The organism is Yersinia sp. Marseille-Q3913, from assembly GCF_963892745.1.
Taxonomy (GTDB): domain Bacteria; phylum Pseudomonadota; class Gammaproteobacteria; order Enterobacterales; family Enterobacteriaceae; genus Yersinia; species Yersinia bercovieri.
Genome location: NZ_CAWQAF010000015.1, coordinates 1 through 54,174, shown reverse-complemented (window position 1 = coordinate 54,174; position 54,174 = coordinate 1). Strand labels below are relative to the sequence as shown.

Below are 54,174 nucleotides of genomic sequence, written 5' to 3'. Positions count from 1 at the left end.
GCATCATTGAAGCGCTGACCATTGGCTAAATTCGTTTCACGTTCAGCCTGGGCATGAATGCGTTTAGCTTCTGCCTCCAAGCGCTCTACCTTCGCGGCCAGCTCACGCATGGCGAGTTCTTGTTGCTGCTGCTGTAGCTGTTGCTCTTGCTGAGCTGCCTGCTGCTCTTCTGGTGTCATCTCATCCGGCGATTTTGGTGTACCCAATGCGCCACGGATCCGCTCAATAAACTCCTGTTTATTCGGCAGGTCTAACAGTTCTACCCACATATCCAGCACGCTCACCTGAATCTGTGGCGGCAGCCCGACAATGACTTCAGATAACCGCTGTGCCAGTTGAGATTTATAGGCTGGCGTCTGTTGAATCGGTGCCAGCGCGATATGCGCACGTAGCCGGGAGACATCGTTATTCATCCGCCCAGCCTCTTCGGCAGCATTCAATACCACCTCTTTGCGCTTGCGCGGGTCATCACGATTGATCACTACCGGATAGTTTCGACGTTTGGTTAACTCTTCCAGCAAATAGCAGAGCAATAACTGTCCCACTTGCTGACAGGCGAACTGATAGTTATCGTTGATCTCCGCCAGGGTGGTCGCCCCCTGCTCGACCAGGTTGCTGATAGCCACCCCACTGGATGCATTTGAGTTTTGCCCTAGGAACGCTGCGTAAACCCCTAGTCCATCCTGAATCAACTTCATGGACTCCTGCATCACCTGAAACTGCTGCTGAGCGACCTGGAAGTCCTGCTGGATATTTAATGCATCTGCTGCTGTGGTTTTATTCGCACGGCTGGGATTTAAGTTAATCACCCCGTCGGGGCGCTCGATCTCTTCCTGGAGTTCCCGGTCAGTCATCTGAGTCGCATCGGCATCTTTGATAACGCGTTTAGCCTGTAATAACCAGGTAAGCTTAATGCGGCGAAAATTCACTTCATCCTGTGCCGGTATCGCGCGACACGCCAGACCGTAAGGTGCACCGGTTTTGTCTTTACGGTAGCCCCAGAACGGGATCAGCGGAAACATCCCTTGCGGCGCAGTACATGGGCGGTCAATGATAGCGTGAGGACCAATAAACCACGATTCACGGATCCGGCTGACTCGCGCCATGGTGACCTGAACCCGGTCAGTGGCCACCGCCATCGCATGCATTACGTTGTTCTTGTCATACTCAACCACGCGGCCATTGCTCAGTTGCAGGATAGGCAGGCGCTGGAAGGTGCGATAGTAGATAACCTGAAGCAATACGCGCTTACGATTGGACGTGACCCACTCGGTACTCTCACGGCTCCACGATTGATACTCTTCATAAGCACTGATCAAATCAGACTCTTGCCCTGCTGCCAGATCGGTATCAACAAAGCCTTTCCACTCATTGAGGGAATAATCGATAATTTGCGATTTGTCGGGGAATGTCCCTTTCACCTCATCCACATCCAGCCAACGCTTACGCATCAGCCAACGGCAATCACTCAGATCGGCTTCATGGCTGAACCAATCCCAATACACTTCATTACGATGAACGGTAGACACTTTGAATTTATGGACAAAAGGATCGCTGTTGCGCCGTACCTCAACCCACGATAGCCCGGCCTTAATTTGCTCGGCATGAGCATCACTCCGGGCCTTATTCAAACCACTTAGTCGGCAGGCATCAGCAAACTCAGCATTGACTGCTTCGGCCATCACTTCCATTTCTTCATTAGGATCATCAGCAATCACCATTAGATCGGTGCGGGTCTTAGCCTCCATGCCCAGCACGCCGTCAATAGTCGGAGCGATAAGGTTATGTTGCGTTAATGGCTGCCCACGCTCACGCAGCTTTGCGACGACCTCGGGAGCAAGCTGATCCCCATCATAATAGGCGCAGGCGGTATTCGCGCTGGTGCGCCAGTCTGGCTGATGGTCAATATCTGAAGAGATATCCATCAAGCGCTCAAGCGTAAAGCGATCGCGGTTTGCTGGCTGAGCAGGCTCAGTTTGATTAATAGCGGAATTCATCAGATAGCCATCCAGTGTTTAGGTTTAGAACGGTCAATAGGTTGGTGTTTCGGACGTGCAGGCATCCGCGCGCGCATTTCCTGCGCGATGGCATAACTCATCACCTGGTCATCAAAACAACCTGTTTGAGCATTCATGCGGCCCCGAGCGTCATAAACGTAGGTGTTCAATTCATTGATAGTGCCAATCCAGCGGATACCAGAGGCTTTCTCACGCAGCAGTGTTTTAAAACCCTCGATGATGACTGGCTTGCTTTGTGCGGTAGTTAGCCAGCCCAACTTTGGTGTTTCATCATCATGGTCACGATCGAGGTATTGCTCAGAGTAGATAGAACGGTGTGGGTAAACCTCACGCAGTTTCTGCAATACCGCATGGCCGTGGTTGTTACGTTCCGGTCCGATAAATGCCGTGTTATACCAGCGGCCAACGTGGGCCATCAATTGAGCAAAAAGCTCAGCATCCAGATATCCGAACCAGTGGGCGACCTGCTCCCCGCTAGACTGTTTCACAACATCAAATGATGATCGGTCACGGTTTTCCAGCCCTTCAGCCACATCACCCCCGATAGCGTAATCCTCATCCGGATCCGGCAGTTCCCACACCAGTAAGTGATTCAGTAGTGTGCGTTGCAGTTCTTCCGCATTGCCCGCACGTAATGCCTGCACTTTGGTTCGCTTACCCGTCATCGGCTCCATGTCATACACCAGCAATGGCGATTTACACTGACTTTCAGCCTTCATCACGTTAATGGCAGGGAATACACGGCGACCAGAGGCCAGGAATGCCTCAGATGGCGTGCTAGGGAACTCCTGTTTCATTTCCTCCTGCTGCTCAATTTCTTTGCGGATATACCACTGCTTTTGTTCATCGAGCAAAGTGATACCCATCGTTTGCTCAACAGCAGCAAAATACTCCTGATGGTATTTGCTTAAACGCAGGCCACCCTTTGGCACTGAGGTCTGATATTTAGGATCCTGCCACCAGGCAAAGAAATGGAATTTATAATCTTGTGATGTGAGCGGCAGATTTAATTGGCCTAAATCCATTGCTCGCGTGCTCATGGTGTGGAAATCGCCGCCTACACCTTCAGCAGTGCTTTCAATAAATACAATGCAGCCGTCTTTGATGGCGTTGAGCGTTCCCGTTCTGACCTCTTTCGCCTTGGCAGGATAATTGGCACAAATTTTTCCATGCTCTGAAATATGTAGCCGTTGAACCGTCCCTGAGCGAAATGAGGTTGATACGCGGATCTTTGAACCATGAGCAAATTCTATATGCCCACCATTGGCACCTTCACGTCGGGTATTGATTTGAAACGTTGCGCGTAACCAAACAGGCAAGTTATCGAACGGAATAGATATTTTGGTACTGAATATTTCCCCTGCCGCCGATAAATCCTGAGCAATGATCCCGCAGGAGAGATTTTTGTTAAAAAGCGCCTGATCGAGCAGGTAGATATCTATCCCTGTGGAGAAGCCCAATTGGCGGGCTTTGAGAATGATATTTCGATAGTGCATATTCTTGAACAACTCTCGCTGTGCCGGGCGCATGCGAAAGGTCACTAGCTCGCCATCTTCATTGACGATCTTGTATAGGTTATTCAACCGCCACCAAACATCAGATAAATGAGCTTTGATATAGGCGATCTGTTCTGCCTCAGTCATTACGGCAATATCTGCATCGTTAAGTCTATCGTCTTGTTTCACAGCAAACCGTCCTGTCCTGAGTCCCTAACTTCCTTCACTGCTTCGCTGAGTGGCGTTGTAACGCCCTTGCCTTCAGAGGTAAGTTTCTGTGTTTCGGCTTTCAGCTTAGAAGTGGCCGCTTTGATACGATACATATCAGCCGTTAAGCGAGGTCCGTTGATGGCATCCAACTTCAATTTACTCAAACTGTTCTCTATGGATTCAATACGTCCAATGTTTCTATCCAGCGCTGATTCAGCCTTGAGCAGCTTGTCATACAGTTCTATACGCGCTTCAACAGACTCCGCTGCCGCTAAATCCTCGTGGATTTTTCGCATGGTTTTGGTCACTGATAATGCCCGCGCTCGGGTGAATATCAGTTCGTCATGAAGGTCTGAATCTGCCGCCGCCTCAAACAAATCATCTGCATTCAGATACCGCGCATAAGCGCCATGCTTTCTGGCTGCCTGATTGCCGGGAGTAAAAGCGCCAACCGGATTGGGATTACCTGCATTACCTTCTGAATGACGGTTGCCTTTGGTGAATTGCCCGTTGCCCGATCGGCCGGAGTTCGGTTTCTCGGCTGGTTCTGACTCGGGATCGCGGTCATCGTCTGTGTCCGTTGATAATTTCTGTTCTTCTTGTTGCACGTCATCACTGTTTGCGTACTGTTGCGCAGTAGCATCAGATTGCGCATTGTGCGCAGTTGTACGGGGTTTCTTTTGCGCAGACTGCGCAGTACGCGGTTTAATGTAGCGGCGTGCCGATTGGTAATTAAGTCCATGCTGTTCACACCATTGCTGAACACTGATACCGCTTTCGGCATGCGCAACCAGAAAAGCCGACTGTAATGCCACCCAATCATGTTTTGTCATGATGCGATAATGACAGGTTGCGGATCGACTGCCGGTCGTTATTGGCGCGGTCCAACAGCGTCAGCAAGGGGTCAAGCCACAGCACGGCCTGGCGGTAAGTCATTCTGCGGGGGGAAGTGGCACCAGTAGCGGTTCCGTCAGGTTGGCCGGAATGGCGCATTGCCCTGGCACGTAGACCGTCCGTATAGTCGTACATCCGTTGAGCAGTAGCATCAGGGATATACCGATCAGCGCACTCCTCAACTTTGAGGTCTTTGCGGTTTTCAATTTGCCTTTCCTCGCTTTTGGCAGAAATGGTGACGTTATAGCTACCGGCCTGCGCCGCTATCTCATTGGCGCGCTGGAACTGAAAAGCTTGTAATGCCAGGGTAGCTATTAATTCATCCAGATCACTTTGCAGTTGTGATAATTGCCCGTCCTTCTCAACCGTAGCTTTGTGGAAATAGAAAGCGGCACCGCCGAGGCACAGGATCACCACCAGCAGAACGCTGGATATCGCGATAAGGAATTTTGTGGGCATATCAAGATCCGGGCTGAAAGCCGTTTACTATGAAAAAAGCAGGGGTAATGGCCTACACCAGTGATTCAGATTTCACGTAGCGTGACCCAAACAGCTTAAAAATGGATGTTATTCGCTAATTTATAAGGGGTTTATGACATCAGACATAATTCGCGCTCGACCTCACGGCGATTAATTAACCCCTTCCAGACTTTGCCACCTGCCTTAATCCATCGGCGTAACTCATCGCACGCGCCAGAGGTATCGCCACGGTTGAGCTTTTTCAGCATGGTGGAATGGGTCATCGCTGTAATACCGACGTTGTAGCCAAATGATGCCAGAGCGGCTTTGCGGAAATCGGACATGGGAACGTTAACAATGCGGTCGATAGTGGCAAATATGGGGGCCAGATCTTGGTGTAACAAAGCATCACATTCAGCATCGCTATAACGTTTACCGGGGATAATGTCGTTACCCGTATGACCATCACACACCGTAAGCACCCCCGCGACATCACGGTAAGCAGTATATTCCCGCCCCTCTAAGCCGTCTTTGCCACCCAAAAGTACGATGGCAATCGCCATCGCGCCACCGGAGGCGACCAAACCGATCTTCTTCTTTAGCCGCGCCGAGATTGCCATCACTTTTTTCCTTGCATGATGACATAGCCCGTATGAGCCGCTTTTTCGATGGCTCGTGTTCGGCGACGTTGCCAATAGGCGTTCACTAAGAAAGTGGCTACCGCAATGATTATCCCAATAATGACGGCCCAATCATCAAGGGTTAAATCACGCAACAGACTGCGCACCCTTCCCAGCAGAGCCAACGCGGCACCAGACAAATAAGAAGCTAGGGACGTTTTTCCAAGCATTGACATATACACCTCAGCTAATGAGGGAAATAAAAAAGCCTGCTGGGCGAACCATGCAGGCTTTTGGGGGAGTCAGGACTGACCGGAACTGACCAATAAAAAACCGGAGCAGCTTTTAAGCATACTCCGGCATCTTTCGAGAATTTAGCGTATTACCTGTTGAATGTAAAATATTCGGCGAAACTCGCTCCCCCAAAATAGTGCATTAGCGCGTGTTACTCCGTTACATAACAAGTCGATAATATCGTAGGTTTTAAATCATTGACTAAACACGACGCTAGCATGGCCGTATTTTGCACACTCTCGATATTGATGTTTTCATCACAGCAGGTAAGCAAATCAAGCAATGCTGAGAGACATTCCAGTTTATCTTCATCACCTAGATTCATTGGCACCCCCCATTGTTAGTGTGATGGATATTGCGCCAATAGCACGGACGTGAGGGCAAAGATTTGTGCGTGATGACATAGCGTTGCGATCATGTTCAGATTGAATAGTATCCATACTCGTGTCCTCTGAGATTGTCCATTCCCCCCGTGTTCAGCGGGGCGGCCAGGCACTTGAACACCGCTCAGAGACGGCCTGTAACCTTAGCATTGCGCTGTTTTTCGGATTACACGCTACCCGACCATAATGCACAATAGGGTGACACAAACACCGCCTGTCTTTCGGCTGTGGTGTCCGCTCTGAGAAGGTGTGTTCAGCACCCACTGAAAGGTAATCCGCGAGCAACTTTATTGTCAATCTGGAACGGGATAGTTGACTATCACACTGTATGCTATGCAATTATTTTCTGACGTCGCTAATACGCCCTTCCGGCTGGTCATTCTTCCGTTTTCCTTCTACAATTATGTAAGATTATATCTTACATTTGGGGGAAGTATGGCCCGTACGATGACCGTCGATCTCGGGGATGAATTGCGTGACTTTATTGAGTCTCTCATTGCCTCCGGTGATTACAGAACACAAAGTGAAGTGATCCGCGAGTCGTTGCGCTTGTTACGCGAGAAACAGGCGGAATCTCAACTGCAAATCTTGCGTGACCTGATGGCGGAAGGTATCGGCAGCGGCGAGTCAGTGCTTTGGGAAAAAGATGTTTTTTTACACCGGCTACGGGCCAAGGTGCGGGGAGAACATGAAATCGATTAAGCTGACCCCGAAAGCCAATGAGGATTTGGAGGCGATTTGGTTATACAGCTATGAGCAATTTGGCCTGATGAAAGCCGATAACTATATTGGACGTCTCTCTGATATTTTTGATGTGCTGGCAACACATGATATCGGCGTGCCAAGACCTGAATTGGGTGAAAATATCTGTTCACAGCCGATAGAACAACACCTTGTCTTCTTCATTTCAACGGCGTCCGTCATTACCATCATCCGTATTCTCAACCAATCACAGGATGCCATACGACATCTTCTCTGACGTTAAACGGCGCTCCCAGCGTCATGGATAATGTGCACTTGGACCGAACCTTTTTAAGCCCATCGGAATGAAGCGAGTCAGATCACTGGACAGCGATCTTTTCTCGTTGGAACTGGTCATGTAAAACCCGACCCGCATCCGACTCTTCCTCATACAGCCAGTGTATGCATTCCTTCACCAACGGTACATAATGCGCAGCCCACTCTCCAGGCGCTATCTCAGTTCCTATGATGCCCATCGATTTATGCAGATGCCCCATGGTTGGCGGTATACGGCCACCGCCGCCGCACTCGTTACAGGTTTCGGGATGAGGACGCAGGGTTTTACCGGCACCATAGCAACGGGGGCAGACTTGCGTGATTGCCGCCTGTTGGTTGGCCCATGCCCGCAATGCGCCACGTTCTGTTTTGATTTTAGACTGAAGGGTTTTTATTTCGTCTGCCAGTAATGCGATAGTGCCATCATTAAGTGCCTGGGCTTTATCTCTTTCCAGCAATTTGATTTGCTGCTGTAGCCCATCAACGACTTTTCTGGTCATTCCAGTACGGGAGCCGTAACGTCGTAATAAAGTTGCAATTTGCTCTACCTGCGCCGGGAGATTTCTATCCAATACCATGTTCAGCGCTAACTGGCAGGCAGCAATGGCACGAGGTGGATGCGGTCGCTTATGCAGCCACACACTAATTGCGGCCCGTAAGCGTTGCTCGGCTTTGCAGTCATTGCGGTATTTGGTCATCAAAATATCAAATCCGACAGGGTGACTATGCTGGCAGGTAGCAAAAGTCCCTAATATCTGCTCTTTGGTCAGAACGGCAAGACCTCGGCCAATGTTCAGCGATTCGATGCTGACGCAGCGCGGATCGTGCATTTTGATAAGTTGTTCAATTGCAGTGCTCATTGGTCAGCCCTGTGCTTTAAATTCACAAGACTGATTCTATAGCTCATTTCATAAATCGCAATAACAATAAAATAATTGCAAAAAATGAAATTACTGTGTATTCCCATCATGCACAAAATCATCGCTGCCAACACGATGAGAACCATAAGCAACTTTATAATCAGAGTCATACTCAGCTCTTTTTTCTAAAGCTTCTTGCTCAGTATTAAATGTCTCAACAAAATGCCACGGTGAGTTGCGGAAAACTCCGTATCCGAGTACCCATCCTTTGTTATCTGGGTCTATTAAGAAATCGCTATAATTTTTCATTTAATCCCTCAGGTATTTGTCATTTGCTAAGTAAAAAACGATAGCATCTTTAGCGCTTAAGAAACTGTAGAGGACGTCTACTTTGTAACCTATGTCAGCAAGTTTTAGTAACCAAGAATTCTGATTATTATCTATATGACCCTTATTACTCTTCATCTCTATCCATAACCCTGCATATCTGCCACGCGGTAGCGCCAGAAACAAATCTGGCACGCCTTTCCTCAATCCTAGCCGCTTAGCATCCTTTGCCGCCTTTGGCCCACGTTTCCCCTCATTGGGGATATGGATCAGATAGTCCCCTATGCAGATACCATCGATAACAGTTTTATCTGCCCACGCAATAAGCGCGGCCTGTTCCTCGGTTTCCGCCTGGTGGTTAACTTTACGAACCTTGCCGTTGCGTACCTCAAGCTTGGCTTTTGTACGAACAAGATCGATAACATCAATTTGATTTATCAACTTTGCGTCTGCTTATCGTCCAATAGATAGTTATATTTCTCTGGAAGAAGAGCGAACTCCCCCCACCCCAAATCAGATAAACATAAACCTATTCCACTTCTTTTCACTGTGCCGTACATGAGAATATAGCGCCCTCGACTATCATCGTTTACATGTTTATCTTGGGCATCTTTATTTTTCTGCTTAAAATAGAAATCAGCGTAATCTTTGTTATATTCCCATGCTAATTTAGTCATTCGTACTGATGAGTCCCAAGGCCTGCTCGAACTGCTTTGTATTTTTCCAAAATATAGTCTTGGCGAATGGGTTACATCTTTCACTGTACTTATATCAACTAACAATCTATCAAGGCGTTCCGCATTATTTTCACCTGGTAGAACAAAAAATTTATAGTAATTATTGTCAAAATTTCGGCAAAAACCTGCCACAGTGGTTATTACACTTGGTAGAGAGAACGACTTACCGGTATGCCTACCGATCGCGACTTCAGATAGACCACCATCGATATCCTCAAGATGGTTTTGATCGTAAGTACCAAGTTCAGATTTTTTTATTTCAGGCCGCTCAGTCACAAATGCCTTAACGATTGCCAATTGATCATCTGAAATTGCCTTTCTGGCTTCTTCTTCGTTTAAATATTTCTTCCCTTCTGCTGGTTTAGATCGCAAAAAACAAGGTACATCACGGAATGAACGTAAGTGAGCAAAACTAGCATTTCGACCATTAGTAGTCATTTCCTTATGTTTTGGTCTTCTAGTTAGCGGCGTAAAACATTCGGGACAAAAAATGGCTTTATCCATCTCAGGTGTAAATTCACTAGGCAATACACTTTGCCCCTGAGATTTTAACGCCGGAATCGAGTGTACAGTTCTATCCCACGTTGGATGAAAATAGGCAAATTTGATTCTGAAGGTACTTTGATCTTCCATGCTCTATACCAAATAAGTTCTAATGTGAAGTAAGTCTTATCAATTATCTCTTAACCATTCAATGATAAAAATCACTATTCGGTCAGTTGAATTACACCACAATCAATAAATTTCTTAAAAGTTGAATATAAAGCTGACAACATAACCTCTTCCCTCTCTCCCGCCTCCCATTCATATGGCACCCGCCCATCAATAACATCATGGCAGCAGTTGCAGCCAAATACGGCCCAGTAGTCATCTGACTTATACCCCATGCCGTGGGTGGAACTGGGTAAATGGCACAGTACCGTTGTTTCTGGATTGCTGTTGCAGATGCCGGGGATCTGGAGCGTGCAGCATTGGCCCCGCGCTGAATCGCGCAGGGCTTTACTTCTAAATGCCGGAGATTTCATATCAATACTCCAGCAGCCGGTTAACTGCCTGTTCCATTTCATACTCGTTATCAAAATGCTGACCTAAGGTCTCATTCCAGATAACACCGGCCACCCCTTTATAAATACGGTCAAAAGCCCCCTGATCCATATTCACAAACGCGATACTCCAGCGCTGTTTCAATGTGCCACCCTCTGGGTTGGGCATCAGGTCATAGAATCCGGCTTTGATCATGACGTGGTTGAAATAAGCCATATCCGTCTTTACCGCCTCCCCATCAAACCTTTTCTGGCGCTGCCTGATTACCCTGTCTAATACTGCTTGCGCGATAGACTTGGTAACATTCTCATAGAGTTCTGGATCTCCAGCGGCACTACCCACAGCTTTAGCCACCTCATGGGCTATCCATTCCTCTGGCGCACTAACAAAGGTCCAATCCGGCACCCAATAAGAGAAACCCAACTCAAGCAGTTTCCAGAATTTACGGTGATGCTTCAGGTTGCGCCGGTCGCCAATTGGACTCATTGAGATTGGAGTGCCAACAGGCACCCCTTTCATAGTTTCCCGATCATGATCGGTGGCGTACTTAATGCCACCACCTGGTAACAGCACGCCCAGTACCTCTGTCTTTTTCTTTCTCGGGGACTTAGTTCGTGGTGCTATTGTCATGAGGCCACCCTTTCACGCTCTACGCACATTCCCGCCCTATCCTGCCTACCCCATGGTGTGAATGCGAACTGCGCCAGTTGCTCTTCCAAATTGGCGAAAGAGACATCACGGGATAGTTTATAAATCCGTGCGCCCTTGAAATTAATGCTCATTGGTCAGTCCTCGGTAATCTGATTATTTTGCAGGCCGTGGTCGGCGGTCTGCTTCAATGCCTCTTGGTATTTGCCGTCCAGAGACGCTTGTAACCTGATACTTTCATCGCGCCATGTTCTTGCTCTGTCCTCCTGATCCTGCTTAATTTTGTCTTTCAACTCGTCTAAAAAATGACGGATTTTTGTTGGTACGCCATTACCCAACTGGCCTTTGTCTGATAGCAACAATTGATATTTCTCCGCTTTAGGTTTGGGCAAGAGTCCGGTTGTTACCGCCTGTTCAATGGTGCGTTTTACTGTTTCTTTGTCCCAGCCCTCCGACACTGACCACTCAGGTGATCGGCCAGCCTGCCGTGCTGCCTGAGTCAATCGGTCATAGGCCGCAATGAAAGCCATCCGCGCCCCCACTTTGTCGCCTTCCTGCATAATGGGCTGAGCAATATTCCATGCCTGGGCAATTTCATTCGTCCAGACCACGGTGTTAGCCTCATCTTGCGCGGGTAATGCCAATGCCCACGCCTCATTTGCTGAGAGCCAATCGGGTTTACCGGCAATACTCTGGATATTGCGGATAATATCGGCAGGCTTTGGTGAGAATCGGCCTTGATCCGGATCGGTCAGCCAATGACTGAATGCCTGACGTACTGTGTCGATATCGTAGGGCAGCAACGCATTCCAATAGAGATCAAGCACGGCTTTTGATCCCTCTTTCCCGTATATCGCCAGAGTAGCTTTCATGATCTCCGCGAATTCACGTCTATCAGCGGCACCCTGCACACTTACCGCCCACCATTAATAAAATCATCAGCTACCCGTGCATTGTAGGCTTCCAGTGCTTCCTGACGACTCATGCCAGTGTTACCAGCGTACTGACTCGGTGGCCGACTACGATTCTGTAACCATTCAAATTTCAACCCCTGCCAACCGGCGGCCATGGCTTCCGATAATGCATCATCCACCGACCATCCAGCGGCAGCCGCTTTACTCAACTCCTTACCCAGCATGTTCACCACGGTCTGAGTCATTGGCGCTCGTTTTGCTTTTCGGTGTATTAGGTAGTCCTCCCAAATATCTGGACTCACCGCCGTTGGGAAAGACGAAAAATCAAATACCGAACTTTTAACCGCCTTATGCTTGCGCTTCCCTGAAGTAATCTCTGAAGTAATCTCTGAAGTAATCTCTGTATGATCGAAATGGGGAATCCCTTGCCCGCCAGTTAGGGATTCCCCTGCTGGCGGCTTGGGCTTTTCCTCGTTCGCCAATTGGGGTTTTCCCGTTTCCCGAAATGGGTTTTCCCCATTTCGGGATTTATCAATAGGTTGTGATAGCATTTCATCCAACCGATCGGCATCAATCTGATAGTAAATACGGTGTTCTAACCGCTTATTTGTTTCTTTCAAAACCCCCGCTTGCTTGAGCTTTCTACGGGCGGTAAGTTGTTCCTCGTAGGTCAATCCTGTTTCAGATTCAATCTCTTCCGTCGTTTTAAAAATGCCAAACTCTGAAGTTTCTTTGCCCGTCCAATAGAAGAACTGACAGAACAAAATGACGGCGTTGACGCTCCCAAGATATGGAACCAGGCCAGGGTAGTAGGCAATCGGTCGGCCAAATTGGTAGATGAGTTCAGATGGCGTCATAGATCCCCCTACGACTGCTTGGTATCTGAGGTGTTCTGTTGACGGGAATAAAATGCCTGAGTCACCCCAGACAAAGTCCCTTGGATAGCCATACGGCGGGCCTCCTGCCCGTCAATAGCCAGTTTTTTACCCACAATGTTGGCGATCAGTTCTACCGATTGTGTGGTGGTTGGCGTGATATTGGTCATTCGGCTGTCTCCTGTCTGATGGGCAGCTCCGGCAGCCATTCGGGTATCGGCAGCCCGGCGAGTTTTAATTCGGCATGAACATGAACCAGCATGTCCGGAGCTTCGGCAAACATCGCCAAAAATCCACGAATGGCAGCCACATTGGTTTCTACTGCGGGGTTTGACTCGAGCGCGTTGGCGGTGCTTTTTATGGCCACTGCCTCGCTTTCTGTCCATCGGGTCTTAATCTGATCTTCACGCACGATATGGAACGGTAACCCGTTCTTCCCCACTTTTTTACGCGCTAGCAATTCCCGCCGAACGTCAGAGGCTATCGCAGCCCCTGCCGTTATGGCGGCAGGTTGGTAAATTGTGGTCATTGGTCAGTCCTTAAATATCTTGGGTGATTACATGCATGGACATAAACTGTTAATCGTTTCTTTTTTAGTCCGCCACGGAGGCGCAATGTCCAGTGATAATTCCCTTAGCTATATTAGAGCCTTGGTCGATGTTGTCGCCATTACCGTGCTATCCGGTAGTGATGAACAACATAAGCTCCGCATCAAGCAAAGTCTGGATGCAATCATGAATCATCCGACACTGGAGGTTTCACCTGAGGGTCAGGAATTATTTGCTCACTTTGCTGCCCTTCTGGATGGTTCAAGCACTGAGGTTTTCCTTTCAGCACGCATAAGCCAAGAAGATCTAGATCCTGAAAAGTCACACTCTTCCCCTCATTTGCGTTTATTGAGAGGGGGCAAAGAGGAGTAGCAGTTTTTTGTGTCTTACGTTTAGCTCTCCAGCTAGCGAGCCAACGCTTTGGGCTAATAGTCATTGGTCAGTCCTCTATCTTTACTGATGAGCTGGCTTGGTCAGAACCAGACTGAGATTTTCCGGATTACGACCATAGTCGGCGGGGTTATAGGTGTATGGGATGCAGGAAGATAGATGGCACAGCAAGGCAACCTTTTCAGGTAGCCCGCGTTTACGGTAGGTTTTGATAGCTTCATAGGAGCACTCGAAGTTAATGAACAGTTGGTTCTTAAGCTGTTAATAGGTTTCGTTTACTCAAATCCAACAAATCCGTAGCTGGGTACTTACCGCCTGAAATTTTCTCTATCGTGTACGCGTATGTTGTTTTACCGAAAAATTCAGTCTTGGGTAAAAATCCGTTTTTGAGCCATTTATAAACGGCCCTTTCACTGACACCGCAAGCCTTAGCTACTTCGGGAATCCCTACGCCTTTGATCGCTACTTCCAAAGTTTCCATGGGAGCTCCTTTTTTTCGTACTTTAAGTTCGCATTATGATTGAACTGAAAGTTTTTGCAAGTGGTTTACTATCGTACTCATGGTTCAAGATAATAAAGTGCGTAAAGAATTCTCGGAAAGGCTTGCACTGGCCTGTAAAAATTTCGGGTTAAGCCTTCATGGCCGAGGTGCTGCCTTAGCTAGGGCTACAGGTGTTACATCAAAAGCCGTGAGTAAGTGGCTTAATGGTGAGTCTATGCCGCGACCAGAGATGATGAGTAAGCTCGCAGCATATTTATCAGTTGATATTGTTTGGCTTCAGCATGGTCAAGGTGAGGGGCCAGTTCTGGGAGAGAAGAAAGCTGCAAGAGATATTGGTAGGAGTTATGAATATCCACTTTATACGGATATTCAGGCAGGGTCGTTTTCAGATGTAGAGACATACACTAAACGTGATGCAAAGGAATGGATTTGTACCACGAAGAAGGCTAGCGATTCGGCGTTCTGGCTTGAGGTGTCCGGTCATTCTATGACTGCTCCATCAGGTAGTAAGCCTAGTTTTCCAGAGGGAATGCTGATCTTGGTTGACCCTGCTGAAGAGGTTGAACCAGGTGATTACTGCGTTGCCGGTATTTATGGTGATTCAGAAGTGACATTCAAGAAGTTCGTTTGGGAGGATGGCAAGCCTTGGCTAGAGCCTCTAAACCCTAACCCTCGTTACCAAAGTATTGAGTGCAATGAAAACTGCCGGATCATTGGCAAAGTAGTTAAGGCACAATGGCCCGAAGAGACATTCAGCTAACCCACTGCTAGCCCATAGAGGGGTGGGTAAACAAATACAGCGAATCTGGCAAAGACCGGAGCGCATTCTTACTTCAGGGGAAGGAAAGGAAAAAATAATGGCAGAGGAAGAGAAGGAAGTTGCTGTTCAAACGAAACCTAAGGATATTACACTTCGTGCGTTTGAAATTAAGAATCCCCATATTTCTAAAGCATCTAGTGATGCCAAATCCATACTCGTATCAAGACTAGTTGAGGTGAAAGTAGCGAAAGATCGTTGCATGATTCTCAATAATGATGACCCTAATAAAGAGAGAGACCTTATTTCGTATTTTAAGGACTCACCAGCAAGTAAATCAATCTTTTGTACAATGTTGCGAATAAGCTCTGAGAACGATGTTCAGCACATCACAGACACCTTATTTGAAAAAGAAACTTTCACTATGGATGATATCGAAACCGCCCATATTGATACTTCTGCTATATGCAAAAATCATTATTACTTTGCTCTAAATGATGATTTTGTTGTAACCAATCTTGCTTTAAATAAAACAATCATACGGTTACAGACATATCTAAGTTGGTTTACAAATAACGAATTGCTCGAGTTTACCCCTTTAATATCACCAAAAGATAAAACAAAATTAAGTGACCTTAAAAGTATCATTGTTAGAGATCCAGAACCGTTAGCTCCATCTGTTCCTGTAGCTGACGTAGATAGTGAGCAGCAGCCAATCAATAACCTACCTGCAACTACAGAGGCTTACAAGACTATAAGGTTAGGGAAAAAAGTTATTGAAATAATTAAAAATACAATATCAGAAGCAAGTACGCTCGATGATATAACACTCAGTCAAATGATATCTGCCGAACTTTTGATAAAATTCAAAAAACCTCGGAAGATGTCTGAGGATGACTATAAAAAAATCTTGGGAGCATACTTAAAACCCGTAAGTGATTTAGACAATGTCACATTCAAAAGGAAAGACAACAAAACCGAAGTGAAAGGTAAGGATCTTCTTTTGACTAAAAGTGTTAAAATTGAAACCACTCAATCAGGTAAAATCGTAGAGCAACAATTGCTTCAAGAGATGAGCAGATTCCTGATAGAATTAGGTAATGAAAAAAATCGCACTTAGCTCGTTCATCATACTGGTGATAACCATTCTCACCAGTTCAATCTGGAATGTTCGCCCGGATGCATTTTTTTCGTCCACAATTTTCACTATTGCTGGCATTATGTTTTCAGTAGGTATTGGGCTGATCGTTACTTTTAACCCTAATGGGATTAAAAATAAAGGCTACCTGAAAGAGTTAAGGGCAAGCATCATGCATGTCCGAAACTCATTTCTCATTCACTTTGGCCTGCTAACAGTATATTACATACTAAATCAATATCTTACTGATGCAAAATATGAGATTCATACTCACTATCTAGTTGAATTAACCTTTAGTTTTCCTATTTTTTTATGCTTGTTAATGCTCTATTCATCAATCTTTTTTGTCGTCAACTTCATTGAAATTCAGAAGCTAAACAATGATATTTTCGATGCAATTAATAAAGAGCAAGCCTAACCCGGCCCCGCTGCCGGGCTTTTTGTGCCTGTAATCTGACAATCTCACCACCCTACCCGCGTTAAACACTACTCACCTCACACTTTTCACGTCTGATGGCTGGGTGCGAAGTGTCATATCTGAATTTTTTTTAAATTTAATTCACTTTAAATTCAATAAATTAAACCACAAGTACACAATCACACTCTTACATTGTACTTATGGTTCTTGATTTAAATGCACTATTAGTACAATATCAATTTCAGCAACACGGCAGGAAGCCAAAAGCATGACAGGAAGTGAACAACTCAATCGAGCGCTGAAAAGTGCAAATAACCAAACGAGATAGGTTTGGGTGTGGTGAATGCGCAGACTGACGTGCACACGAATGTAACTGGTCCCCAGTCTTTCCGAGGTCGTGGGCGTGCAACATGAGATTCATTTCGTGGCGTACCCAACATGCCGGATATCAGCACCGGCCACCACACTACCAAAGCTATCTAGGAGAACAACATGATTAAGCCGCACACTATCAAAGAAAATACACGCAGCCGTCGTGATGCATATCGCAGAGCAAAGCAGCAAGCATGGGTCAGCGCTAACCCTCTATCAGTTGGTCGCAAGTATCAGGTTAACACTCAATCAGTCTCACTGGTTAGACGCGCTGGTTACTCACCCGCCCCACTGAGGATGATTGCCAGAAAAGCCTTTGGTCGCGTTAAGGCGTACAAGATGCATATTCTCCGCGCTTCGTATCTTTTCGAATATGAGTTCAAACGCAAGCCGATAACCGATGGCGCGACGTGTTTGCCAGAAGTGGCTATATTTTCAGTGAGGAGTAAAAAAACAGCAACGCTAACAGCAAGGGGTTAGTTTCCAATAAGGAGTATTGCCATTGAAAAGCCCTATGACATTCACCGTAGTGAGGGTTAATAAGTTTGGTGCCATACCAGCTGTTGAAATCACCTGTTACGATGAAAAAACCAAACAATCCACGGAGTGCTTATTTCTTCAGGTGCCAGATAAAAAGGCAATAATCTTGGGTGCTGAATATTTTCACCCATTACTAAAAGCAGAATTGACTATCATCGCTGATGAAGCGATAGCGGCAGGTAAAAGTAAATTCCAGATAGAGCAAGAGCTTGCCATATCACAAATGGAAAGCAGTAGAAAAAGGCAGCTTAGCCGGTCTAAGCAATTCAGGGATACGATAGCTGCATGGTCACAAGAGTTGTCGGCACTCAATGAGGCAGTAAGGAATGGTTTGGATATACCAACAGTGCGTTCAAGAATATCCAGTTTGGTTTTAGCAATGGAAAAGTACAACCCGAAAAAGTAATCGGGAATCATCTAAACGAACCTCGCTAATGCGCTGAGAAATCCCCACTAAATCAGTACTAATAAACCAACACCATACTTCGGTAGGTTTGGCGAGGTGATTAAGAACAGCATTCGGTGCTGATGAAGGTACAGCGGTGATAGACAAATGGAATAACAGCATGAAACGAATAGCAATGATCTACGCAGAAAACGACACGATCGGCGATGGAAGGTTCACGCCATTACTAGCACAAGCGCTTCATCGTTATGCGGACATGATCCAAAACCAAGAAGCCGGGCATTCATCAGCTGAAGTTTTTCAGGATGATAACGGAACTCGACTGACCATTGCAGGCGTAGCATGGGACGGTGATTATCTTCCCTCGTCTCTACCGCCTGGGTATTAAATCCTTACAACCTTACTCTTAATGACCAGTCTTCCATCCTCAAGATCATAAGAAATATCAAGTGCCTCTTCGTCATCCAAAGCAGCCGAGATCTCCGATAACTCTATTCTTCTGTTGGAGAACTCATTAAATAGTAAATTCTCAGCTCTACGGCTGACATGTACCTTCTTGCAAACCGCGCATTGATAGCGATGAACGTTTCCATGATCATCAGAAAGATAAGTTACTGGTGACTCACATAGCGGACAAACACCTTCGAACGGACCTTTCATAGTTTAAATCCTTACTTGTTGTGGTGACAGCAAGGATAGCACGCGCCGGGCGTGGGTAAATATCCCGGCATAAACCAACCGAGGACTGACCAATGACTACAACATCTCGTCAAAAGCGTATGGCAAAAAAACGCAATGCCCATATCCAGGCATTGGCTAAGCGTGAAAGTAACCGCGTTGAAAAAGCAGTGTTAGTTTTGGTGCGGTGTAAACCGATGCCAGATTTGCCAGCCGTACCAAGTAAGCCCCGCATCTCAGCAGATCCAGAGAAACGGATTGCAGCCGTTGCCCGCCAGAAGATACGCGGTTGCAGTCAATTACCGCGTGGTGTGCGTTAGCCATTCATTAGCAAGAAAGCAAAATAAACCCTCGGAGCTACAGCTTAGGCTGTGGCTCTTTTTTTTACCTAAAAGGAACCAATATGAGCAATTTACCAGCAATTAGTATGAAGCAGATTGAATCTTCCCAGATCCACAGCATCGGCCATGACCCAGTTAGCAACACTCTGGCGATTCGTTTTAAGTCGAAGGGTGAACCGGCAGCCCTGTATCACTACCAGAATGTGTCCGCTGATGATTACGCGGCATTCTCCGGTGCTGAATCAATTGGCTCCCACTTCTACCGCTACATCAAGCCAGATACTGATCGTTATCCATTCCAGCGTATTAATGAAAAGAAAGACGACGACTAATCAACACTCTTTCACCATGCGCCTAATCAGTATGACCGCATGAGTAAGACCATTGAGGAAAACATATTGGATACCTCTAAAATTAAGACCCCGACCAATCCAAGTCGAACAGCGACCGCCCGAGTAAAAAATCCTCTTCCGGCCCCTACAGAGTGCCATTTTTGCTCTGGTAACGTTCAAATCGCCACACATCAAGACGTTTATGGCCGCGACTACAGCGACTGGCCTTATGTCTATTTATGCCAAGGTTGTGGCGCGTATGTAGGATTGCACCCATTCACGGCAATTCCTTTAGGGACATTGGCTGACAAAGCCACCCGGCAAGCCAGAAAGGAGTGCAAAAACCCATTTGAGTGTATTTGGCAATCAAGGCTTATGTCCCGCTCTCAGGCATATGGATGGTTAGCTGAAAAAATGGGGATCACCGCAGAGAAATGCCACTTTGGTTGGTTTGACATTAAACAGTGCCAACAAGCGAAACAGATATGTGAAGACTATCTCTCAACCTGATAAGCGAGGTGCATCGTGAATGAATACAACTATCAGCGAATGGTTGAGCAATCGCTGGAACAATATGACCGCCTATTGATTTCGGATCCTGATGAGCAAGAGGAGTTAGGAAAGCGGATTGAGTTTTTACGCCGCCACTCAAAAATGCTCAATGCTTTTAAATCTGCTGTCAAAAACAGCTGCTTTATTGCAGGTGCCAGTACCCATTATCTTGCGGCACTTACCGAAACAACTGCCATGGAACTCTATCTGGATGAGGTTCAGGAGGAAATATTTCTCCGTGTTGCCAAGGCAGAAAGAGCCATGGAGTTAGATGCAACACAAACCACCTTCATAGACTAGAAATAATAACCACAAAAATTATTTGATGGCCTCATTAATAATAACTGATCTGCAATTAGTAAGGAATTCATTCCTTGTCGCTATTGGATCTACTTTAATTTTCGCCCCCAATTCTGGTTTAGTCTTCGCATAATTTAATACCGACTTTAAATAGTAATAGGCCGATTTATTAAATTCAGCATCAACTGATTTTCCTGTTTTTTTATCGAAATCATCCCAAACGCTGACGCCTGTGGCGATAGCAATCTCGTCTGATTTTTCTTCGCTAAAATAGGCGTTTAGCGTTTGAAAAGCAGCAAGGCAGTTTGTATCTAATACCGTTAGCGTCTTATACCAAGATGCCTCTAATTCTTTGCCTTCACATCCAGTCAGACGATACTCACTTTTCTCATTCTTAGAAAGATCTGAACTCACATAGATCGTTTTGTGTTGAGTATAAGCAAAAGGAATGAAATCAGTTAATTGACTATTTTCCCCTGTAATACGGACCTCACCACAAACAAACGTTTCGCCGGTAGAGTTGGTGACTTCAGTGATTGACCGATATTCCACTGTTTTCGGGTTCTGCATACCTTCACGCATGACCTTTTCCATCGCTGGAATATCGACAGCAAACGCTGATGGAATGCTAAGAATGACTGCCAATAAAGCTGCAAGTTGTCTTTTCATACTATCCATCTCCAATAAAGAGAAAAGCCCCAGCGATTAAGCCAGGGCTATCCCAGGCGTGCGGGACCAACCGCAAACCTACTGAGGACTGAACAATAACCACGAGGATTATTATCAGCGTGGTTGAGTGACCAAACCCAACCATGGGAAAGCATACCATGACTATTGAATTCATCAACAAACTCCAATATCGCCATCGTGTTAGCAGCGACAACATCCACCACTACCCCAACCAATCTGGCCTGAAATTCTTCTTCACCTGTGTTTTAGGTGCGTTCATGTTTCTGGCTATCGCTGTCAAAATCTGAGGGCTGGCCAATGACCCAAGCAGTAACAACCAGTAATCTCCCGCCCGCCGTGGTTGGGTTGGATATTGACGAACCCACTTGGAACGCGCTGAAAAACAGTATTTACCCCGGCGCTAAAGACGATTCAGTCATCATGGCGGTGAGTTATTGCCGCGCCCGCCAGTTAGATCCGTTGATGAAGCCGGTGCATTTGGTTCCTATGAGCGTGAAAGATGCGTTAACCGGTAAAAACGAATGGCGCGATGTGGTGATGCCCGGTGTAGGGCTATATCGCATACAAGCTAGTCGCTCCGGTAACTATGCCGGCGCACAAGAGCCAGAGTTTGGCCCGGATATCACACAAAGGCTTAATGGGGTAGAAATCACTTTCCCTCAGTGGTGCAAATACACGCTGAGCAAACTCATGCCTAACGGCACCATCGTGGAATTCAGTGCGAAAGAGTATTGGCTAGAAAACTATGCCACTGCTGGCCGCGATACCCAGGCACCTAATGCCATGTGGAAAAAGCGGCCCTATGGGCAATTAGCCAAGTGCGCCGAAGCGCAGGCACTGCGTAAAGGGTGGCCGGAAATTGGTCAGCAACCAACAGCAGAAGAAATGGAAGGTAAAAGTCTTGATGTGAATGAAGGTAAAGAACACAACCAAGGTAGTCAGCAACCAAGCCAGCCGCAGGCACTGCCAGAATACAGCGCGGAACAATTCCAACGCGCCCTAGCTGACTGGACAACACTAATCAGTAAAGGCAAGAAAACCGCTGCGCAAATCATCAACACCATCGAAAGCAAATACACCCTCACCTCGGCACAAATCAAAACTATCGAACATCTGGAGGCGGAAGATGCAAATCATTAATGCCCAACAAGGCACGCCCGAATGGCACGCCCTACGTAGTCGCCATTTCACCGCCAGTGAAGCGCCAGTGATGATGGCAGCTTCCAGCAAGATGCGCCGCGATGAATTGCTGAACATGAAGGCGACCGGATCAGAACGAGAAGTCAGCGATTGGGTACAAACCAACTTGTTTGATAAAGGTCACGCGCAGGAGGCCACAGCACGGGTCATCGTAGAATCCATGATCGGCAGCGAATTATTCCCGGCAACCGCCATCGATGATGATGGCTATTTATTGGCTTCCTTTGATGGCATGACCATGATGGAAGATATGCTGTTCGAGCACAAAATGTGGAATGCCACACTGGCGCTGGCGGTGAAAAATAAAGACTTACCGCCAGAGTATTACTGGCAGTTGGAACAACAACTTCTCGTGAGTGATGCCGAAAAAGTCATTTTTGTGGTATCAGATGGCACTGAAGATAACTTTGTGTGGATGGAGTATTTACCGGTACCTGGTCGCCGTGAAGCTTTGATGGCGGGTTGGCAGCAATTTGAGCAGGATTTGAACGGTTACACAGCCCCTGAGATAAAAGATATCCCACAAGGCAAAGCCTTAATGCGCCTCCCGGCCCTATTGGTGGAGATCGAGGGCGCGGTAAAAGAGTCAAACCTGACAGTCTACCAGAATCAGGCGCTGGCCTTTATTCAATCTATCAACACTAATCTGGTGACCGATCAGGACTTCGCTGACGCAGAAGAAACCGTTAAGTTCTGTGAAAAAGCAGAGAAAGAGCTGGATCTGATTAAACAGCAGGCACTGTCTAAGACTGAGCAGATTGATCTACTTTTCCGCACCATTGATACCTTGCGCGATGAAATGCGAAACAAACGGCTAGACCTATCAAAACTCGTTAAGTTGCGCAAAGAAGCTATTCGCCTTGAAATACTGAATAAGGTAAAAGCCGCTCTTGCTGAGCACATTGCCGGTATCAATAACCAGTTGGCTATTGTCACCCTGCCCGCTATTCCGGCTGATTTTGCCACTGCTATCAAAGGAAAGAAAACCCTCACCTCTTTGCAGAGTGCTGCCAACGATGAACTGGCCCGCGCCAAGATAGCCGCGAATCAATTAGGTGAGAAATATCAGTCCAACTTAGTGCTATTTGCTGATATTGAACCAGCTTATAAAAATCTGTTCGCTGACATCAACCAGATAATTGCCCTTGAGCACGAACATCTGGCGCTGATGATTGATCAACGCATTACCCGGCAAAAACAGATTGAGGAACAGCAGCGACAACAAGCAGAGCAACAACAAGAAGAATTGAAAAAACGGCAACTGGCCGCCGTAGCGCTCGTAACAGAAACCGCTACCGTAATCACAGCAGTAACTCCCCATCAGCCGTTGCATCCTGCGGGTTCGGTGAGTTTTCCTGACCAACTGGGTAAAACAGCAAATGCGGCAACAATAGACAAGCCAGCTAATTGGATTGCCCAAATTGATGCTGATTTAGTGGCGGCAGGAATTGAGCTTACTACTGAAACAGTTAACCGCCTGTACAACGCGGTAAAAGCTGGCCGGATCCGCTATTTCTCTATCACGCAATAACCTTTCATAACCTGCCCCGGCAGGCATTCCACAGGTAACCCATCATGACCACACAGGCCACAACTGCCAGTGTGCTGGAGTCATCCCTGCACCCTACTCGCTCGCAGCTAGACCTTGCCATTGAGCGGGCTACTGACACCACACAACGTTCAATTGTGAGTACATCTGTTTTACTCAACCAGACACGCCCCCTCTGTATTGAACAACTCAATACTGAGTCTGACGAATACAACCTTTTAATCATGGATAAAGAACTGAACCTGAGCACCGGCAGCCACTTCAAAGAAGATGACTGGGGTGACTATACCGCTTGCATCATCTGGCTAATGCACTGTCGCTCGGAAATCCGTAGTGGTAACCCTTACCAGCCAATGCCAAAGCCGATTTATCCCGAAGGTGAACAATGGCGCGGCTTATCTCAGGGGAATACGGTCAATATCGGCATTCGTAAGCGCTACTCACTGGACGTTTTACTGGCTATCTATCAGTTTCACCGCGCTGGCCACAATGAAAACTTGATTGCCAGTGATACCGCTATTCCAGTGGCCACTATCCGCAAAATGCTGAAACATAAAACCCAGAACCAGCGCAAAGCATGGCAATTAGCCCACCAACTCCGCATCCCTTCCAGAAGAGACATTATCAACCGATTACGTCGGGAGGTTTAGCCGTTGCAATAGAGATGCGCCTTCAACAGTGAGGTCTGACCTATGCCCCATCAAACAATCCGCCGCTTCTCAACAGCGCGAAAACGCGAAAGGAGACAGCTAATGAAAATTGACGTCCGTACATTGGTGTTTCAGGACAACGGAACCAAACGTATCTACACCTTCACGAACGACAGCGTGGCTATTGAATACCTGAGCTTACCAGGCAAATCCCGCTTCAATTTTTTTGATCGCCACGGGAATACCATTTATCTCAACCCACAGCGAATCATCATGAAACGCGGAATTGATCGCCATAAGAAACAAAGGGGAGTGAAACCATGAGCTATTTTCTAAACACTCTATCTGCTGAGCTATTTAACCAAAAATACCCTGTGGGAAGCCACTTTGACTATTTCCCTGTGCGGGGGATCCCTGACAGTGTTGAGGTCGTAACACGCACCAAAGCTTGGGAATCAAGCTATGGCACAGTTGTCGTTAGCGTCAAAAATCGGGCTGGCGGACTCTCCATCAAGCATATGAAGCCTATCACGGCCACACTCACCCCAATGCCGCACCGCGGCAAACCGATCACTCCCATAGATAAACAACCACACGTGAAAAACCAGACTGAGGACTGACTCATGAAAATCTATGTCACGCGATTGGAGCGGCTAAATAATGGAACTAAGTGTGTTTACACGCTCACAGATGGCAGTGTTGTCATTAAGCATACCAACCTGCTCGGTAAGGCCCGTTTCAATTTTTTTGACCGTCGCGGAAGTTATGTTCACAAGAACAAAAAACGTGAAGCCATGAGAAAAGCGGTTGAACATCCTAAGTTCTGGCGATTAAGACGATGACCCCTTTTCTAAATAAGGTAGCCGGTAACACCTTGCCTCCGCCCCACCCCGTAACTTGTCACTGAGGACTGAACCATGACCAATGAAAAAATGGACGGTATGAATCACCAAACAGAGCCTGTCTGCCAACCATCAACTGAATTAACCCTTTCCGCGTTACTCACTGAGCGTTGTATCCAATTTGCCAATGGCCCTCAGGCAGTGACGATCATCAATAACGGCATCGAAAAAATGCTGATTAACATAGTGAATGACACCTTCCACTTAGGCGGTCTTTTCGGCAAGCAACTGGCTGACGTATTTAAGGCCGCCTTACCGACAAATATTTCCAACATTGTCGATTTACAGCACTATAACTCACTGATTATTCAATCCATACGGGATGCCTGGGCAACCTCACGCATCGAGGCCAATATCGTTGAACGTATGACTGATTTAGTGACTGCGTTTATTCAAGATGGGGCCATTCCTAAATTTATCTTGGCTTCAGAACTCTGGGCAGCGTTTATTGAAGAAAATCACGCGCGCGCGATTGAGGAGCGGTGGAAAACCCCGCAGGTTATTGTCAGTGAATTCGAGAACGGTGACTACATCTGGATTGGCTTACAACCTGAACAATCTCGCCAAAGTCTCTATTCCAACGAAATAAAAAGGGGTCCTCACGAATGTGATTCCATGTTGGCATTCTCAGCAAAATATCACCACGGACCTGATGGAAAAATAGTGATGCTGCATGATGGGATGCCTGTTTACGAGCTCTTCGCCGGGCATCTGGAAAATGGAGTACTCGGCAAAGCGGTAATTAATGCCTACAGTCGGTTTGATAAACTGGTTCTGGCACTCTATTACGGTGGAAGCCTACTGTTGTGGGATAAAAACCCAAAAAAGATGAAATACCCAGGTAACGACTAAAAACTGACCGTAGTGTCATTGTGACCTTAGCCAAATATCGTTTCAAACAGCGATTAATCCCCAGTCACTATTCACTCTATTCCTGCCAATAGGCTGGGGATTATTTATTCAATTAAGGAGTCATCCCATGTTTGGATTGTTTCTATACGTCTGTTTTACATTTCAGCCCTGCAAGTATGAACTACAGGGATATATATACTCAGACCAGATTAATTGCCTTGCTGATATTCAGCAGCAAGGCTTGCCGCCTGAATATGTTTGTTTACCCATTGACCCTGAATTAATGGCGAGGCTAAAAAAATGGGCCAAATAATATCGATAATAAAGGCAAGCCCCCGTGAAGCTGAAGTGGAATCTTCTGGGGAACTGTTTCACGCAACTGAATCAGGGCTATTACCCGTGGTACTAGAGAGTTATCTCGAGGCCAAAAATACCATTGCAGATCTGGAAAAAAAACATCAAATACTGGCCGCTGAAAATATTCAGCTACAAGAAAAGGCAGCGCGGGAGTTATCTGGCGCATGGTTAATAAACCGGTTAGTGATTGGGTCTATTGCAGCACTGACACTTATTCAAGCCGGGCGTCTTATTAGTGCCAGAGATTGGCTATTGGACAATATAGAGGGAGTACATATTGATATTCCAAACTATCAATCTGATAGCCAATTAAGTGACTGGGCCAATACTCATCAAACTGGACAGTTAAATCATGCCCAGGCACTGGAAATCATTAAACAGCAAATGCCCGCCACTACTCAGATAATTAACGAGATAATGGCTCAGGGGGTTGATGGTTTGGTCGCGAATATTGAAGATCAGCAAATGCATTACGAAGAGAATGATTAGGAATGGATAAGATTCGCTTCAAATTATGCTATCACATTCGCCGCCAGCCTGAGGGATGAATGATATGACTACCAAGATTGAAAAGTGCCATCGCAAACTTAATGACTCATTTGCCGACAAATTAAACGCAGCGTTCTTGGCTAAATTTTCTCGCGAGCTCACAACATCATTCAATATTTTAAGTATGCGTCTCGTTTCATTTCCAGCGGATGGCATGGATTTCACGCCAGAAGAATTGCTATGGGTTAGCGCATATTCAGACGGATATTCTGCGGCCAAGGATCAAGTTTGGGAGTCATGGTGAATACCCTCGACGAGTTGGATATTAATTATCTCAAAAGCAAAGTGGCTCTCGCTAAGTTGGTCGGTCCCGATGAAGTGACTGTTTCAGTTTCTGATTTGGAAACGCAGATAGCCCAACGGGAAGCAGCACAGAAAGAGATAACAGACTGGCGATCTGTTGCAGAAGCAATGGCGCAAGATGATGCTAATTGGCACAAGCTTGCAGACAGAAACACTGATTTAATGCAGGGCATTAACCCACCCCACCAATCCCCAGAGTAAAGAACTGACACCGTCGCCGGTGTTTTGCTGTGGGCCAAACACAAGGAAATGAGCATGAGCATAATCGGTTGGTATTACTTACACGTAAATGGCGAGCTTATTTATAAACCAGACCCAGACGCTATCGCAGACATTCGAGATTCAGACCTTGCTCTATGTGCATGGGCAATAGACCCACATAACAGAAAAAGTGCATGGGAACTTCTAGTTGAAGCTATGGCTTTAGGTGCTAACCAATCTCGTATAGATGAGTTGGCAGATAAATGGAAATGCAACGATACAGATGCAGACAAATTCGCGGAAGTTGTCGGAGTTGAAATTGCTAAAGACAGAAATTCGTGGTGCGCCCACAGAAAGGATTTCGTAAATCTTCAAGAGTCCCCTGCTGGATTTGGAGATAACAAGTTAAAGGCTATGGCAGATTTAGCGAAAACACTCGGAATTACGAGTGGTCACATTTGGCGCAGCACTTTCTCCGATTTGGCCGCCGTCAGCAGTTAAGCATTCAACTAACAACACCACACCAATAAAACACTCGGTAAAATGGGTTTCAATCCATCAGAAAAAAATAGCATTAGTCACAAGGAGATATGTCCTCCCCTTTAGATTGACCCTTGCTATCATTCCTGATGAGTTATACTGTATATAAATACAGTTATATTGGTGTTTGAAAATGATCTTTTATCAACTATCCGCACTAAGGGAAATCATTACAATCCCACTTTTTACCGAAATGATTTCCGCTGGCTTTCCAAGTCCTGCTGCGGATTATGTCGAGCGACCATTGGATCTGAATGAGCTATGTATAGCCCACCCGGCAGCGACTTACTTTGTGCGAGTGTCGGGTCATTCAATGACGGGCGCAGGGATCTATGATGGCTCTCTGTTGGTCGTCGATCGCAGTATCACGGCACAACATGGCGATATTATTATCGCGGCAATCGGAGGGGAGTTCACCGTAAAAAAACTGTGCTTACATCCTATTGTGCAACTTGAGGCGATGAATCCAGACTATTCCCCTATCATTTTGAATGATGGTGGCAACGACTTGGAAACGTTCGGCGTGGTGAGATATGTCATTAACGAGGCAGCACATGTTTGCCCTCGCTGACGTTAATTCTTTTATGCCTCCTGTGAGTCTGTATTCCGGCCGGACTTGCAGGGGAAACCGATTGTTGTCCTTTCAAACAATGATGGTTGTGTCATAGCCCGCAGCCGTGAAGCCAAATTACTGGGTATTAAGATGGGCGAGCCCTATTTCAGAATGCGCAATCTGATCCAGAAATATGGTGTGGTAACCTTCAGCAGCAACTATGAGCTTTATGCTGATATGTCTAATCGGGTTATGACTGTACTGGAATCTATGTCTCCGGCTACGGAAATATACTCAATTGATGAGGCGTTTCTGAATGTATCTGGGGTCAATAATTGCATGAGTCTGGATCAGTTTGGTCGTGACGTCCGGCAGCAGGTATTACAGTGGACGGGGCTTACCGTTGGTGTTGGCATTGCCCAAACTAAAACGCTGGCTAAGCTGGCTAATCATGCAGCCAAGCAGTGGAGTAAAACTGGCGGTGTGTTGGATTTATCCGATCCTGTCAGGCAGCGGAAACTACTCGCAATAACGCCAGTTCAAGATATCTGGGGTATTGGCCGTCGCATTGGTAAAAAACTGAACCAGCTTGGGATCAACACGGCATTGCAGCTAGCGGACACACATTCGCAGTTTGTACGTAAAAACTTCAATGTGGTGTTAGAGCGAACGGTCAGAGAACTTAATGGTGAGCAATGCCTTGAGTTGGAAGAGTTCGCACCAACTAAACAGCAGATTGTGTGCAGCCGATCCTTTGGTGAGAGGATCACCAGTTATCAGGATATGCGCGAAGCTATCTGTGGGTATGCCGTGCGCGCTGCTGAAAAGCTGCGCGGCGAGCATCAATATTGCAGACATATATCAGCCTTTATCAAAACCAGTCCTTTCGCCCTGAATGAGCCTTACTACGGCAACATTGTGAGTACTAAACTTCACATCCCGACCCAAGACTCGCGTGACATTATTGCAGCAGCATTGGGATGTCTTGATGCGATATGGAAGGATGGCTATCGTTATCAAAAAGGCGGGGTGATGTTGGGTGATTTCTACAGCCAGGGCGTAGCACAATTGGGGCTATTTGATGATAACCAGCCAAAGGCGAATAGTGCCACGCTGATGGCTGTTCTTGACGACATTAATAAATCAGGGAAAGGAAAGGTGTGGTTTGCCGGACAGGGCATTGAGAAGTCCTGGCAGATGAAGCGAGAGATGTTATCGCCTTCCTATACCACCCAATGGTCTGAGTTACCCGTTGTCAGGTGAGTGATGAAAGAGGGCATCTAACGGTTCGATAAGTTCAGGACCATTATTGCGAATGTTGCCTACTTTCTTTGTCACTGGATGCCAGTCGAACTCTTCTGCTGGCGTCAGCGCCGCCAAGGCAATCTCTTTTGCTCTTTCCGGTGAAATCTCCGGACTCATCCATTCACGGGCAGCATCTGGTGGTAAGACAACGGGTCGCCGATCATGAATGTCCAACAACCCCGAATCACTAGCGGCAGTCACTATCACAAAGCCATCATCACCCGGTCGCTCGTTCTCATCGGGATGAAACCGACTTATTGCCGCAAAGTAGATCGGGGTTTGATTTTCATGGTAGATAAACCACGGCTGCTTAATCTTCGGATCCGCCGGCGACTTCTTCCATTCATACCAACCATCAGCCATCACCAACGCGCGACCATGGCACCACAATGGTTTGAACATCCGACTTTCTGCTGCTGTTTCTATTCGTGCGTTGATAACTGGTACGCGGCCCATTTGCCGCCACCACTCAGGACCATACCCCCACATTAGCGAGTCTAGGTGTAGTTCATCTTCACGTTGGCTGAGAAGAAGGACTTGAGCACCTGGAGCAACGTTGTATCTGCCAATAGGAACGGGATCGAGAGCACCGCTGAATTCCAATTCAGATGCAAGAAATTCAAGGTAATCAAAACGGGTCTTGATTTGAGTGAAACGACCACACATGGCATTTACCCTCACATTGTCATGACGTAATTATAGCCGCTTAACAAATATAGCCCCTTGCCACCCAAGACCAAGCAACCATAATAAGGGCGTAGCATTGTCGCGCCCTTTCCTATTGAGGAAAGACCAATGACCAAACTACTGACTCACACTGAATTGAAAGAGATCACTGGTTTTGTTCAACCCAAGAAGCAGTGTGAATGCTTACGTGAAAATGGCATTTTTTTCATCCCGCATATGTGGCGAAGGGAGTAACAGCTGATGAATAATCTCGAAGATGACACTCAGACACTTGTGAAGCACCGAGGCAGAAGATGAAGGTGATTATTACGATCATTGGTATTTGTGGGCCATGATAGGTAAAGCAACTATTACTGATTTCGTGATGGAGATATCTGATGTCTAGCACCGATATGATTGAAGAAAAAGAAGTGATGGCTAAGCTCAGAATCTCTTCTCGCATGACAATCTGGAAGTACACAAAGATTTATAATTTCCCTCTACCAGTAAGGACTCATCCAAAGCAATACTTATTGGCAGAGGTTGAGCGGTGGATTCTCAACGGTGGGGTTAACCAGCGAGCTTCTTGATATGCCAAAATATTTTCTCGGCATAGAGTTCATAAGCAATGCACTGCTCTTCAATCCAGTCATGTTTGTTGTAAACAGCCATGATACCGCCAAGTTCGTGGCCCAGCATTTTCTCAATGACATGCGGGGCCACCCCTTCCTCGGACAATCTAGTAGCAAGGGTTCGCCGGAAATCGTGCGCCGTCCATACCCCAGCATCAACAACCTCTCTGATCCTGCCAATATAACGATTAGCGGCAGCTATTGTCATTGGCGTGTTAAGCTTTTGCCCCGGAAATAGTACACTGCCATAAGTCAGTTTTGCTTTCTCAAAAAGAGGAAGTATCTGGCTGAAAAGCGGTCGGCGAATGACTTTATTTGTTTTGGATTTTTCTGCCGGCACAGTCCAGAGCTTATCCTCTTCGTTAAAGTCACTAAGCTCTGATAACCTTAACTCCCCGTTTCTAGCCCCCCACAACATAAGCATTTGGTGAAGTAATTTGTTAGATGTTGAGGCTCTACTACGCTCAATGGCCAGCCATATGCGAGCCAATTCGTTGTAAGTAAGAACCTTGTCACCCACCGCTGGCTTTTCACCAATATCCCGAGGGCTGATCTTCATAAGGCTGCAGTCATCAATATATTGACGCCTAATGCACCAATTAATTGCTGAGCGAAGCTGTACCAGAAGATGGCGAGCACGCCTCTGATTTATTTTTTCTTCTTCGGTAAATAAATCCATCCAATTACGAACTGTTATTTTATCAACTGACACGCCGGGAAAGGCGCTAGACATGTGTTTTATGACAGTATATTTATAAAGTTGCTGCGTCTTATCTCTCAGGGAAACGTTCACATATGTCTCTTCCCAATATGTGAGGCAGTCTTTGACTGTTGGACTTTTCGTGTTTTTGCTTTGACTAATGAGCAGCCGAGGATCTAATCCTAAAGCTAAATTTTCACGAAAGTCGGCAACTTTGTTTCTAGCATCTTTTAGAGTTATTGCTGGGTAGCGCCCCAAGCCAATGCGGTGTTGCTTCCCTTCCCATCGAAAGCGATACTGAAAAGTGATTACACCCTTTGGTGATACCCTTATTCCTAGCCCGTCCAAATCCGTTACTTCTGGTGCTCCTGAATATGGTTTACCATAGAGAGAGCGTAGTTTCGTATCACTGATAGCCATTTTATTTTTTGTACTCAACATAAATGGTGATTTTGTACTAACTTGGTACTCAATATCACATGGACTATCTTAAACATCAATATACCAGCGCATACATTTAGCTACATAGAAATACATAAAACACACCAACCAATTGAAATTAATGTACAAACTTGGCAAACAAAGAGCATATAAATACAGTGAAAGACAAGCCAATACAAAAGACATTTTACGTTCACGATTATGAAACCTTCGGTCAGCGACCCGCACTGGACAGGCCAGCGCAGTTCGCCGGCGTGCGCACCGATTTAGATTTTAATATTATCGAAGAGCCACTGGTTATTTACTGTGCGCCAGCAGATGACTACCTGCCACAGCCGGAGGCGGTGATGATAACCGGCATCACCCCGCAACACGCCTTAGCTAATGGGGTCAATGAAGCTGAATTTGCCCGCCAGATCCATCAGGCATTCAATGTGCCCGGCACCTGCATTCTGGGTTACAACAACATTCGTTTCGATGATGAAGTCAGCCGTAATATTTTCTACCGCAACTTTTATGACCCTTATGCCTATAGCTGGCAAGGGGGCAATTCCCGCTGGGACTTGCTAGATGTGATGCGCGCTTGTTACGCGCTGCGTCCTGAGGGCATTATCTGGCCGGAAAATGAGGATGGCCTGCCGAGCTTCAAGCTGGAGCATCTGACCAAGGCCAATGGCGTCGAACATTTGCACGCCCATGATGCGATGTCAGATGTGCATGCCACCATCGCCATGGCGAAATTGGTGAAACAGGCGCAACCGCGTCTGTTCGACTACCTGTATCAGCACCGCAATAAGCATAAAATCAATGCATTGATTGATATCGCAGAGATGACACCGCTGGTTCATGTCTCCGGCATGTTCGGTGCCGCACGGGGCAATACCAGTTGGGTTGCGCCACTGGCATGGCATCCCGAGAATAAAAATGCGGTGATTATGTGCGATTTGGCCGGTGATATGTCGCCATTGCTAGAGTTGGATAGTGATACGCTGCGTGAACGCCTGTATACCCGCCGCGATAAACTCAGCGCTCAGGATGCCGCAGTCCCCCTAAAGCTGGTGCATATTAACAAATGCCCGGTACTGGCACCGGCTAAAACGTTGCTGCCAGAAAATGCTGAACGGCTGGGAATAGACCGCCAACGCTGCCTGCAAAACCTGCAACTGCTGCGACAAAACCCGCAAGTTCGTGAAAAAGTGGTCGCGCTATTTGCCGAAGCCGAGCCATTTGCCGTTTCTGATGATGTGGATGCGCAGCTGTATAACGGCTTTTTCAGTGATGCTGATCGCGCCACCATGAAGATTATTTTGCAGACTGAGCCGCAGAATCTACCCGCACTGGATCTGACCTTCCAAGACCCACGGCTGGAACCGCTGCTATTTCGTTTCCGCGCCCGTAACTATCCTAACACCTTGACTGACAGTGAACAGAAACGCTGGCTGGAACATCGCCGTGAAGCACTCAATCCAGAGCTAGTACAAGATTACGTGCTGCAACTGGAGCAATTCTATAATCAGTATGAAGACGATAAAGAGAAGTTGGCACTGCTGAAAGCGCTATTTGACTATGCAAAAGGCTTAGTGAGTTAGCGAGGTTATTGACAAAGTACCCACAGCGGAGAGGACAGGCAGATCGCAAAGACGCCGTAAATCCCTCCCTGGAGGCTCGAGCCGCGCCCTCCCTGGCGCGGACGCTTTACTCTTCTGCCTGCCCTCGCCGTTATTGATCGAGTCATCGGGGTTTGCCAGCAGTCTGAAACGGAGCTATCAGGCTCCGTTTTCGTCAGCAATAACCTAATTTCAAAGCAGATTACTGTGCCAGCTCACCATTGAACTGCGGCAAAGCTTGGCGGAAAGCGCGGGTTTTCCAGATCATATAGAGCAGACCTATGGCACCCCATACCAGCCCCAAGGTCATTGAGCTGCTTTCCAGATTCATCCACAGTACACCCACTGTTCCTGCGCCAATCATCGGCAGGATCAAGTAGCTGAAATGATCCCTGAATGTGCGGTTGCGGCGCTCACGGATGTAGAACTGTGAAATCACTGATAGATTAACGAAGGTAAAGGCCACCAACGCACCGAAGTTAATCAATGCCGTTGCCGTCACCAAATCAAAGGAGATGGCAGACAATGCCACGCCCCCCACCAACAGTACGTTGATGGCAGGAGTGCGCCATTTCGGATGCACGTAACCAAAGACTTTTTCTGGGAATACGCCGTCACGCCCCATCACATACAGCAGACGTGAAACACCTGCGTGGGCGGCCATACCGGATGCCAACACCGTGACACAGGAGAAGCACAGAATCACTGACTGGAAGAACTTGCCGGCCACAAACAGCATGATTTCCGGCTGTGACGCATCAGGATCGGTGAAGCGCGAAATATCCGGGAAATAGAGCTGCAAGAAGTAAGAGACGACAATAAAGATCACGCCGCCAATCAATGCCGTCAGGAAAATCGCTTTCGGGATCACTTTGCCAGCATTCGGTGTCTCTTCAGACAGCGAACTGATGCCGTCGAAGCCAAGGAATGAGAAGCAGAGGATCGTGGCCCCGGTTATCATCGGCACTAAATGGGCATTCTCAGAATAGAACGGACGTGGGCTAACCAGCGTACCCGCCCCCTCACCTTGATAAACGCCATGAATCAGCAGGCCCATAAAGACCACCATGATAGCGACCTGAACCACAACAATAACTGAGTTCAGGTTTGCCACCACATTGATGCCACGCAGGTTAAACAGTGTCATCAGGGTGACCAGTGCGCCAACAAAAATCCACGACGGCACACCAGGGAAAATCGCTTCAAGGTAAATTTTTGCCAACAGAATGTTAATCATCGGCATGAACAGGTAGTCCAGCAGTGATGACCAACCCACCATAAAGCCAACGTTCGGGCTAATGGATTTTTGGGCGTAGGTATAAGCTGAACCCGCAGACGGGAAGCGCTTAACCAGTTTACCGTAACTGATCGCCGTGAAGAGCACCGCGATCAATGCAATGGCGTAAGAGGTCGCGACATGACCATCGGTCAGGCCGGAGACAATGCCAAACGTATCGAAAATGGTCATCGGCTGCAAATAGGCCAGACCCATCATCACCACTTGTACCAACGTCAGTGTTTTTCTGAGTTGAACACGGTTGTTGGTGCCAGTTTGATTGGTGCCGACTTCAACAGTAGCATTATGCGTCATGATTCAGCCTCCCCATACCTTTAACCCGATTTGCAAGTTTAGTGCAAAGGTCAGAGGTGACGGGGAAACTTCGTATCTGCCTGGGATACGTAAGTGGGGAAACCAGAGCGGTGTAACGGGTATTTGTCATACCTGCTGCGCCATAATCGCTGCATGTGCAGCGCATACCGGTGGGCACCGGTGCCAATGAAAATAATTGCCCCATCTTTCTTTCCTCATAACGGCGATTTTCGTATGTGAATAATCGCTCGCGGACCTGTTTATCTATCCGGATCGTTGTCCGGCCTCTTGATTTGTGAAAACATGAATGCAAAAAAATAACCGACGCGTTTAAACGTCGGTTATTGCATGGGCCTATTTTGCCCTAATTCGAGGGCAAAAAACAAGGTGTTAAACCATTAGAAACAATATTCTTCTAGTGGGTTGATCTAGACACCTATTCCCGCGCTGTGCGCGCGTTGAGCCGCAATTTCCACCCGCTCAATCGCTGCCCATAGTTTGTCTGAATTTAGTGCAATCGGCAGGTAGTGGATTGACTCACTCGGCTTGAGAATTCGGCCAATTACGCGCTCAATACCATCGCGGTCATTAATATCAACATCCAGGGCGGCCAGATGCGTTGGCAAACCTAATTGATTAAAGGCTGCTATCAGTGATGTTAATGCCTCATCCTGCTCCAACAGTGCGGTTTGGACCAATATCCCGTAAGCCACTTTGGTGCCATGCAGGAAGTGCTCTGTTTGGGGTAGCAGCGTCAAGCCATTGTGCACCGCATGAGCCGCCGCGACGCGGGTATAGCGCTCACCCAGCCCACCGACCATGCCGCCACCGGCAATAATGGCATCGACGACATCCAAAAAATCTTGCGTCAGTTCACCCTGCTTAACCGCCTGTAGCGCCGACTCACTCTGCTTGAGCAGTACATTGCGGATCTCCAGAGCCGCCTGTAACCCCAAGCGCACCGTCAGAGATAAGGTTTCCGGTTGTGGACTCAATACCACCGCCTCATACCATTTCGCCAGTGTATCGCCGATACCAGCCAGCAGATACGCCACTGGGGCCTGCAAAATGATGCGCGGTTCCACTAACACCAGGTGATTGGCATCGTTGAAAATTTCAAAATTCAGCGCCTGCCCGGCCTCATTATACCAAACCGAAAGCGGCGTCCAGGCCGCGCACGTCGCCGCGATGGTCGGAATGGCAACCAGTGGCACCCCCAATTTGCGCGCCACCACTTTTGCCGTATCCAATACCGCCCCGCCACCAATGCCAATCACCACCTGGCGGTCACTGCCCGCTTTATGCACCAAATCGGCGACAGTAGCTTCACTACAATGGGTTGAGAATGCAGCGCGTATCGCATTTGTCCCGTGGAAGGCCGCCGGCAGATAATCACTGGCGGCCGCCAATGCGCGCTCACCGTAGATCCACAGTGCATGATCCAGTGCCGCCGGAGGATAAAACTCACTCAGCTTGTCGATAGCGCCCGGAAAAGAGAAATAGTTAGCAGGCCCCACCTGCACTCGGATGGCATTGGTGCTCATGGCGCGTTCCTTTTAAATGACAATCTCACAATGTTTTTCTCATCTTAAGGGCTACGCCAGCAATGTTTAATAATTTTTTGATATACCTTAACTATTTTAGTTTGTTGCGATTAATAAAAACTGTGTTAAAAAAGAGTGCTATGAGCAGCATTATTGACTGCCAATTGAGACAAAATACTTTATAGGGCAGTCATCGAAATTTATGTCCAGCATCGCCTCCTCCCGCCTTGAGATGCGGAATATCTCTATCTCGTTTTCTGGATTCCATGCCCTGCAACAAGTTGATTTCACACTAGAAGGTGGATCTACCCATGCGCTAGTCGGTGCTAATGGCGCGGGGAAATCGACCCTGATGGCAATTCTCTCCGGCGCTCACAGCCACTATCGTGGCGAGATCTATATTGATGGTCAGCAGATAGATATTCACTCCCCCCGTCAGGCAAAGCAGCACGGTATTCATGTGGTTCAGCAGGAGGTGGATGTGGCGCTGATCCCGACCCTGTCAGTAGCGGAGAATATTATGCTGGATACCCTCGTCGAGCGGGGTCACCTGTTTAACTGGCCGCAACTTTACCGTCAGGCCGAAGCACTGCTCGGGCAGCTTGACCTCAAGCTGAATGTTCGCCAGCGCCTGGAGTCATGCACCTTAGCCGAGAAACAGCAGGTGCTGCTGGCACGCGCCCTTTCCCACCAATGCCGTTTTCTGATTCTGGATGAACCCACCGCGCCACTGGATCAAGAAGAGAGTGCGCGGCTGTTTCGTGTGGTGCGCCGTTTGCAGTCGGAAGGGATGGCAATCGTTTTCATTTCACACCGCATCCACGAATTACGTGAAATCTGCGACCAATTGACCGTATTACGTGATGGCCGCCGCGTCAGCCATGATCTGATGGGGGATTTGCGTGGTGAGCAGATTGTGGAAAAGATGCTCGGTCACACCCTGGATGATATTTTTCCGCCACGGCGGGCAGTAGTTAGTGATAAAATTCTGTTATCAGTCAGTGGGTTGCATGACCAGCACAAGCTGCGTGATATCTCACTGACATTGCATGAGGGGGAGATTTTAGGCATTGCCGGCTTAGCCGGTGCCGGTAAAACCGAACTGTGCAAAGCGCTGTTTGGTGCCTCCCCCAGCCGGGTCGACAGTGGCGAATTGCAGGGTAAAACCTGGAAACCGCGCTCACCTGACCAGTCAGTTGCGCAAGGGTTGGCACTGGTGCCAGAAGAGCGGCGCAAAGAGGGAATTTTTATCCACGAAGGTATCCCCATGAACCTGAGTGTCGCCGCCGATGACACTTTTTCTCGCTGGAGTATTTTTAGTCGTCGCCAGGAGTTGAATTGGGCTAAAGAGCTGATCCAGCGCCTTGGGGTGCGAACCTCCTCCCCACAACAAAAGCTGGCTCGCCTCTCCGGCGGAAATCAGCAAAAAGTGGCTATTGGCAAGTGGTTGCGTGGTGATGCGCAGGTACTGATTTTTGATGAGCCAACCAAAGGGGTGGATATCAAAGCCAAGCAGGATCTGTTCCATCTGATTGATGGATTGGCACAGCAGGGCAAAGGCATTATTTATGCATCCGGTGAATTCTCAGAATTGGTCGGTTTATGCTCTCGTATCTGTGTGTTGTGGGATGGGCGCATTGTCGCCGAGCTGAACGCCGCAGAGGTAGACGAAGAGACATTATTACTATTTTCAACCGGAGGAACCCCTCAGTGAGCAAAGAACTCCCCCTAGCCGACGCGCAGCCGTGGCGTCACCAACTATTTGATTTTCTCTATAAATGGGGGATGTTGCTCACCGTGGTGGCGCTAATCGCGCTATTTGGTTTGGCATCGGAAAACTTCCTCGATCCGAACAATATCATCAATATTTTGCGATCGATTGCCATCGTGACAGTGATTGCCATCGGAGTGTCGATTTCGCTGTCGATTGGGGGCTTTGACCTGTCAGTTGGCTCCACCGCCTCACTGGCCAACGCCATCGTGGTGTCACTGTTTGTCTGGTACGGCTTTGGTACTACCGGCGCGATTATATTGACCTTACTGATTTGTACACTGGTTGGCTTATTTAACGCGTTTCTGATTGTGGTGCTGAAGATCCCTGACATGTTGGCGACCCTCGCCAGTCTGTTTGTGATCCAAGGTGTGGCGATGACCTACAGCTACGGCGGCTCTATCACACAGAATATGCTGCTGCCAAGCGGCGATATGGCGGAGGGTGTCATCCCTGAGATGTTTTCAGCGCTGGGGCAAGTGCCGGTTATCGTGCTGATTATGTTAGCGGTCACCATCGTGGTGCAGTTGTATTTGTCGCTGACCAAGCATGGTCGTCGGATGTATGCTATTGGCGGCAATCCAGAAGCTGCGCGGCTGGCGGGCATTCGGACAGTGCGTTATCGGGTGCTGGCTTATGTGCTGTCATCACTATTAGCCGCATTGGGCGGGATTTTACTGGCATCGCGGATTGGCTCATCACAAGTGAACGCCGGTGGTGGTTATCTGATGGATGCCGTGGCGGCCGCCTATATCGGTTTCTCGCTGGCAGGTTCAGGCAAACCCAATGCTTTCGGCACCTTAATTGGCGCGGTGATCCTCGGCGTATTGCAAAACGGGCTAGTGATGCTGTCAGTACCTTATTATGCGATGGATATCATCAAAGGGCTGGTTTTGGCGATGGCGCTGGCACTGACCTATATTCATCAGAAGCGGTGATAGACCGATGAATCTCTGGTGATCACCATCCAGCGGAGAGAACAGGCAGATCGTAAAGACGCCGTAGATCCCTCCCTGGAGGCTCGAGCCGCGCCATCCCTGGCGCGGACGCTTTACTCTTCTACCAGCCCTCACCGCTTCTGATCGAGTTAATGCTGATGATCTGTACTTTTTTGCTCTTTTTACACAAACAAGGCGTAGCCGCTTAATTAATTCAAAGGCATTCTTTCAGGGTCTGGGTAGATATACTCAAACCCCAGCTCACGGCAAATCTTACTGCCATCAATCTCACGAGCGGGCTCTTCGATATCCTCAGATGCAAATTCCGGTGGCGTCAGTTGTAACGCCCGCGCACTGGCGGGATAGAAGTCACGTTTGCTCGGATGAAGTGGCGCGCAGAGATTGTAAATATGGCCGCCTCTTGGCAGGTTAAGCAGCAGTTCGATGGCTGAAATCACATCCTCCTGATGCACCAAATTGACCCCAAGCGAACCGCCTTTTACATGAGTTTTCCCCGCCAGAAAACGCCCAGGATGTCGATCAGCGCCCACCAGCCCGGCAAGGCGCAAAATATCCACCGAGGTATTGGGGAGCTTATGCAACCAAAGCTCAAGCTCCATCAGCGTTTTTCCGGCGGTAGTCACCGGTTGCAGGGGAGAGCTCTCTTTGATTCGGCCACGGGTTTCGCCATACACCGAGGTGGAACTGGTAAAAATAATGCGCGGCACACCGAAAGCCAGTGCGCTGTCGACCACCATTTGTACCGCCTGAAAATAGTCCCCATCCCCTTCAGTAGTGCGGCTGGCAGGTAAGGTGATGACCAATGCATCAACTGTCATTAGTTGTGCTAAATCATCCGGATCGCAAATTAGTTCCGGTGTCAGTTGCAATAAGTAGCAATCAATGCCGCTCATTCTGACGGCTTCGACACCATCCGGTGTGGTTTTGCTGCCAACCACCTGCACTCCGTGCCGAATCAATGATTGCGCTAACGGCAAGCCTAACCAACCCAATCCAATAATGGCGACTTTTTTCATTTTAATTGCTCTCCATCGGTTCATACCGATAACTCACACTGATAACTCACGTCGATAATAAGCACTATACTGATAACCTACGCCAGTTGGCCTTTGCTAACAATTCTGCTGAACACATTATGTCTTTCATCTCATTCATCGGTGTAATGGCAATACGTAACAATTTTGTGCTTAAACTGACATAAAATGGAGTGGTAATCGCCATAAAGAAAATGATTAACGGCAGATCAGTCGCGGCCTACCCCCATAAAATAACCTCATACGGCGAAAAAAAGGTTGCGCCGCAGCCATCAGATGGTTTACGTTGATTGACAGAAATTATGGCACGTCCCAGCTATATTATTTATGTCACGGCAATTTTGATTTTCTCAAAAAGCCCAAATAGAGAAATTATTATGAATCGCGTTCAGTTTAATCACCATCATCACCATCATCCTGACTAGTCTTGCAGGCCGATGTGTGCTGGAAGACGGTTAACGAATCTTCCAGGTGGCGGTAGAACGCAATAGAGAAAGCCCTCGGAAGATAATCTTCCGAGGGCTTTTTTGTTGCCCATGATTTTATAAATTAGATTCCATTTATTAAAAGGTTAGAGGATTACCATGCTGGATAAAACACGTTTACGCATCGCAATGCAGAAATCAGGCCGCCTGAGTGACGATTGCCATGAACTGCTGTCGCGCTGCGGGATTAAAATCAATTTGCAGCAGCAGCGTCTAATCGCTTTCGCAGAGAACATGCCCATCGACATTCTGCGCGTACGTGATGACGATATCCCAGGCCTGGTGATGGATGGTGTGGTTGATATGGGCATTATCGGCGAGAACGTACTGGAAGAGGAGTTGCTGAGCCGCCGCGCTCAGGGCGAAGACCCACGTTACTTCACCTTGCGCCGCCTGGATTTCGGTGGCTGCCGCCTGTCACTGGCTGCCTCACTGGATACTGAATACACCGGCCCGCAGTGCTTACAAAATAAGCGTATCGCCACCTCTTACCCACACATTTTAAAACAATACCTCGACAAACAGGGTGTTAGCTTTAAATCTTGCTTGCTGAACGGCTCAGTTGAAGTCGCCCCTCGTGCAGGTTTGGCTGATGTGATCTGTGACCTGGTTTCGACCGGTGCCACTCTGGAAGCCAACGGCCTGCGCGAAGTTGAAGTGATTTACCGCTCTAAAGCTTGCCTGATCCAGCGTGATGGCGAGATGCCTGTTGAGAAACAAGAACTTATCGACCGTCTGATGACCCGCATTCAGGGCGTCATTCAGGCGCGTGAATCCAAATACATCATGATGCACGCACCGAGCGAGCGTCTGGATGAGATAATCACCCTGCTGCCGGGTGCCGAGCGCCCGACCATTCTACCACTGGCTGGTGATAAGAGCCGCGTCGCGATGCACATGGTCAGTAGCGAAACCCTGTTCTGGGAAACCATGGAAAAACTGAAGGCGCTGGGTGCCAGCTCCATTCTGGTGTTACCGATTGAAAAAATGATGGAGTAACCGATGCAGCCGACGAATTTCAATACCCTAATCGACTGGCAGCAATGCAGTGCAGATCAGCAAAAAGCGCTGCTAAGCCGCCCGGCAATTAATGCATCAGGCCGTATCACCAGTGCGGTCAGTGAAATCCTCGATCGGGTGAAAGCCGAGGGCGATAGCGCCTTACGTGATTTCAGCCAGCGCTTTGATGCGGTGCAGGTGGCCGATATTCGCGTCACTACTGAAGAGATAGCCGCAGCCGCGGCCCGCTTGAATGACGAGATCAAACAAGCGATGGCGCAAGCGGTGCGTAATATTGAAATCTTCCACAATGCGCAGAAAATGCCAGTGGTGGATGTTGAAACTCAGCCGGGCGTGCGTTGCCAGCAAATCACTCGCCCGATTGCCTCCGTCGGCTTGTATATTCCCGGCGGCTCCGCGCCGCTGCTCTCTACTGTCCTGATGCTCGGTACTCCCGCGCGTATTGCCGGTTGTCAGCGCGTCATTTTATGCTCACCGCCGCCAATTGCCGATGAAATTTTGTATGCCGCGCAACTGTGCGGGATCCAAGAAGTGTTCCAGATTGGCGGGGCGCAAGCTATTGCCGCGATGGCCTTCGGCAGCGAATCGGTGCCAAAAGTGAATAAAATCTTCGGGCCAGGCAATGCATATGTCACCGAAGCGAAACGTCAGGTCAGCCAACGCCTTGATGGTGCCGCCATTGATATGCCTGCCGGCCCGTCAGAAGTGCTGGTTATCGCCGATAGCGGCGCGACACCGGCGTTTATCGCCGCTGACTTGTTGTCTCAGGCCGAACACGGGCCGGATTCGCAGGTAGTCTTGCTGACACCCGATGCGGCCATCGCGCAAGCCGTGGCAGTTGAAGTCGAGCAGCAACTTAAGTTGTTGTCACGCGCCGATATCGCCCGTCAGGCACTGGAAAGCAGCCGCCTGATCATCACCAAAGATTTACAGCAATGCATTGATATCAGCAATCAATACGGCCCAGAGCACTTGATTCTGCAAATACGCCAACCGGAAGAGATTATCGATCAAATCGATAACGCCGGGTCGGTCTTTATGGGTGACTGGTCACCGGAATCCGCCGGTGATTATGCCTCTGGGACTAACCACGTGTTACCTACTTATGGTTATACCTCGACCTATTCCAGCCTGGGTCTGGCCGATTTTGTTAAGCGCATGACGGTGCAGCAGTTAACCCCGCAAGGCCTGCTGGGCCTGGCATCAACCATCGAAACACTGGCTCAGGCCGAACAACTGACCGCCCACAAAAACGCCGTTACCCTACGCGTCGCTGCCCTGACAGCCGCCAATAAGGAGCAACCATGAGCAAGTCTGCCACCGTGACTGATTTGGCCCGCACCAATATCCGTGCGCTAACCCCTTATATGTCGGCCCGCCGCTTAGGCGGTAATGGCGATGTGTGGCTCAATGCCAACGAATATCCGCTGGCGACGCAATACCAACTGACAGCGCAAACGTTCAACCGCTACCCTGAGTGCCAGCCAAAGCTGGTAATTGAACGCTACGCGGCTTACGCGGCTTTAGAGACTGAGCAAGTGCTGGTGAGCCGTGGTGCGGATGAAGGTATTGAACTGCTGATCCGCGCCTTCTGTGAACCGGGTCAGGATGCCATCCTATTCTGCCCGCCAACCTATGGCATGTATGCCGTGAGCGCCGAAACCTTTGGCGTCGAGCTGCGCACCGTGCAGACCAAAGCGGATTGGCAGCTCGATTTACCAGCGATTAAAGAGAGTCTGGATCGGGTGAAGCTGATTTACATTTGCAGCCCGAATAACCCAACGGGCAACTTAATCAATCCAGCTGACCTGCGCGCAGTGCTGGAACTGGCGCAAGGTCGCGCTATCGTCGCTATTGATGAAGCCTATATTGAGTTTTGTCCACAGGCCAGTGTCAGCAGTTGGCTAAAAGATTATCCGAATTTAGTAATTTTGCGCACCTTATCGAAAGCCTTCGCATTGGCGGGTTTACGTTGTGGCTTTACGTTGGCGAATAGCGATATTATCCAGCTGCTACTTAAGGTGATTGCACCCTACCCGCTATCAACGCCGGTTGCCGATATCGCCGCACAAGCACTTAGCCCACAGGGCCTTGAGCAGATGCGTCAGCGGGTGAATGAAGTGCGAGCCAATCGTGAATGGCTGCAAGGTGCGCTGAATGAGTGCGCCTGTGTTGAGCAGGTGTTTACCAGTGAAAGCAACTATTTACTGGCTCGTTTTACTGCCTCCAGCAGCGTATTCAAAACACTATGGGACCAGGGCATTATTCTGCGTGACCAAAATAAGCAGCCGGGGTTATCTAACTGCCTGCGCATTACCATCGGTACTCGTCAGGAGTGTGAACGCGTGATTGCCGCCCTTGTCCCCCTGCCCGGCGTTGACAGCCCGAATCAGACCAATACTGCCAGCCTCCGTAAGGAAACGATATGAGCCAGAAATTTCTTTTTATTGATCGCGACGGCACCCTGATTGCCGAGCCACCGGAAGACTTTCAAGTTGATCGGTTGGATAAACTGGCGTTAGAACCAGAAGTGATCCCAGCACTACTGGCACTGCAAAAAGCAGATTACCGTTTGGTGATGATCACCAACCAGGATGGTTTGGGAACTAACAGCTTCCCGCAGGAGACTTTCGATCCACCGCACAACCTGATGATGCAGATTTTCAGCTCGCAGGGGATCAATTTTGAGCAGGTTTTGATTTGCCCGCACTTGCCCGCAGATAACTGTACTTGCCGTAAGCCAAAAACCGCCTTAGTCGAAAGCTATTTGGCGGAAGGCGTGATGAACAGCGCCAACAGCTATGTGATAGGCGACCGTGAAACTGACCTGCAACTGGCGCAAAACATGGGTATCGGCGGCCTGCGTTATCAGCGCGATGGCCTTAACTGGTCACAGATTGCCAAACAACTGACCCAGCGTGATCGCCACTCTCACGTTAATCGTGTCACTAAAGAAACAGCGATTGACGTTAATGTCTGGCTGGATCGCGAAGGCGGTAGCAAGATCAAAACTGGCGTCGGTTTCTTCGACCATATGCTGGATCAAATCGCCACCCACGGCGGTTTCCGCATGGATATTCAGGTCAGCGGTGATCTCTATATCGATGATCACCACACGGTGGAAGATACCGCGCTGGCGCTGGGCGAGGCTATCAACAACGCGCTGGGCGACAAACGAGGGATTGGCCGCTTCGGATTTGTGCTGCCAATGGATGAGTGTCTGGCACGTTGTGCGCTGGATATTTCCGGCCGCCCGCACTTGGAATACAAAGCAGAATTTAACTATCAGCGGGTTGGCGATCTGAGCACCGAGATGGTCGAGCACTTCTTCCGCTCCCTCTCTTATGCCATGGCCTGCACATTGCACCTGAAAACTAAAGGTCGCAACGATCACCACCGGGTAGAGAGTCTGTTTAAAGTGTTTGGTCGTACTCTGCGTCAGGCGATCCGCGTTGAGGGCAACACCTTGCCAAGCTCCAAAGGAGTGCTCTGATGAATGTGGTGATTCTGGATACCGGTTGCGCCAACCTCTCCTCTGTCACCTATGCGGTGCAGCGACTGGGTTATGCACCACTTATCAGCCGTGACCCTGAAATCGTGCTGCGCGCCGATAAGCTGTTTCTACCGGGCGTGGGGACCGCGCACGCAGCAATGGATCAGTTGAAAGAACGCGAACTGATCGAACTGATTAAGAGCTGTACCCAACCGGTATTGGGTATCTGCCTTGGCATGCAATTGCTGGCAAATAGCAGCGAAGAGAGTGGCGGCATCAACACCCTTGGCATTATTGATGCGCCAGTGAAACAGATGACCGATTTTGGCTTACCGCTACCGCATATGGGCTGGAATCAGATTACCGCACAAGCGGGGAATCATCTATTCCGTGGTATCCCAGACGGAACCTATTTCTACTTTGTGCACGGATATGCAATGCATATATGCCCAAATACCATCGCCCAAGCCAATTACGGCGAGCCGTTTACCGCCGCAGTCGAAAAAGACAACTTCTTTGGCGTGCAGTTTCATCCGGAACGTTCCGGCGCAGCGGGAGCCCAACTGCTGAAAAACTTTCTGGAGATGTAAACACCATGATTATTCCCGCTTTGGATTTGATTGCAGGCAAGGTAGTGCGTTTGCATCAGGGCGATTACGGTCAGCAGCGTGATTATGGCAATCATCCACTACCGCGCTTACAGGATTATCAGCAGCAAGGCGCTCAAGTATTACACTTGGTTGACCTTACCGGCGCCAAAGATCCCTCCGCCCGTCAGATCCCATTATTGCGTGAGCTTTTGGCCGGTGTCGATGTGCCGGTACAAGTGGGGGGCGGCATCCGCAATGAGCAGGATGTGGTCGCGCTATTAGAAGCTGGGGCGACACGAGTTGTGGTCGGTTCAACCGCCGTTAAGCAGCCAGAAGTGGTGCAGCAGTGGTTTGAGCGTTACGGCCCCGAGGCGATCGTCTTGGCGCTGGATGTCAGGATCGATGATGCTGGCCGTAAGCAGGTTGCCATCAGCGGCTGGCAGGAGAACTCCGATGCCACACTGGAACAGATAGTCGAGCAGTATCTGCCTTTCGGCCTGAAACATGTGCTGTGCACAGATATCTCCCGCGATGGCACCCTGAGTGGCTCCAATGTTGAGCTGTATCAAGAAGTTTGCCAGCGTTATCCACAAGTGGCGTTCCAGGCCTCTGGTGGTATCGGTTGTCTGGATGATATCGCCCGTCTACGCGGCAGCGGTGTACAAGGGGTGATTGTCGGTCGTGCGCTACTGGACGGCAAATTTAACGTGAAGGAGGCGATCGCATGCTGGCAAAACGTATAATTCCCTGTCTGGATGTGAAAGATGGCCAGGTGGTCAAAGGGGTCCAGTTCCGTCACCACGAGATTATTGGTGATATCGTGCCGCTGGCACAGCGCTACGCACAAGAAGGTGCTGATGAGCTGGTATTTTACGATATCACAGCCTCCTCTGATGGGCGTGTGGTCGATAAAAGCTGGGTATCACGGGTCGCGGAAGTGATAGACATCCCTTTCTGCGTCGCAGGCGGTATTAAGAGTGTGGAAGATGCAGGCCAGATATTGACCTTCGGCGCAGATAAAATTTCCATCAACTCACCCGCCCTAGCTGATCCCACCTTAATTACCCGACTGGCTGACCGCTATGGCGTACAATGCATCGTGGTAGGTATTGATACTTGGTATGATGAAGAGAGTGACAGTTATCAGGTTTATCAATTTACCGGTGATGAAAAACGCACCAAAGCCACTACCTGGCAAACCGAGGATTGGATCAAAGAAGTCCAGTTGCGCGGTGCCGGTGAGATAGTGCTGAATATGATGAATCAAGATGGCGTGCGTAACGGCTATGATTTGCGTCAATTGAAACAGATGCGGGCTATTTGTCATGTGCCGTTGATCGCCTCTGGCGGTGCCGGAACGCCGGAGCACTTCCTCGAAGCCTTCCGCGATACGGATGTAGATGGTGCGTTGGCCGCCTCCGTGTTCCATAAGCAAATCATTAATATCGGCGAATTGAAAAAGTATTTGTCTGAACAAGGCGTGGAGATAAGAGTGTGTTAACCGAACAACAAATTAACCAACTGGATTGGGACAAAGTCGACAATCTAATGCCTGCCATCGTTCAGCATGCCGTGTCCGGTGAAGTTCTGATGATGGGGTATATGAACCGTGAAGCGCTGGCGGTGACGGAAGAAACCGCTAAAGTGACCTTCTTCTCTCGGACCAAACAGCGTTTGTGGACCAAAGGCGAAAGCTCCGGCCACTTCCTGAATGTGGTGAATATCTACCCTGACTGTGACAATGATACCCTGCTGATTCTGGTGGATCCTATCGGCCCAACCTGCCATTTAGGCAATAACAGTTGCTTCAGCCCTGCAGCCAGCGACTGGAGTTTCTTGTATCAGTTAGAGCAGTTGCTAGCATCACGTAAGTCAGCCGATCCGGCCAGTTCTTATACCGCAAAACTCTATGCCAGCGGGACTAAACGTATCGCGCAAAAAGTGGGCGAAGAAGGGGTGGAAACCGCCCTCGCCGCGACAGTGAATGATCGCGAAGAGTTGACCAACGAAGCATCAGACTTGATGTATCACCTGATGGTGCTATTACAGGATCAGGATTTGGATCTGAGTAAAATCATTGGCCGCCTACGGGAACGTCACGAGAAGTAATTTTCTTATTGGTGGTTTTATTGCTGATAAAAGAAAACGCCCCCGATTTATCATCGCGGGCGTTTTTGTTGGCGCAAACCTTTAAAATCAGCGAGCACTGCGCAATCCCGGGATAGCAAAGCGCAGTAGCCGCTAGATGAATTACTCCATCCACTCAGTATGGAACACGCCATCTTTATCAGTACGTTTATAAGTATGCGCACCAAAATAATCACGCTGCGCCTGAATCAGGTTAGCGGGCAGCACAGCTGAACGGTAGCTATCGTAGTAGTTAATCGCAGCAGAGAACGTTGGTGTTGGGATACCATTTTGTACCGCATAAGACACAACATCACGCAGCGCTTGCTGGTACTCATCAGCGATTTGCTTAAAGTATGGAGCCAACAGCAGGTTAGCGATTTTCGGATTTTCTGCGTACGCATCAGTGATTTTTTGCAAGAACTGAGCGCGGATAATACATCCTGCACGGAAGATCTTGGCGATTTCACCGTAATGCAGATCCCAGTTATTTTCGTCAGATGCCGCTTTCAGCTGAGAGAAACCTTGCGCGTAAGAGACGATTTTCCCCAAATACAGCGCACGACGGATTTTTTCGATAAATTCAGCTTTATCGCCCACAAAAGGCTGCACTTTCGGGCCAGTCAGTACTTTAGATGCTGCAACACGCTGATCTTTCAGGGAAGACAAATAGCGAGCAAACACAGATTCAGTGATCAGTGTCAGTGGCTCGCCTAAGTCCAGTGAACTTTGGCTGGTCCATTTACCAGTGCCTTTATTTGCAGCTTCATCCAGAATCACGTCGACCAGATAGATGCCAGCCTCGTCTTTCTTGGTAAAGATATCTTTTGTGATATCAATCAGGTAGCTATTCAGCTCACCTTTGTTCCATTCAGCGAAGGTGCTTGCCAGCTCTTCGTTGCTCAGACCCAGTGACTGCTTCAACAAAGAGTAAGCTTCCGCGATCAGCTGCATGTCGCCATATTCGATACCGTTGTGAACCATTTTCACGTAATGACCAGCACCGTCTGTACCGATATAAGCCACACATGCTTCACCGTCATCTGCACGGGCCGCAATTTTCTCAAGAATAGGTGCAACCAATTCGTAAGCTTCTTTCTGGCCACCAGGCATGATGGAAGGGCCTTTCAATGCACCCTCTTCGCCACCGGAAACACCAGTACCGATAAAGTTAAAACCTTGTGCAGAAAGTTCGCGATTACGACGGATGGTGTCTTTGTAATAGGTATTACCACCATCAATCAGAATGTCACCTTTATCAAGGTGCGGCGTCAGTGAAGCGATAGTTTTGTCGGTAGCTTCACCCGCTTTCACCATCAGCAGGATGCGGCGCGGTTTTTCCAGTGAATCAACAAACTCTTCAACGGTGTAACTCGGCACCAGGTTTTTACCTGGATTCTCAGCAACCACTTCGTCGGTTTTGTCTGATGAACGGTTGAAGATAGAGACGGAATAGCCACGGCTTTCGATGTTGAGCGCCAGGTTACGGCCCATCACCGCCATACCGACAACGCCAATCTGTTGTTTGGACATTAAAAGAACTCCTGTCTGAAGGATGACACCTGTTACCGACCTTGAGGCCAACAGGTTTTTGATGTGGGAAACATGTTAACTCAGGATTATGCCCGCTGGGTAGTGATTGGTGCGATAGATAGCACAACTGACCAGTTGCTGTGCGCATACGTTTGCTTCGCCAGTACAGACAGGTAATGTAACGCTATTTAGGACGGATCAGTCAAAACAAAAAAGCAACCCCACGGATTGCTTTTCATCAGTCTCACTCATATTTCAAATTTGACTCATGCCACAAAATCTTTCAACCAGGCCTTAAACTCAGCCCCTTGTTGTGGATGACGAAGACCATAAGCGACATACGCCTGCATATAACCGAGTTTCTCACCGCAATTGTAAGATTGCCCAGTCAAGGCAACGGCATCGACTGGCTCTTCTTCTGCCAGTGCATCAATGGCATCTGTCAGTTGGATACGCCCCCAGGCACCTGGTTTGGTTTTTTCCAACTGCGGCCAAATATTCGCAGACAACACATAGCGCCCAACGGCAGAGAGATTTGATTGCAGGTCCACCGGGCTTTGTGGCTTCTCGACCATGGCTTTAATTCGGCTGCTCTCACCGGGCGCTAATTCAGACTTCTCACAAGAGATAACCGAATAGTTTGATAACGCCTCGGGTTCAACCGAATGCACCAAGACCTGGCTAGTCCCGGTCTCTTCGAAGCGCTTGACCAATTGAGCAAGATTATCTCGGGTCAAATCTGACTTCGCATCATCAATCAGAACATCCGGCAGCAATACCGCAAATGGCGCATCCCCCACCAGCGGTTTGGCACATAACACGGCATGACCCAGACCTTCAGGGTGGCCTTGCCGGATGTGCATGATGGTCACCCCTGGCGGACAGATAGATTGCACTTCATCCAATAACTGGCGCTTAACTCGAGCTTCCAGCATGGCTTCCAGTTCATAAGAGGTGTCGAAATGGTTTTCTACCGCATTCTTTGACGAATGGGTTATCAGAATGATCTCTTTAATACCAGCAGCAACGCATTCATTAACCACATATTGGATCAAGGGCTTATCAACAATAGGCAGCATCTCTTTTGGAATGGCTTTGGTGGCTGGAAGCATTCTCATGCCCAAACCTGCGACTGGGATCACTGCTTTCAATTTGGTCATAATTAACCTACTGATCTCTTGAGGCGAACTTAAAATCTTTAGCTATTCAGCCGCTAAGCCGAAGTTAGCTGATTTGCTGTTTTAACCAGGCGGTAAAATTCTCACCTTCGGTATTATGACGGACGCCATAAGTGACAAAGGCTTTCATATAGCCTAATTTGTCGCCACAATCGTGAGATTTACCGGTCATATGGAAGGCCTCAACCGGCTCTTGCTCCATTAACATCGCAATGGCATCAGTCAGCTGAATTTCATCACCCGCACCACGTGGGGTTTTTTTCAACAGTGGCCAGATATCCTTAGACAAAACATAGCGCCCAACCACTGCAAGATTAGATGGTGCCTCAGTGACTGAAGGCTTCTCGACGACTGCAGTCATTAGGGTGCTCTCGCCCGGTGCCAAATCAACATGGCCGCAATCCGCAATACCGTACTTGGAGACATCCGCTTTCGGCACCGGCTCTACCATGATTTGACTACGCCCGGTCTCCTCAAAGCGCTTGATCATGCTGGCAAGATTTTCTTGAGATAAATCAGCTGTTGAATCATCAAGTAGCACATCGGGCAGCAGCACAATAAATGGGTTATCGCCCACCATAGGTTGTGCGCAGAGTACGGCGTGCCCCAGCCCTTTGGCGTGGCCCTGACGCACTTGCATGATAGTGACGTCAGGCGGGCAGATATTTTTAATCTCTTTCAAGAGCTGCCGCTTAACCCGTGACTCCAGCGCCGCCTCCAACTCAAATGAGGTATCAAAATGGTTTTCTATCGCATTTTTAGAGGAGTGGCTTACCAGCACAATCTCTTTCACGCCAGCAGCAACGCATTCGTTCACGATATATTGAATCAGGGGCTTATCGACCACTGGCAGCATTTCCTTTGGGATCGCCTTGGTCGCGGGCAACATACGAGTACCAAGCCCGGCAACAGGAATGACTGCTTTCAATTTCTTTTCCATCTACCATACCTTTTCTGGGGTAGCCATTTTGTTGGCCTTTGAATAGATATAAACACAATCTGGTAATACCCTAAGTATCATCGCGCAAAACTGTATTCCAAATCTAAAACTTTCATATTTATATATTATTTCAATATGTTACTGTCGCATTATTATCATGGTGTAGCTACAGAAAACTAGCGTCTAACGACATATTATATTCCACATTAACATTTTGTTAAGCTAACCCTCAGTAATTTGCCGATTTATAAGCCTATCTGTAGCATTTTAAGAATATCCCCATCTACTCGACTCAAAGTTAAAATACTATTTGCGCTAAATTTATTATTCACGCGATTTGTCAATGACATAGCTTATTACATGATTGTATGTTGAATTTTGGCCTATCAGCGCCCATTATTCATGCTGGCGGCATAAGCCGTAGAAATAAAAGGTGAAACGCGAAATATGGAATGGATCGCAGATCCTACTATTTGGGCAGGACTGGCGACGCTGGTTGTGCTCGAAATTGTGTTAGGTATTGATAACCTAATATTTATTGCCATTTTGGCAGAAAAACTACCTCGCCATCAACGGGATAAAGCCAGAGTCACGGGTCTGCTGTGCGCATTGTTGATGCGCTTGGTGCTACTGGCCTGTATCTCGTGGTTAGCCACATTAACCGCGCCATTAGTTACCCTTTCCGGACATCCATTTAGTGCCCGAGACTTGATTATGCTCGTCGGGGGGATATTCCTGCTCTTCAAAGCCACCATGGAGCTTAATGAGCGCCTTGAGGGCAAGGACCATCAGCAGAACCAGCAACGCAAAGGCGCGCGGTTCTGGCCTGTTGTGGCGCAGATTGTGGTGTTGGATGCCATCTTCTCCCTCGACTCAGTGATTACTGCCGTCGGTATGGTGGATCACCTCGCGGTGATGATGGCGGCGGTCTGTATTGCGATTGGTCTGATGTTATTAGCCAGCAAACCATTGACTCGCTTTGTGAATGCCCATCCAACCATTGTTATTCTGTGCCTGAGTTTCTTACTGATGATCGGCTTCAGTTTAGTGGCTGAAGGCTTTGGCTACCATATTCCGAAAGGCTATCTGTACGCCGCGATTGGTTTCTCTGTAATTATTGAATCACTGAATCAGTTTGCTCAGTTCAACCGCCGCCGCTTCCTGTCGACAGTGCGTCCGTTACGTGAAAGAACCGCAGAGGCCGTGCTGCGTATGCTTAGCGGCAAGCATGAAGAGGCTGAGCTGGATAACCACACCGCCAACTTGATAGCAGACAGTAGCAGTGGCGGTCAGGAGGTGTTCAATGAGCAGGAGCGCCGAATGATCGAGCGGGTATTGGGGCTGGCACAGCGTACCGTCAGTAGCATCATGACATCACGCCATGATGTTGAATATCTGGATCTTAATGATCCGCCGGAGAAGTTGACTCAACTACTGACGAAAAATCTTCATACGCGAATTGTGGTCACTGAAGATAGCTCAACAGATGAACCACTGGGTGTCATTCACGTCATTGATTTGTTGAAGCAGCAGTTATCAGGCGAAAAGCTCGATTTGCGAGCACTGATTCGCCAGCCATTGATCTTTCCTGAACAAGTTTCACTGTTGATGGCATTGGAACAATTTCGTCAGGCGCAAACCCATTTTGCCTTTGTGGTCGATGAGTTCGGCTCTATCGAAGGGGTGGTCACCCTGACCGATGTGATGGAGACGATTGCCGGTAATCTACCAGTGGCAGGTGAAGAGTTGGATGCCCGCCACGATATTCAGCAAACCGAGGATGGCTGCTGGATAGCGAATGGTTATATGCCACTGGAGGATTTGGTGCTCTATCTGCCACTGCCGATTGATGATAAACGTGAATATCATACATTGGCTGGATTGTTGATGGAGTATAGCCAGCGGATACCTCAGGTGGGCGAACAGTTGAAGATTGGTGACTATCTATTTGAACCACTGGAAGTGAGCAGCCATCGTATCTTGAAGGTGAAGATAACGCCGCTGAAAGCGCCAGATCCTGATTACGAAGTGTAACTGATTGACCGCACGAATCAGTCCAAAAACCAGATAAGAAAGCCGGGTAGCTTATTGAACTGACCCCATAAAGTTGGACGGTTTGTCAGGCGGTTATCTGGGCCTGAG

General features: G+C 48.2%; 70 protein-coding genes, 1 pseudogene and 1 other annotated feature (1 of these 72 only partly in view). Of the genes and pseudogenes, 42 read left to right on the top strand and 29 right to left on the bottom strand.

Annotated features, from left to right (window positions below):
• The 6 genes from AACW11_RS08330 to AACW11_RS08305 all read right to left on the bottom strand — a co-directional run.
• A protein-coding gene (locus AACW11_RS08330) for a portal protein (RefSeq protein WP_212586435.1) crosses the window boundary here: on the bottom strand, positions 1–1,997 show its 5' portion. 124 nt of this gene lie to the left of the window's left edge; only the first 1,997 of its 2,121 coding nucleotides appear in the window; it begins with the start codon at positions 1,995–1,997; its stop codon lies beyond the left edge, outside the window.
• The gene (locus AACW11_RS08325; protein ID WP_212586449.1) at positions 1,997–3,661 is read right to left on the bottom strand and encodes a terminase; all 1,665 of its coding nucleotides are present in this window, start codon (positions 3,659–3,661) and stop codon (positions 1,997–1,999) included. The genes AACW11_RS08330 and AACW11_RS08325 overlap by 1 nt, the downstream gene beginning before the upstream one ends.
• A gap of 38 nt (positions 3,662–3,699) precedes the next feature.
• Positions 3,700–4,557, bottom strand: a complete 858-nt coding sequence (locus tag AACW11_RS08320; protein ID WP_212586434.1) for a terminase — start codon at positions 4,555–4,557, stop codon at positions 3,700–3,702.
• Entirely contained in the window at positions 4,544–5,077 is a 534-nt protein-coding gene (locus tag AACW11_RS08315; RefSeq protein ID WP_212586433.1) for a DUF2570 domain-containing protein, read from the bottom strand. Before AACW11_RS08315 ends, AACW11_RS08320 begins: the two co-directional genes overlap by 14 nt.
• 131 nt (positions 5,078–5,208) lie before the next feature.
• Positions 5,209–5,697: a lysozyme gene (locus AACW11_RS08310; RefSeq protein WP_212586432.1), complete on the bottom strand. Its 489-nt coding sequence runs from the start codon at positions 5,695–5,697 to the stop codon at positions 5,209–5,211.
• Positions 5,697–5,927, bottom strand: coding sequence for a phage holin (locus tag AACW11_RS08305; protein WP_212586431.1), 231 nt, complete (start codon positions 5,925–5,927; stop codon positions 5,697–5,699). The genes AACW11_RS08310 and AACW11_RS08305 overlap by 1 nt, the downstream gene beginning before the upstream one ends.
• A gap of 882 nt (positions 5,928–6,809) precedes the next feature.
• Here AACW11_RS08305 and AACW11_RS08300 point away from each other — a divergent pair.
• Positions 6,810–7,076, top strand: a complete 267-nt coding sequence (locus AACW11_RS08300) for a type II toxin-antitoxin system ParD family antitoxin (RefSeq protein ID WP_145500061.1) — start codon at positions 6,810–6,812, stop codon at positions 7,074–7,076.
• Positions 7,063–7,353, top strand: a complete 291-nt coding sequence (locus AACW11_RS08295; protein ID WP_145500063.1) for a type II toxin-antitoxin system RelE/ParE family toxin — start codon at positions 7,063–7,065, stop codon at positions 7,351–7,353. Before AACW11_RS08300 ends, AACW11_RS08295 begins: the two co-directional genes overlap by 14 nt.
• 82 nt (positions 7,354–7,435) lie before the next feature.
• Here AACW11_RS08295 and AACW11_RS08290 read toward each other — a convergent pair whose 3' ends face one another.
• The 11 genes from AACW11_RS08290 to AACW11_RS08240 form a co-directional block, all read right to left on the bottom strand.
• Entirely contained in the window at positions 7,436–8,251 is an 816-nt protein-coding gene (locus AACW11_RS08290; RefSeq protein WP_212586430.1) for a TIGR02642 family protein, read from the bottom strand.
• A gap of 90 nt (positions 8,252–8,341) precedes the next feature.
• Positions 8,342–8,560 (bottom strand): hypothetical protein, encoded by a 219-nt coding sequence (locus AACW11_RS08285; RefSeq protein WP_212586429.1) that lies wholly within the window; start codon positions 8,558–8,560, stop codon positions 8,342–8,344.
• Complete coding sequence (locus AACW11_RS08280) at positions 8,561–9,019, bottom strand: VRR-NUC domain-containing protein (RefSeq protein WP_212586428.1); 459 nt, start codon at positions 9,017–9,019, stop codon at positions 8,561–8,563.
• On the bottom strand, positions 9,016–9,948 hold the full coding sequence (locus tag AACW11_RS08275) for a hypothetical protein (protein WP_212586427.1): 933 nt from the start codon (positions 9,946–9,948) through the stop codon (positions 9,016–9,018). The genes AACW11_RS08280 and AACW11_RS08275 overlap by 4 nt, the downstream gene beginning before the upstream one ends.
• A gap of 74 nt (positions 9,949–10,022) precedes the next feature.
• On the bottom strand, positions 10,023–10,340 hold the full coding sequence (locus tag AACW11_RS08270; protein WP_212586426.1) for a DUF1364 domain-containing protein: 318 nt from the start codon (positions 10,338–10,340) through the stop codon (positions 10,023–10,025).
• A gap of 1 nt (position 10,341) precedes the next feature.
• Positions 10,342–10,989 carry a DUF1367 family protein gene (locus AACW11_RS08265; protein WP_212586425.1) on the bottom strand — a complete coding sequence of 216 codons (648 nt, stop codon included), beginning with the start codon at positions 10,987–10,989 and terminating at the stop codon, positions 10,342–10,344.
• Positions 10,986–11,141, bottom strand: coding sequence for a hypothetical protein (locus AACW11_RS08260; RefSeq protein ID WP_212586424.1), 156 nt, complete (start codon positions 11,139–11,141; stop codon positions 10,986–10,988). Before AACW11_RS08260 ends, AACW11_RS08265 begins: the two co-directional genes overlap by 4 nt.
• 3 nt (positions 11,142–11,144) lie before the next feature.
• Positions 11,145–11,879 (bottom strand): hypothetical protein, encoded by a 735-nt coding sequence (locus AACW11_RS08255; protein ID WP_212586423.1) that lies wholly within the window; start codon positions 11,877–11,879, stop codon positions 11,145–11,147.
• A gap of 41 nt (positions 11,880–11,920) precedes the next feature.
• Complete coding sequence (locus AACW11_RS08250; RefSeq protein ID WP_212586422.1) at positions 11,921–12,778, bottom strand: hypothetical protein; 858 nt, start codon at positions 12,776–12,778, stop codon at positions 11,921–11,923.
• 8 nt (positions 12,779–12,786) lie between these two features.
• Positions 12,787–12,966, bottom strand: coding sequence for a hypothetical protein (locus tag AACW11_RS08245; protein ID WP_212586421.1), 180 nt, complete (start codon positions 12,964–12,966; stop codon positions 12,787–12,789).
• Positions 12,963–13,325 (bottom strand): hypothetical protein, encoded by a 363-nt coding sequence (locus AACW11_RS08240; RefSeq protein ID WP_212586420.1) that lies wholly within the window; start codon positions 13,323–13,325, stop codon positions 12,963–12,965. The genes AACW11_RS08245 and AACW11_RS08240 overlap by 4 nt, the downstream gene beginning before the upstream one ends.
• A gap of 85 nt (positions 13,326–13,410) precedes the next feature.
• On the opposite strand from AACW11_RS08240, the gene AACW11_RS08235 reads away from it, so the two are divergent.
• On the top strand, positions 13,411–13,716 hold the full coding sequence (locus AACW11_RS08235) for a hypothetical protein (RefSeq protein WP_212586419.1): 306 nt from the start codon (positions 13,411–13,413) through the stop codon (positions 13,714–13,716).
• A 271-nt stretch (positions 13,717–13,987) separates the two neighbouring features.
• On the opposite strand, the gene AACW11_RS08230 is transcribed toward AACW11_RS08235, so the two are convergent.
• Positions 13,988–14,215 (bottom strand): helix-turn-helix domain-containing protein, encoded by a 228-nt coding sequence (locus AACW11_RS08230; protein ID WP_145500082.1) that lies wholly within the window; start codon positions 14,213–14,215, stop codon positions 13,988–13,990.
• Between the two features lie 79 nt (positions 14,216–14,294).
• Here AACW11_RS08230 and AACW11_RS08225 point away from each other — a divergent pair, with 79 nt between their 5' ends.
• The 6 genes from AACW11_RS08225 (at position 14,295) to AACW11_RS08200 (ending at position 18,255) form a co-directional block, all read left to right on the top strand.
• Positions 14,295–14,996, top strand: coding sequence for a S24 family peptidase (locus tag AACW11_RS08225; RefSeq protein ID WP_145500084.1), 702 nt, complete (start codon positions 14,295–14,297; stop codon positions 14,994–14,996).
• A 97-nt stretch (positions 14,997–15,093) separates the two neighbouring features.
• Positions 15,094–16,113, top strand: a complete 1,020-nt coding sequence (locus tag AACW11_RS08220) for a hypothetical protein (RefSeq protein WP_249192909.1) — start codon at positions 15,094–15,096, stop codon at positions 16,111–16,113.
• A complete protein-coding gene (locus tag AACW11_RS08215) occupies positions 16,094–16,549 on the top strand; it encodes a hypothetical protein (protein WP_212586418.1) in 456 nt (151 codons plus the stop codon). The genes AACW11_RS08220 and AACW11_RS08215 overlap by 20 nt, the downstream gene beginning before the upstream one ends.
• A gap of 492 nt (positions 16,550–17,041) precedes the next feature.
• Positions 17,042–17,401 carry a hypothetical protein gene (locus AACW11_RS08210; RefSeq protein WP_212586417.1) on the top strand — a complete coding sequence of 120 codons (360 nt, stop codon included), beginning with the start codon at positions 17,042–17,044 and terminating at the stop codon, positions 17,399–17,401.
• Positions 17,402–17,423: 22 nt separating this feature from the next.
• Positions 17,424–17,867, top strand: a complete 444-nt coding sequence (locus AACW11_RS08205) for a hypothetical protein (protein WP_212586416.1) — start codon at positions 17,424–17,426, stop codon at positions 17,865–17,867.
• Between the two features lie 160 nt (positions 17,868–18,027).
• Complete coding sequence (locus tag AACW11_RS08200) at positions 18,028–18,255, top strand: hypothetical protein (protein WP_145500098.1); 228 nt, start codon at positions 18,028–18,030, stop codon at positions 18,253–18,255.
• Here the strand turns inward: AACW11_RS08200 and AACW11_RS08195 are convergent.
• Positions 18,252–18,527, bottom strand: a complete 276-nt coding sequence (locus AACW11_RS08195; RefSeq protein WP_145500100.1) for a hypothetical protein — start codon at positions 18,525–18,527, stop codon at positions 18,252–18,254. The two genes, AACW11_RS08200 and AACW11_RS08195, sit on opposite strands and share 4 nt — an antisense overlap.
• Positions 18,528–18,619: 92 nt before the next feature.
• Here AACW11_RS08195 and AACW11_RS08190 point away from each other — a divergent pair, with 92 nt between their 5' ends.
• The 4 genes from AACW11_RS08190 to AACW11_RS08175 all read left to right on the top strand — a co-directional run bounded on the left by AACW11_RS08190 (position 18,620) and on the right by AACW11_RS08175 (position 20,070).
• Entirely contained in the window at positions 18,620–18,865 is a 246-nt protein-coding gene (locus tag AACW11_RS08190; protein WP_212586415.1) for a hypothetical protein, read from the top strand.
• An 83-nt stretch (positions 18,866–18,948) separates the two neighbouring features.
• Positions 18,949–19,218 carry a KTSC domain-containing protein gene (locus AACW11_RS08185; protein ID WP_212586414.1) on the top strand — a complete coding sequence of 90 codons (270 nt, stop codon included), beginning with the start codon at positions 18,949–18,951 and terminating at the stop codon, positions 19,216–19,218.
• Between the two features lie 39 nt (positions 19,219–19,257).
• Entirely contained in the window at positions 19,258–19,728 is a 471-nt protein-coding gene (locus AACW11_RS08180; protein WP_212586413.1) for a zinc-finger-containing protein, read from the top strand.
• 15 nt (positions 19,729–19,743) lie between these two features.
• Positions 19,744–20,070, top strand: coding sequence for a hypothetical protein (locus AACW11_RS08175; RefSeq protein WP_145500197.1), 327 nt, complete (start codon positions 19,744–19,746; stop codon positions 20,068–20,070).
• 18 nt (positions 20,071–20,088) lie between these two features.
• Here the strand turns inward: AACW11_RS08175 and AACW11_RS08170 are convergent, their stop codons facing one another.
• A complete protein-coding gene (locus AACW11_RS08170; protein ID WP_145500194.1) occupies positions 20,089–20,739 on the bottom strand; it encodes a hypothetical protein in 651 nt (216 codons plus the stop codon).
• A gap of 158 nt (positions 20,740–20,897) precedes the next feature.
• Here AACW11_RS08170 and AACW11_RS08165 point away from each other — a divergent pair, with 158 nt between their 5' ends.
• The 14 genes and pseudogenes from AACW11_RS08165 (at position 20,898) to AACW11_RS08100 (ending at position 29,679) form a co-directional block, all read left to right on the top strand.
• Positions 20,898–21,047 (top strand): hypothetical protein, encoded by a 150-nt coding sequence (locus AACW11_RS08165; protein ID WP_186370339.1) that lies wholly within the window; start codon positions 20,898–20,900, stop codon positions 21,045–21,047.
• A 10-nt stretch (positions 21,048–21,057) separates the two neighbouring features.
• Positions 21,058–21,900: a phage recombination protein Bet gene (bet, locus tag AACW11_RS08160; RefSeq protein WP_212586412.1), complete on the top strand. Its 843-nt coding sequence runs from the start codon at positions 21,058–21,060 to the stop codon at positions 21,898–21,900.
• Positions 21,887–23,491 (top strand): YqaJ viral recombinase family protein, encoded by a 1,605-nt coding sequence (locus AACW11_RS08155; protein WP_212586411.1) that lies wholly within the window; start codon positions 21,887–21,889, stop codon positions 23,489–23,491. Before bet ends, AACW11_RS08155 begins: the two co-directional genes overlap by 14 nt.
• Before the next feature lie 44 nt (positions 23,492–23,535).
• Positions 23,536–24,159, top strand: a complete 624-nt coding sequence (locus AACW11_RS08150) for a hypothetical protein (RefSeq protein WP_249192908.1) — start codon at positions 23,536–23,538, stop codon at positions 24,157–24,159.
• Between the two features lie 102 nt (positions 24,160–24,261).
• The gene (locus AACW11_RS08145) at positions 24,262–24,483 is read left to right on the top strand and encodes a hypothetical protein (RefSeq protein ID WP_145500190.1); all 222 of its coding nucleotides are present in this window, start codon (positions 24,262–24,264) and stop codon (positions 24,481–24,483) included.
• Positions 24,480–24,779 carry a hypothetical protein gene (locus AACW11_RS08140; RefSeq protein WP_145500188.1) on the top strand — a complete coding sequence of 100 codons (300 nt, stop codon included), beginning with the start codon at positions 24,480–24,482 and terminating at the stop codon, positions 24,777–24,779. The genes AACW11_RS08145 and AACW11_RS08140 overlap by 4 nt, the downstream gene beginning before the upstream one ends.
• A gap of 3 nt (positions 24,780–24,782) precedes the next feature.
• Positions 24,783–25,001: a hypothetical protein gene (locus tag AACW11_RS08135; RefSeq protein ID WP_145500186.1), complete on the top strand. Its 219-nt coding sequence runs from the start codon at positions 24,783–24,785 to the stop codon at positions 24,999–25,001.
• Positions 25,002–25,076: 75 nt separating this feature from the next.
• The gene (locus AACW11_RS08130; RefSeq protein WP_212586410.1) at positions 25,077–25,913 is read left to right on the top strand and encodes a hypothetical protein; all 837 of its coding nucleotides are present in this window, start codon (positions 25,077–25,079) and stop codon (positions 25,911–25,913) included.
• A 300-nt stretch (positions 25,914–26,213) separates the two neighbouring features.
• Complete coding sequence (locus AACW11_RS08125; protein WP_212586409.1) at positions 26,214–26,759, top strand: hypothetical protein; 546 nt, start codon at positions 26,214–26,216, stop codon at positions 26,757–26,759.
• A gap of 64 nt (positions 26,760–26,823) precedes the next feature.
• Positions 26,824–27,063, top strand: a complete 240-nt coding sequence (locus AACW11_RS08120) for a hypothetical protein (RefSeq protein ID WP_145500176.1) — start codon at positions 26,824–26,826, stop codon at positions 27,061–27,063.
• A complete protein-coding gene (locus AACW11_RS08115; RefSeq protein ID WP_212586408.1) occupies positions 27,057–27,323 on the top strand; it encodes a hypothetical protein in 267 nt (88 codons plus the stop codon). Before AACW11_RS08120 ends, AACW11_RS08115 begins: the two co-directional genes overlap by 7 nt.
• A 54-nt stretch (positions 27,324–27,377) precedes the next feature.
• On the top strand, positions 27,378–27,824 hold the full coding sequence (locus AACW11_RS08110) for a hypothetical protein (RefSeq protein ID WP_145500172.1): 447 nt from the start codon (positions 27,378–27,380) through the stop codon (positions 27,822–27,824).
• Between the two features lie 172 nt (positions 27,825–27,996).
• Positions 27,997–28,434 carry a translesion error-prone DNA polymerase V autoproteolytic subunit gene (umuD, locus tag AACW11_RS08105; RefSeq protein WP_212586407.1) on the top strand — a complete coding sequence of 146 codons (438 nt, stop codon included), beginning with the start codon at positions 27,997–27,999 and terminating at the stop codon, positions 28,432–28,434.
• Positions 28,418–29,679: pseudogene (locus tag AACW11_RS08100) on the top strand (Y-family DNA polymerase). The gene umuD and the pseudogene AACW11_RS08100 overlap by 17 nt, the downstream one beginning before the upstream one ends.
• Here AACW11_RS08100 and AACW11_RS08095 read toward each other — a convergent pair.
• On the bottom strand, positions 29,662–30,387 hold the full coding sequence (locus tag AACW11_RS08095) for an SOS response-associated peptidase family protein (RefSeq protein ID WP_212586406.1): 726 nt from the start codon (positions 30,385–30,387) through the stop codon (positions 29,662–29,664). The pseudogene AACW11_RS08100 and the gene AACW11_RS08095 sit on opposite strands and share 18 nt — an antisense overlap.
• A 129-nt stretch (positions 30,388–30,516) precedes the next feature.
• Between AACW11_RS08095 and AACW11_RS08090 the strand changes: the two genes are divergently transcribed.
• Both AACW11_RS08090 and AACW11_RS08085 read left to right on the top strand, forming a co-directional pair.
• Positions 30,517–30,642 (top strand): DUF4224 domain-containing protein, encoded by a 126-nt coding sequence (locus AACW11_RS08090; RefSeq protein WP_145500166.1) that lies wholly within the window; start codon positions 30,517–30,519, stop codon positions 30,640–30,642.
• 143 nt (positions 30,643–30,785) lie between these two features.
• Positions 30,786–30,977, top strand: coding sequence for a helix-turn-helix transcriptional regulator (locus AACW11_RS08085; protein WP_050079876.1), 192 nt, complete (start codon positions 30,786–30,788; stop codon positions 30,975–30,977).
• Here AACW11_RS08085 and AACW11_RS08080 read toward each other — a convergent pair.
• On the bottom strand, positions 30,958–32,139 hold the full coding sequence (locus tag AACW11_RS08080; RefSeq protein ID WP_145500202.1) for a tyrosine-type recombinase/integrase: 1,182 nt from the start codon (positions 32,137–32,139) through the stop codon (positions 30,958–30,960). The genes AACW11_RS08085 and AACW11_RS08080 overlap by 20 nt on opposite strands.
• A 179-nt stretch (positions 32,140–32,318) precedes the next feature.
• Between AACW11_RS08080 and sbcB the strand changes: the two genes are divergently transcribed.
• Positions 32,319–33,749, top strand: a complete 1,431-nt coding sequence (gene sbcB, locus AACW11_RS08075; protein WP_212586405.1) for an exodeoxyribonuclease I — start codon at positions 32,319–32,321, stop codon at positions 33,747–33,749.
• Between the two features lie 220 nt (positions 33,750–33,969).
• Here sbcB and AACW11_RS08070 read toward each other — a convergent pair whose 3' ends face one another.
• The 3 genes from AACW11_RS08070 to AACW11_RS08060 all read right to left on the bottom strand — a co-directional run bounded on the left by AACW11_RS08070 (position 33,970) and on the right by AACW11_RS08060 (position 36,902).
• Positions 33,970–35,358, bottom strand: a complete 1,389-nt coding sequence (locus AACW11_RS08070; protein ID WP_004873653.1) for an APC family permease — start codon at positions 35,356–35,358, stop codon at positions 33,970–33,972.
• Positions 35,348–35,563: a hypothetical protein gene (locus tag AACW11_RS08065; RefSeq protein WP_339379048.1), complete on the bottom strand. Its 216-nt coding sequence runs from the start codon at positions 35,561–35,563 to the stop codon at positions 35,348–35,350. Before AACW11_RS08065 ends, AACW11_RS08070 begins: the two co-directional genes overlap by 11 nt.
• A gap of 223 nt (positions 35,564–35,786) precedes the next feature.
• On the bottom strand, positions 35,787–36,902 hold the full coding sequence (locus AACW11_RS08060; RefSeq protein ID WP_212586404.1) for an oxidoreductase: 1,116 nt from the start codon (positions 36,900–36,902) through the stop codon (positions 35,787–35,789).
• 202 nt (positions 36,903–37,104) lie between these two features.
• Between AACW11_RS08060 and AACW11_RS08055 the strand changes: the two genes are divergently transcribed.
• A complete protein-coding gene (locus tag AACW11_RS08055) occupies positions 37,105–38,616 on the top strand; it encodes a sugar ABC transporter ATP-binding protein (protein WP_212586403.1) in 1,512 nt (503 codons plus the stop codon).
• Positions 38,613–39,611, top strand: coding sequence for an ABC transporter permease (locus AACW11_RS08050; RefSeq protein WP_032897983.1), 999 nt, complete (start codon positions 38,613–38,615; stop codon positions 39,609–39,611). Before AACW11_RS08055 ends, AACW11_RS08050 begins: the two co-directional genes overlap by 4 nt.
• 209 nt (positions 39,612–39,820) lie before the next feature.
• On the opposite strand, the gene AACW11_RS08045 is transcribed toward AACW11_RS08050, so the two are convergent.
• Positions 39,821–40,648, bottom strand: coding sequence for an SDR family oxidoreductase (locus AACW11_RS08045; protein ID WP_212586402.1), 828 nt, complete (start codon positions 40,646–40,648; stop codon positions 39,821–39,823).
• A gap of 395 nt (positions 40,649–41,043) precedes the next feature.
• Between AACW11_RS08045 and hisL the strand changes: the two genes are divergently transcribed.
• The 9 genes from hisL (at position 41,044) to hisIE (ending at position 48,363) form a co-directional block, all read left to right on the top strand.
• Positions 41,044–41,091, top strand: coding sequence for a his operon leader peptide (gene hisL, locus AACW11_RS08040; RefSeq protein WP_002231208.1), 48 nt, complete (start codon positions 41,044–41,046; stop codon positions 41,089–41,091).
• Positions 41,067–41,197, top strand: a sequence feature (His leader region). Its footprint overlaps the gene before it by 25 nt.
• A gap of 53 nt (positions 41,198–41,250) precedes the next feature.
• Positions 41,251–42,150: an ATP phosphoribosyltransferase gene (gene hisG / locus AACW11_RS08035; protein WP_212586401.1), complete on the top strand. Its 900-nt coding sequence runs from the start codon at positions 41,251–41,253 to the stop codon at positions 42,148–42,150.
• A gap of 3 nt (positions 42,151–42,153) precedes the next feature.
• Positions 42,154–43,479, top strand: a complete 1,326-nt coding sequence (gene hisD, locus AACW11_RS08030) for a histidinol dehydrogenase (RefSeq protein ID WP_212586400.1) — start codon at positions 42,154–42,156, stop codon at positions 43,477–43,479.
• On the top strand, positions 43,476–44,600 hold the full coding sequence (gene hisC, locus AACW11_RS08025; protein WP_212586399.1) for a histidinol-phosphate transaminase: 1,125 nt from the start codon (positions 43,476–43,478) through the stop codon (positions 44,598–44,600). The genes hisD and hisC overlap by 4 nt, the downstream gene beginning before the upstream one ends.
• Entirely contained in the window at positions 44,597–45,664 is a 1,068-nt protein-coding gene (gene hisB, locus AACW11_RS08020; RefSeq protein WP_212586398.1) for a bifunctional histidinol-phosphatase/imidazoleglycerol-phosphate dehydratase HisB, read from the top strand. Before hisC ends, hisB begins: the two co-directional genes overlap by 4 nt.
• Positions 45,664–46,254, top strand: coding sequence for an imidazole glycerol phosphate synthase subunit HisH (hisH, locus tag AACW11_RS08015; protein ID WP_212586397.1), 591 nt, complete (start codon positions 45,664–45,666; stop codon positions 46,252–46,254). The genes hisB and hisH overlap by 1 nt, the downstream gene beginning before the upstream one ends.
• A gap of 5 nt (positions 46,255–46,259) precedes the next feature.
• A complete protein-coding gene (hisA, locus tag AACW11_RS08010) occupies positions 46,260–46,997 on the top strand; it encodes a 1-(5-phosphoribosyl)-5-[(5-phosphoribosylamino)methylideneamino]imidazole-4-carboxamide isomerase (RefSeq protein ID WP_212586396.1) in 738 nt (245 codons plus the stop codon).
• Positions 46,979–47,755, top strand: coding sequence for an imidazole glycerol phosphate synthase subunit HisF (hisF, locus tag AACW11_RS08005; protein WP_212586395.1), 777 nt, complete (start codon positions 46,979–46,981; stop codon positions 47,753–47,755). Before hisA ends, hisF begins: the two co-directional genes overlap by 19 nt.
• Complete coding sequence (gene hisIE, locus AACW11_RS08000) at positions 47,749–48,363, top strand: bifunctional phosphoribosyl-AMP cyclohydrolase/phosphoribosyl-ATP diphosphatase HisIE (RefSeq protein WP_212586394.1); 615 nt, start codon at positions 47,749–47,751, stop codon at positions 48,361–48,363. The genes hisF and hisIE overlap by 7 nt, the downstream gene beginning before the upstream one ends.
• 141 nt (positions 48,364–48,504) lie before the next feature.
• Here hisIE and gndA read toward each other — a convergent pair whose 3' ends face one another.
• The 3 genes from gndA to galU (AACW11_RS07985) form a co-directional block, all read right to left on the bottom strand.
• Entirely contained in the window at positions 48,505–49,914 is a 1,410-nt protein-coding gene (gene gndA, locus AACW11_RS07995) for an NADP-dependent phosphogluconate dehydrogenase (protein ID WP_212586393.1), read from the bottom strand.
• Positions 49,915–50,180: 266 nt separating this feature from the next.
• The gene (gene galU / locus AACW11_RS07990; RefSeq protein WP_212586392.1) at positions 50,181–51,074 is read right to left on the bottom strand and encodes a UTP--glucose-1-phosphate uridylyltransferase GalU; all 894 of its coding nucleotides are present in this window, start codon (positions 51,072–51,074) and stop codon (positions 50,181–50,183) included.
• Positions 51,075–51,138: 64 nt separating this feature from the next.
• Entirely contained in the window at positions 51,139–52,032 is an 894-nt protein-coding gene (galU, locus tag AACW11_RS07985) for a UTP--glucose-1-phosphate uridylyltransferase GalU (protein WP_212586391.1), read from the bottom strand.
• 447 nt (positions 52,033–52,479) lie between these two features.
• On the opposite strand from galU (AACW11_RS07985), the gene AACW11_RS07980 reads away from it, so the two are divergent.
• The gene (locus AACW11_RS07980; RefSeq protein ID WP_212586390.1) at positions 52,480–54,066 is read left to right on the top strand and encodes a TerC family protein; all 1,587 of its coding nucleotides are present in this window, start codon (positions 52,480–52,482) and stop codon (positions 54,064–54,066) included.
• Positions 54,067–54,174 lie beyond the last annotated feature (108 nt).

What these genes read in the sequence shown, in the direction of transcription:
- AACW11_RS08295 (WP_145500063.1), top strand. Translation starts at nt 7,063, where the DNA reads ATGAAATCGATTAAGCTGACCCCGAAAGCCAATGAGGATTTGGAGGCG.
- AACW11_RS08065 (WP_339379048.1), bottom strand. Translation starts at nt 35,563, where the DNA reads ATGGGGCAATTATTTTCATTGGCACCGGTGCCCACCGGTATGCGCTGC.
- AACW11_RS08320 (WP_212586434.1), bottom strand. Translation starts at nt 4,557, where the DNA reads ATGACAAAACATGATTGGGTGGCATTACAGTCGGCTTTTCTGGTTGCG.
- AACW11_RS08315 (WP_212586433.1), bottom strand. Translation starts at nt 5,077, where the DNA reads ATGCCCACAAAATTCCTTATCGCGATATCCAGCGTTCTGCTGGTGGTG.
- AACW11_RS08150 (WP_249192908.1), top strand. Translation starts at nt 23,536, where the DNA reads ATGACCACACAGGCCACAACTGCCAGTGTGCTGGAGTCATCCCTGCAC.
- AACW11_RS08290 (WP_212586430.1), bottom strand. Translation starts at nt 8,251, where the DNA reads ATGAGCACTGCAATTGAACAACTTATCAAAATGCACGATCCGCGCTGC.
- AACW11_RS08195 (WP_145500100.1), bottom strand. Translation starts at nt 18,527, where the DNA reads ATGAAAGGTCCGTTCGAAGGTGTTTGTCCGCTATGTGAGTCACCAGTA.
- AACW11_RS08210 (WP_212586417.1), top strand. Translation starts at nt 17,042, where the DNA reads ATGATTAAGCCGCACACTATCAAAGAAAATACACGCAGCCGTCGTGAT.
- bet (WP_212586412.1), top strand. Translation starts at nt 21,058, where the DNA reads ATGACCCAAGCAGTAACAACCAGTAATCTCCCGCCCGCCGTGGTTGGG.
- hisC (WP_212586399.1), top strand. Translation starts at nt 43,476, where the DNA reads ATGAGCAAGTCTGCCACCGTGACTGATTTGGCCCGCACCAATATCCGT.
- AACW11_RS08125 (WP_212586409.1), top strand. Translation starts at nt 26,214, where the DNA reads ATGGGCCAAATAATATCGATAATAAAGGCAAGCCCCCGTGAAGCTGAA.
- AACW11_RS08200 (WP_145500098.1), top strand. Translation starts at nt 18,028, where the DNA reads ATGAAACGAATAGCAATGATCTACGCAGAAAACGACACGATCGGCGAT.
- AACW11_RS08230 (WP_145500082.1), bottom strand. Translation starts at nt 14,215, where the DNA reads ATGGAAACTTTGGAAGTAGCGATCAAAGGCGTAGGGATTCCCGAAGTA.
- hisA (WP_212586396.1), top strand. Translation starts at nt 46,260, where the DNA reads ATGATTATTCCCGCTTTGGATTTGATTGCAGGCAAGGTAGTGCGTTTG.
- AACW11_RS08090 (WP_145500166.1), top strand. Translation starts at nt 30,517, where the DNA reads ATGACCAAACTACTGACTCACACTGAATTGAAAGAGATCACTGGTTTT.
- AACW11_RS08170 (WP_145500194.1), bottom strand. Translation starts at nt 20,739, where the DNA reads ATGAAAAGACAACTTGCAGCTTTATTGGCAGTCATTCTTAGCATTCCA.
- AACW11_RS08325 (WP_212586449.1), bottom strand. Translation starts at nt 3,661, where the DNA reads ATGACTGAGGCAGAACAGATCGCCTATATCAAAGCTCATTTATCTGAT.
- AACW11_RS08120 (WP_145500176.1), top strand. Translation starts at nt 26,824, where the DNA reads ATGACTACCAAGATTGAAAAGTGCCATCGCAAACTTAATGACTCATTT.
- AACW11_RS08310 (WP_212586432.1), bottom strand. Translation starts at nt 5,697, where the DNA reads ATGGCAATCTCGGCGCGGCTAAAGAAGAAGATCGGTTTGGTCGCCTCC.
- galU (WP_212586391.1), bottom strand. Translation starts at nt 52,032, where the DNA reads ATGGAAAAGAAATTGAAAGCAGTCATTCCTGTTGCCGGGCTTGGTACT.
- AACW11_RS08045 (WP_212586402.1), bottom strand. Translation starts at nt 40,648, where the DNA reads ATGAAAAAAGTCGCCATTATTGGATTGGGTTGGTTAGGCTTGCCGTTA.
- AACW11_RS08110 (WP_145500172.1), top strand. Translation starts at nt 27,378, where the DNA reads ATGAGCATAATCGGTTGGTATTACTTACACGTAAATGGCGAGCTTATT.
- AACW11_RS08305 (WP_212586431.1), bottom strand. Translation starts at nt 5,927, where the DNA reads ATGCTTGGAAAAACGTCCCTAGCTTCTTATTTGTCTGGTGCCGCGTTG.
- AACW11_RS08155 (WP_212586411.1), top strand. Translation starts at nt 21,887, where the DNA reads ATGCAAATCATTAATGCCCAACAAGGCACGCCCGAATGGCACGCCCTA.
- AACW11_RS08130 (WP_212586410.1), top strand. Translation starts at nt 25,077, where the DNA reads ATGACCAATGAAAAAATGGACGGTATGAATCACCAAACAGAGCCTGTC.
- AACW11_RS08165 (WP_186370339.1), top strand. Translation starts at nt 20,898, where the DNA reads ATGACTATTGAATTCATCAACAAACTCCAATATCGCCATCGTGTTAGC.
- AACW11_RS08285 (WP_212586429.1), bottom strand. Translation starts at nt 8,560, where the DNA reads ATGAAAAATTATAGCGATTTCTTAATAGACCCAGATAACAAAGGATGG.
- AACW11_RS08055 (WP_212586403.1), top strand. Translation starts at nt 37,105, where the DNA reads ATGTCCAGCATCGCCTCCTCCCGCCTTGAGATGCGGAATATCTCTATC.
- AACW11_RS08185 (WP_212586414.1), top strand. Translation starts at nt 18,949, where the DNA reads ATGAGCAATTTACCAGCAATTAGTATGAAGCAGATTGAATCTTCCCAG.
- hisF (WP_212586395.1), top strand. Translation starts at nt 46,979, where the DNA reads ATGCTGGCAAAACGTATAATTCCCTGTCTGGATGTGAAAGATGGCCAG.
- AACW11_RS08260 (WP_212586424.1), bottom strand. Translation starts at nt 11,141, where the DNA reads ATGAGCATTAATTTCAAGGGCGCACGGATTTATAAACTATCCCGTGAT.
- hisB (WP_212586398.1), top strand. Translation starts at nt 44,597, where the DNA reads ATGAGCCAGAAATTTCTTTTTATTGATCGCGACGGCACCCTGATTGCC.
- galU (WP_212586392.1), bottom strand. Translation starts at nt 51,074, where the DNA reads ATGACCAAATTGAAAGCAGTGATCCCAGTCGCAGGTTTGGGCATGAGA.
- umuD (WP_212586407.1), top strand. Translation starts at nt 27,997, where the DNA reads ATGATCTTTTATCAACTATCCGCACTAAGGGAAATCATTACAATCCCA.
- hisD (WP_212586400.1), top strand. Translation starts at nt 42,154, where the DNA reads ATGCAGCCGACGAATTTCAATACCCTAATCGACTGGCAGCAATGCAGT.
- AACW11_RS08135 (WP_145500186.1), top strand. Translation starts at nt 24,783, where the DNA reads ATGAAAATCTATGTCACGCGATTGGAGCGGCTAAATAATGGAACTAAG.
- AACW11_RS08300 (WP_145500061.1), top strand. Translation starts at nt 6,810, where the DNA reads ATGGCCCGTACGATGACCGTCGATCTCGGGGATGAATTGCGTGACTTT.
- AACW11_RS08180 (WP_212586413.1), top strand. Translation starts at nt 19,258, where the DNA reads ATGAGTAAGACCATTGAGGAAAACATATTGGATACCTCTAAAATTAAG.
- AACW11_RS08240 (WP_212586420.1), bottom strand. Translation starts at nt 13,325, where the DNA reads ATGACCACAATTTACCAACCTGCCGCCATAACGGCAGGGGCTGCGATA.
- AACW11_RS08145 (WP_145500190.1), top strand. Translation starts at nt 24,262, where the DNA reads ATGAAAATTGACGTCCGTACATTGGTGTTTCAGGACAACGGAACCAAA.
- AACW11_RS08225 (WP_145500084.1), top strand. Translation starts at nt 14,295, where the DNA reads ATGGTTCAAGATAATAAAGTGCGTAAAGAATTCTCGGAAAGGCTTGCA.
- AACW11_RS08265 (WP_212586425.1), bottom strand. Translation starts at nt 10,989, where the DNA reads ATGACAATAGCACCACGAACTAAGTCCCCGAGAAAGAAAAAGACAGAG.
- AACW11_RS08270 (WP_212586426.1), bottom strand. Translation starts at nt 10,340, where the DNA reads ATGAAATCTCCGGCATTTAGAAGTAAAGCCCTGCGCGATTCAGCGCGG.
- gndA (WP_212586393.1), bottom strand. Translation starts at nt 49,914, where the DNA reads ATGTCCAAACAACAGATTGGCGTTGTCGGTATGGCGGTGATGGGCCGT.
- hisG (WP_212586401.1), top strand. Translation starts at nt 41,251, where the DNA reads ATGCTGGATAAAACACGTTTACGCATCGCAATGCAGAAATCAGGCCGC.
- AACW11_RS07980 (WP_212586390.1), top strand. Translation starts at nt 52,480, where the DNA reads ATGGAATGGATCGCAGATCCTACTATTTGGGCAGGACTGGCGACGCTG.
- hisH (WP_212586397.1), top strand. Translation starts at nt 45,664, where the DNA reads ATGAATGTGGTGATTCTGGATACCGGTTGCGCCAACCTCTCCTCTGTC.
- AACW11_RS08095 (WP_212586406.1), bottom strand. Translation starts at nt 30,387, where the DNA reads ATGTGTGGTCGTTTCACTCAAATCAAGACCCGTTTTGATTACCTTGAA.
- AACW11_RS08215 (WP_212586418.1), top strand. Translation starts at nt 16,094, where the DNA reads ATGAAAAAAATCGCACTTAGCTCGTTCATCATACTGGTGATAACCATT.
- AACW11_RS08080 (WP_145500202.1), bottom strand. Translation starts at nt 32,139, where the DNA reads ATGGCTATCAGTGATACGAAACTACGCTCTCTCTATGGTAAACCATAT.
- AACW11_RS08275 (WP_212586427.1), bottom strand. Translation starts at nt 9,948, where the DNA reads ATGGAAGATCAAAGTACCTTCAGAATCAAATTTGCCTATTTTCATCCA.
- AACW11_RS08085 (WP_050079876.1), top strand. Translation starts at nt 30,786, where the DNA reads ATGTCTAGCACCGATATGATTGAAGAAAAAGAAGTGATGGCTAAGCTC.
- AACW11_RS08190 (WP_212586415.1), top strand. Translation starts at nt 18,620, where the DNA reads ATGACTACAACATCTCGTCAAAAGCGTATGGCAAAAAAACGCAATGCC.
- AACW11_RS08255 (WP_212586423.1), bottom strand. Translation starts at nt 11,879, where the DNA reads ATGAAAGCTACTCTGGCGATATACGGGAAAGAGGGATCAAAAGCCGTG.
- AACW11_RS08140 (WP_145500188.1), top strand. Translation starts at nt 24,480, where the DNA reads ATGAGCTATTTTCTAAACACTCTATCTGCTGAGCTATTTAACCAAAAA.
- AACW11_RS08220 (WP_249192909.1), top strand. Translation starts at nt 15,094, where the DNA reads ATGGCAGAGGAAGAGAAGGAAGTTGCTGTTCAAACGAAACCTAAGGAT.
- AACW11_RS08245 (WP_212586421.1), bottom strand. Translation starts at nt 12,966, where the DNA reads ATGACCAATATCACGCCAACCACCACACAATCGGTAGAACTGATCGCC.
- AACW11_RS08115 (WP_212586408.1), top strand. Translation starts at nt 27,057, where the DNA reads ATGGTGAATACCCTCGACGAGTTGGATATTAATTATCTCAAAAGCAAA.
- AACW11_RS08250 (WP_212586422.1), bottom strand. Translation starts at nt 12,778, where the DNA reads ATGACGCCATCTGAACTCATCTACCAATTTGGCCGACCGATTGCCTAC.
- AACW11_RS08070 (WP_004873653.1), bottom strand. Translation starts at nt 35,358, where the DNA reads ATGACGCATAATGCTACTGTTGAAGTCGGCACCAATCAAACTGGCACC.
- AACW11_RS08060 (WP_212586404.1), bottom strand. Translation starts at nt 36,902, where the DNA reads ATGAGCACCAATGCCATCCGAGTGCAGGTGGGGCCTGCTAACTATTTC.
- AACW11_RS08235 (WP_212586419.1), top strand. Translation starts at nt 13,411, where the DNA reads ATGTCCAGTGATAATTCCCTTAGCTATATTAGAGCCTTGGTCGATGTT.